54 protein-coding genes, 1 tRNA gene and 1 pseudogene (1 of these 56 running past the window's edge) are annotated in these 56,264 nt (G+C 70.2%); 12 read left to right on the forward strand and 44 right to left on the reverse strand.

Translation table 11 applies throughout. The annotated features are described in order from the left end of the window. The coding region (locus GQQ95_RS19700; RefSeq protein WP_246205704.1) for an AIM24 family protein at positions 1 to 160 on the reverse strand (160 nt) is incomplete at its 3' end. A 55-nt stretch (positions 161 to 215) separates the two neighbouring features. Here GQQ95_RS19700 and GQQ95_RS19510 point away from each other — a divergent pair. Beyond that, positions 216 to 794 (forward strand): annotated as a pseudogene (locus GQQ95_RS19510) (type IV secretory system conjugative DNA transfer family protein); the annotation flags it as partial. Between the two features lie 153 nt (positions 795 to 947). Here GQQ95_RS19510 and GQQ95_RS16615 read toward each other — a convergent pair. The 5 genes from GQQ95_RS16615 to topA form a co-directional block, all read right to left on the reverse strand. Beyond that, a tRNA-Thr gene (locus tag GQQ95_RS16615) sits at positions 948 to 1,020 on the reverse strand. An 80-nt stretch (positions 1,021 to 1,100) separates the two neighbouring features. Beyond that, positions 1,101 to 2,678, reverse strand: a complete 1,578-nt coding sequence (locus tag GQQ95_RS16620) for an alpha/beta hydrolase (RefSeq protein ID WP_157428741.1) — start codon at positions 2,676 to 2,678, stop codon at positions 1,101 to 1,103. Further along, positions 2,675 to 3,874, reverse strand: coding sequence for a DNA polymerase III subunit delta' (locus GQQ95_RS16625; protein ID WP_157428742.1), 1,200 nt, complete (start codon positions 3,872 to 3,874; stop codon positions 2,675 to 2,677). The genes GQQ95_RS16620 and GQQ95_RS16625 overlap by 4 nt, the downstream gene beginning before the upstream one ends. A 55-nt stretch (positions 3,875 to 3,929) precedes the next feature. Continuing rightward, positions 3,930 to 4,550 (reverse strand): dTMP kinase, encoded by a 621-nt coding sequence (tmk, locus tag GQQ95_RS16630; protein WP_157428743.1) that lies wholly within the window; start codon positions 4,548 to 4,550, stop codon positions 3,930 to 3,932. Further along, on the reverse strand, positions 4,547 to 7,378 hold the full coding sequence (gene topA / locus GQQ95_RS16635) for a type I DNA topoisomerase (protein WP_157428744.1): 2,832 nt from the start codon (positions 7,376 to 7,378) through the stop codon (positions 4,547 to 4,549). The genes tmk and topA overlap by 4 nt, the downstream gene beginning before the upstream one ends. Positions 7,379 to 7,592: 214 nt before the next feature. Here topA and GQQ95_RS16640 point away from each other — a divergent pair, with 214 nt between their 5' ends. Beyond that, the gene (locus GQQ95_RS16640) at positions 7,593 to 7,829 is read left to right on the forward strand and encodes a hypothetical protein (protein WP_157428745.1); all 237 of its coding nucleotides are present in this window, start codon (positions 7,593 to 7,595) and stop codon (positions 7,827 to 7,829) included. Positions 7,830 to 7,962: 133 nt separating this feature from the next. On the opposite strand, the gene GQQ95_RS16645 is transcribed toward GQQ95_RS16640, so the two are convergent. The 5 genes from GQQ95_RS16645 to GQQ95_RS16665 all read right to left on the reverse strand — a co-directional run bounded on the left by GQQ95_RS16645 (position 7,963) and on the right by GQQ95_RS16665 (position 11,259). Then, complete coding sequence (locus GQQ95_RS16645) at positions 7,963 to 8,349, reverse strand: Rv3654c family TadE-like protein (protein ID WP_157428746.1); 387 nt, start codon at positions 8,347 to 8,349, stop codon at positions 7,963 to 7,965. Positions 8,350 to 8,360: 11 nt separating this feature from the next. Continuing rightward, positions 8,361 to 8,669, reverse strand: a complete 309-nt coding sequence (locus tag GQQ95_RS16650) for a TadE family type IV pilus minor pilin (RefSeq protein ID WP_246205675.1) — start codon at positions 8,667 to 8,669, stop codon at positions 8,361 to 8,363. Positions 8,670 to 8,691: 22 nt separating this feature from the next. Beyond that, entirely contained in the window at positions 8,692 to 8,868 is a 177-nt protein-coding gene (locus tag GQQ95_RS19705; protein ID WP_246205706.1) for a DUF4244 domain-containing protein, read from the reverse strand. Between the two features lie 169 nt (positions 8,869 to 9,037). Continuing rightward, positions 9,038 to 10,051 carry a type II secretion system F family protein gene (locus tag GQQ95_RS16660; RefSeq protein WP_246205698.1) on the reverse strand — a complete coding sequence of 338 codons (1,014 nt, stop codon included), beginning with the start codon at positions 10,049 to 10,051 and terminating at the stop codon, positions 9,038 to 9,040. Continuing rightward, the gene (locus tag GQQ95_RS16665) at positions 10,048 to 11,259 is read right to left on the reverse strand and encodes a TadA family conjugal transfer-associated ATPase (RefSeq protein ID WP_157428748.1); all 1,212 of its coding nucleotides are present in this window, start codon (positions 11,257 to 11,259) and stop codon (positions 10,048 to 10,050) included. The genes GQQ95_RS16660 and GQQ95_RS16665 overlap by 4 nt, the downstream gene beginning before the upstream one ends. Positions 11,260 to 11,725: 466 nt before the next feature. Between GQQ95_RS16665 and acs the strand changes: the two genes are divergently transcribed. Then, positions 11,726 to 13,678, forward strand: a complete 1,953-nt coding sequence (acs, locus tag GQQ95_RS16670) for an acetate--CoA ligase (RefSeq protein ID WP_157428749.1) — start codon at positions 11,726 to 11,728, stop codon at positions 13,676 to 13,678. 118 nt (positions 13,679 to 13,796) lie between these two features. Here acs and GQQ95_RS16675 read toward each other — a convergent pair whose 3' ends face one another. Continuing rightward, a complete protein-coding gene (locus GQQ95_RS16675; protein WP_157428750.1) occupies positions 13,797 to 14,858 on the reverse strand; it encodes a glycerophosphodiester phosphodiesterase family protein in 1,062 nt (353 codons plus the stop codon). A gap of 157 nt (positions 14,859 to 15,015) precedes the next feature. Between GQQ95_RS16675 and GQQ95_RS16680 the strand changes: the two genes are divergently transcribed. Beyond that, on the forward strand, positions 15,016 to 15,819 hold the full coding sequence (locus tag GQQ95_RS16680) for a Bax inhibitor-1/YccA family protein (RefSeq protein ID WP_157428751.1): 804 nt from the start codon (positions 15,016 to 15,018) through the stop codon (positions 15,817 to 15,819). Between the two features lie 129 nt (positions 15,820 to 15,948). Here GQQ95_RS16680 and GQQ95_RS16685 read toward each other — a convergent pair whose 3' ends face one another. Beyond that, on the reverse strand, positions 15,949 to 16,893 hold the full coding sequence (locus GQQ95_RS16685) for an L-lactate dehydrogenase (RefSeq protein ID WP_157428752.1): 945 nt from the start codon (positions 16,891 to 16,893) through the stop codon (positions 15,949 to 15,951). Positions 16,894 to 17,231: 338 nt separating this feature from the next. Between GQQ95_RS16685 and GQQ95_RS16690 the strand changes: the two genes are divergently transcribed. Further along, positions 17,232 to 19,286: a cell wall-binding repeat-containing protein gene (locus tag GQQ95_RS16690; RefSeq protein WP_157428753.1), complete on the forward strand. Its 2,055-nt coding sequence runs from the start codon at positions 17,232 to 17,234 to the stop codon at positions 19,284 to 19,286. Positions 19,287 to 19,383: 97 nt separating this feature from the next. Here GQQ95_RS16690 and guaA read toward each other — a convergent pair whose 3' ends face one another. The 6 genes from guaA to GQQ95_RS16720 all read right to left on the reverse strand — a co-directional run bounded on the left by guaA (position 19,384) and on the right by GQQ95_RS16720 (position 27,365). Continuing rightward, entirely contained in the window at positions 19,384 to 20,967 is a 1,584-nt protein-coding gene (guaA, locus tag GQQ95_RS16695) for a glutamine-hydrolyzing GMP synthase (protein WP_157428754.1), read from the reverse strand. After that, complete coding sequence (locus tag GQQ95_RS16700; protein WP_157428755.1) at positions 20,964 to 21,461, reverse strand: DUF3817 domain-containing protein; 498 nt, start codon at positions 21,459 to 21,461, stop codon at positions 20,964 to 20,966. The genes guaA and GQQ95_RS16700 overlap by 4 nt, the downstream gene beginning before the upstream one ends. 109 nt (positions 21,462 to 21,570) lie before the next feature. Continuing rightward, positions 21,571 to 22,383 carry an SURF1 family cytochrome oxidase biogenesis protein gene (locus GQQ95_RS16705; RefSeq protein WP_170297109.1) on the reverse strand — a complete coding sequence of 271 codons (813 nt, stop codon included), beginning with the start codon at positions 22,381 to 22,383 and terminating at the stop codon, positions 21,571 to 21,573. Positions 22,384 to 22,528: 145 nt separating this feature from the next. After that, positions 22,529 to 24,379 (reverse strand): glycerol-3-phosphate dehydrogenase/oxidase, encoded by a 1,851-nt coding sequence (locus GQQ95_RS16710; RefSeq protein WP_157428757.1) that lies wholly within the window; start codon positions 24,377 to 24,379, stop codon positions 22,529 to 22,531. A gap of 105 nt (positions 24,380 to 24,484) precedes the next feature. Continuing rightward, complete coding sequence (locus GQQ95_RS16715; protein WP_157428758.1) at positions 24,485 to 25,612, reverse strand: GuaB3 family IMP dehydrogenase-related protein; 1,128 nt, start codon at positions 25,610 to 25,612, stop codon at positions 24,485 to 24,487. Between the two features lie 52 nt (positions 25,613 to 25,664). After that, a complete protein-coding gene (locus GQQ95_RS16720; RefSeq protein WP_157428759.1) occupies positions 25,665 to 27,365 on the reverse strand; it encodes an ABC-F family ATP-binding cassette domain-containing protein in 1,701 nt (566 codons plus the stop codon). 148 nt (positions 27,366 to 27,513) lie between these two features. On the opposite strand from GQQ95_RS16720, the gene GQQ95_RS16725 reads away from it, so the two are divergent. Beyond that, on the forward strand, positions 27,514 to 28,665 hold the full coding sequence (locus tag GQQ95_RS16725; RefSeq protein ID WP_212275534.1) for a MalY/PatB family protein: 1,152 nt from the start codon (positions 27,514 to 27,516) through the stop codon (positions 28,663 to 28,665). 1 nt (position 28,666) lies between these two features. Here the strand turns inward: GQQ95_RS16725 and guaB are convergent, their stop codons facing one another. Beyond that, positions 28,667 to 30,169, reverse strand: a complete 1,503-nt coding sequence (gene guaB, locus GQQ95_RS16730; RefSeq protein ID WP_157428761.1) for an IMP dehydrogenase — start codon at positions 30,167 to 30,169, stop codon at positions 28,667 to 28,669. Between the two features lie 333 nt (positions 30,170 to 30,502). On the opposite strand from guaB, the gene GQQ95_RS16735 reads away from it, so the two are divergent. From GQQ95_RS16735 to GQQ95_RS16750, 4 genes are all read left to right on the forward strand, one after another. Continuing rightward, positions 30,503 to 31,786, forward strand: a complete 1,284-nt coding sequence (locus tag GQQ95_RS16735) for a branched-chain amino acid ABC transporter permease (protein ID WP_157428816.1) — start codon at positions 30,503 to 30,505, stop codon at positions 31,784 to 31,786. A 9-nt stretch (positions 31,787 to 31,795) separates the two neighbouring features. Beyond that, positions 31,796 to 32,776, forward strand: coding sequence for a branched-chain amino acid ABC transporter permease (locus tag GQQ95_RS16740; protein WP_157428762.1), 981 nt, complete (start codon positions 31,796 to 31,798; stop codon positions 32,774 to 32,776). Between the two features lie 64 nt (positions 32,777 to 32,840). After that, positions 32,841 to 33,839, forward strand: coding sequence for an ABC transporter ATP-binding protein (locus GQQ95_RS16745; protein WP_157428817.1), 999 nt, complete (start codon positions 32,841 to 32,843; stop codon positions 33,837 to 33,839). Next, positions 33,836 to 34,576: an ABC transporter ATP-binding protein gene (locus tag GQQ95_RS16750; protein ID WP_157428763.1), complete on the forward strand. Its 741-nt coding sequence runs from the start codon at positions 33,836 to 33,838 to the stop codon at positions 34,574 to 34,576. The genes GQQ95_RS16745 and GQQ95_RS16750 overlap by 4 nt, the downstream gene beginning before the upstream one ends. 594 nt (positions 34,577 to 35,170) lie before the next feature. On the opposite strand, the gene GQQ95_RS16755 is transcribed toward GQQ95_RS16750, so the two are convergent. The 3 genes from GQQ95_RS16755 to groES all read right to left on the reverse strand — a co-directional run bounded on the left by GQQ95_RS16755 (position 35,171) and on the right by groES (position 38,188). Continuing rightward, positions 35,171 to 36,457, reverse strand: a complete 1,287-nt coding sequence (locus tag GQQ95_RS16755) for an ABC transporter substrate-binding protein (protein WP_157428764.1) — start codon at positions 36,455 to 36,457, stop codon at positions 35,171 to 35,173. A gap of 277 nt (positions 36,458 to 36,734) precedes the next feature. Further along, entirely contained in the window at positions 36,735 to 37,688 is a 954-nt protein-coding gene (gene rarD, locus GQQ95_RS16760) for an EamA family transporter RarD (RefSeq protein ID WP_425482588.1), read from the reverse strand. Between the two features lie 203 nt (positions 37,689 to 37,891). Further along, the gene (gene groES, locus GQQ95_RS16765; protein ID WP_022889766.1) at positions 37,892 to 38,188 is read right to left on the reverse strand and encodes a co-chaperone GroES; all 297 of its coding nucleotides are present in this window, start codon (positions 38,186 to 38,188) and stop codon (positions 37,892 to 37,894) included. Positions 38,189 to 38,318: 130 nt separating this feature from the next. Between groES and GQQ95_RS16770 the strand changes: the two genes are divergently transcribed. Continuing rightward, positions 38,319 to 39,539 (forward strand): class I SAM-dependent methyltransferase, encoded by a 1,221-nt coding sequence (locus GQQ95_RS16770; RefSeq protein ID WP_157428765.1) that lies wholly within the window; start codon positions 38,319 to 38,321, stop codon positions 39,537 to 39,539. On the opposite strand, the gene GQQ95_RS16775 is transcribed toward GQQ95_RS16770, so the two are convergent. From GQQ95_RS16775 to glmS, 10 genes are all read right to left on the reverse strand, one after another. Continuing rightward, the gene (locus GQQ95_RS16775) at positions 39,518 to 40,048 is read right to left on the reverse strand and encodes a DUF4190 domain-containing protein (protein WP_157428766.1); all 531 of its coding nucleotides are present in this window, start codon (positions 40,046 to 40,048) and stop codon (positions 39,518 to 39,520) included. The genes GQQ95_RS16770 and GQQ95_RS16775 overlap by 22 nt on opposite strands. 5 nt (positions 40,049 to 40,053) lie before the next feature. Further along, on the reverse strand, positions 40,054 to 40,656 hold the full coding sequence (locus tag GQQ95_RS16780) for a DUF4190 domain-containing protein (protein WP_157428767.1): 603 nt from the start codon (positions 40,654 to 40,656) through the stop codon (positions 40,054 to 40,056). Between the two features lie 28 nt (positions 40,657 to 40,684). Next, on the reverse strand, positions 40,685 to 41,221 hold the full coding sequence (locus GQQ95_RS16785; protein ID WP_170297110.1) for a DUF4190 domain-containing protein: 537 nt from the start codon (positions 41,219 to 41,221) through the stop codon (positions 40,685 to 40,687). A gap of 130 nt (positions 41,222 to 41,351) precedes the next feature. Then, positions 41,352 to 42,407 (reverse strand): tRNA (adenosine(37)-N6)-threonylcarbamoyltransferase complex transferase subunit TsaD, encoded by a 1,056-nt coding sequence (tsaD, locus tag GQQ95_RS16790; protein ID WP_157428769.1) that lies wholly within the window; start codon positions 42,405 to 42,407, stop codon positions 41,352 to 41,354. Continuing rightward, complete coding sequence (gene rimI / locus GQQ95_RS16795) at positions 42,404 to 42,988, reverse strand: ribosomal protein S18-alanine N-acetyltransferase (protein WP_157428770.1); 585 nt, start codon at positions 42,986 to 42,988, stop codon at positions 42,404 to 42,406. Before rimI ends, tsaD begins: the two co-directional genes overlap by 4 nt. After that, complete coding sequence (gene tsaB / locus GQQ95_RS16800) at positions 42,985 to 43,605, reverse strand: tRNA (adenosine(37)-N6)-threonylcarbamoyltransferase complex dimerization subunit type 1 TsaB (protein WP_157428771.1); 621 nt, start codon at positions 43,603 to 43,605, stop codon at positions 42,985 to 42,987. Before tsaB ends, rimI begins: the two co-directional genes overlap by 4 nt. A gap of 9 nt (positions 43,606 to 43,614) precedes the next feature. Continuing rightward, positions 43,615 to 44,166 carry a tRNA (adenosine(37)-N6)-threonylcarbamoyltransferase complex ATPase subunit type 1 TsaE gene (tsaE, locus tag GQQ95_RS16805; RefSeq protein WP_157428772.1) on the reverse strand — a complete coding sequence of 184 codons (552 nt, stop codon included), beginning with the start codon at positions 44,164 to 44,166 and terminating at the stop codon, positions 43,615 to 43,617. Further along, positions 44,166 to 45,329 carry an alanine racemase gene (gene alr / locus GQQ95_RS16810; protein ID WP_157428773.1) on the reverse strand — a complete coding sequence of 388 codons (1,164 nt, stop codon included), beginning with the start codon at positions 45,327 to 45,329 and terminating at the stop codon, positions 44,166 to 44,168. The genes tsaE and alr overlap by 1 nt, the downstream gene beginning before the upstream one ends. After that, positions 45,326 to 45,688, reverse strand: coding sequence for a holo-ACP synthase (locus GQQ95_RS16815; protein WP_157428774.1), 363 nt, complete (start codon positions 45,686 to 45,688; stop codon positions 45,326 to 45,328). The genes alr and GQQ95_RS16815 overlap by 4 nt, the downstream gene beginning before the upstream one ends. 19 nt (positions 45,689 to 45,707) lie before the next feature. After that, complete coding sequence (gene glmS, locus GQQ95_RS16820) at positions 45,708 to 47,558, reverse strand: glutamine--fructose-6-phosphate transaminase (isomerizing) (protein WP_157428775.1); 1,851 nt, start codon at positions 47,556 to 47,558, stop codon at positions 45,708 to 45,710. Between the two features lie 132 nt (positions 47,559 to 47,690). Here glmS and coaA point away from each other — a divergent pair, with 132 nt between their 5' ends. Beyond that, positions 47,691 to 48,596, forward strand: coding sequence for a type I pantothenate kinase (gene coaA / locus GQQ95_RS16825; protein WP_212275540.1), 906 nt, complete (start codon positions 47,691 to 47,693; stop codon positions 48,594 to 48,596). Positions 48,597 to 48,692: 96 nt separating this feature from the next. Here the strand turns inward: coaA and glmM are convergent, their stop codons facing one another. The 11 genes from glmM to ptsP form a co-directional block, all read right to left on the reverse strand. Next, the gene (glmM, locus tag GQQ95_RS16830) at positions 48,693 to 50,060 is read right to left on the reverse strand and encodes a phosphoglucosamine mutase (RefSeq protein WP_157428777.1); all 1,368 of its coding nucleotides are present in this window, start codon (positions 50,058 to 50,060) and stop codon (positions 48,693 to 48,695) included. Between the two features lie 21 nt (positions 50,061 to 50,081). After that, positions 50,082 to 50,567 (reverse strand): 30S ribosomal protein S9, encoded by a 486-nt coding sequence (gene rpsI / locus GQQ95_RS16835; RefSeq protein ID WP_157428778.1) that lies wholly within the window; start codon positions 50,565 to 50,567, stop codon positions 50,082 to 50,084. Positions 50,568 to 50,608: 41 nt separating this feature from the next. Continuing rightward, positions 50,609 to 51,055: a 50S ribosomal protein L13 gene (gene rplM, locus GQQ95_RS16840; RefSeq protein WP_156999971.1), complete on the reverse strand. Its 447-nt coding sequence runs from the start codon at positions 51,053 to 51,055 to the stop codon at positions 50,609 to 50,611. Positions 51,056 to 51,191: 136 nt separating this feature from the next. Next, positions 51,192 to 52,148 (reverse strand): tRNA pseudouridine(38-40) synthase TruA, encoded by a 957-nt coding sequence (gene truA, locus GQQ95_RS16845; RefSeq protein ID WP_157428779.1) that lies wholly within the window; start codon positions 52,146 to 52,148, stop codon positions 51,192 to 51,194. 274 nt (positions 52,149 to 52,422) lie between these two features. Next, positions 52,423 to 52,947, reverse strand: coding sequence for a 50S ribosomal protein L17 (gene rplQ, locus GQQ95_RS16850; RefSeq protein WP_157428780.1), 525 nt, complete (start codon positions 52,945 to 52,947; stop codon positions 52,423 to 52,425). A 48-nt stretch (positions 52,948 to 52,995) separates the two neighbouring features. Beyond that, positions 52,996 to 53,982, reverse strand: coding sequence for a DNA-directed RNA polymerase subunit alpha (locus tag GQQ95_RS16855; RefSeq protein ID WP_055860115.1), 987 nt, complete (start codon positions 53,980 to 53,982; stop codon positions 52,996 to 52,998). A gap of 177 nt (positions 53,983 to 54,159) precedes the next feature. Beyond that, entirely contained in the window at positions 54,160 to 54,558 is a 399-nt protein-coding gene (gene rpsK, locus GQQ95_RS16860) for a 30S ribosomal protein S11 (protein ID WP_156999966.1), read from the reverse strand. Positions 54,559 to 54,590: 32 nt separating this feature from the next. Continuing rightward, the gene (gene rpsM / locus GQQ95_RS16865; RefSeq protein WP_157428781.1) at positions 54,591 to 54,971 is read right to left on the reverse strand and encodes a 30S ribosomal protein S13; all 381 of its coding nucleotides are present in this window, start codon (positions 54,969 to 54,971) and stop codon (positions 54,591 to 54,593) included. Between the two features lie 170 nt (positions 54,972 to 55,141). Beyond that, positions 55,142 to 55,255: a 50S ribosomal protein L36 gene (gene rpmJ / locus GQQ95_RS16870; protein WP_047561540.1), complete on the reverse strand. Its 114-nt coding sequence runs from the start codon at positions 55,253 to 55,255 to the stop codon at positions 55,142 to 55,144. A gap of 68 nt (positions 55,256 to 55,323) precedes the next feature. Next, a complete protein-coding gene (gene infA / locus GQQ95_RS16875) occupies positions 55,324 to 55,545 on the reverse strand; it encodes a translation initiation factor IF-1 (protein WP_021759551.1) in 222 nt (73 codons plus the stop codon). Positions 55,546 to 55,747: 202 nt separating this feature from the next. Then, positions 55,748 to 56,264, reverse strand: partial view of a phosphoenolpyruvate--protein phosphotransferase gene (gene ptsP / locus GQQ95_RS16880; protein WP_157428782.1) — the 3' end only. It continues 1,160 nt past the right edge of the window; only the last 517 of its 1,677 coding nucleotides appear in the window; its start codon lies off the right edge, out of view; it ends in the stop codon at positions 55,748 to 55,750.

The following is a 56,264-nucleotide window of genomic DNA, read 5'->3' on the forward strand; positions in this document are numbered from 1 at the left end:
GGTACGGTTCGATAGCCGCGGCGAGCTTCGCGGGCGACATCGACTGCAACCAGATCCGGCCCGGGCCGTGGATCTCGGCGAGGAAGAGCGAGTCACCGAAGAACTTGTTCTTGATGCCCTTGACCGACGTGAACTCCAGGTTCATCTCCGCCTCGAACATCGCGAGGTGCCCCGGATGGATGAGCAGCGACTGCCCGGCCGGCAGCTCGTACTGCGGCGGCGTCGACACCGGATCGTTCTGGGAAGCCAAGACCCGCACCGCCCCGCAGTCCCTGCTGCACGCCGCAGCGATCGACCACTGCTCACCCGCCGAGCTGTTCCGCTGGACCCTCGACCCCTCCGCCGCGCACGATGCCGTGTCGATCCTGCTCAGCAACCCGACTGCAGCCACTGGATGGGCAGACTCAGTCCAGGCGATGCTCGAGGCAGACCCGCGCACGCGCGACTCGATCTGGCAGGGCGTCTCCCTCTCGCTCGGCGCGCTCGCTGATCCGCGAGTGCTCGACTCCGTTTCTCCCGATGGGACTGAGGCGTTCGACCCGGAAGCCTTCCTCCGAAGCAACGGCAGACTGTATCTGCTCGCCACCGGTGCCGGCGCGAACAACTCCGCCGCACTCGTCGCAGCGTTCGTCGAAAACCTCGTCGAAACCGCCAGGCGCATCGCCGCAACAAACGCCGGCGCCCGACTCGACCCGCCCTTGCTGCTCGCACCCGACGAGATCGGCAACCTCGCTCCTCTGCCCTCCCTGCCGAACCTGACGGCCGAGGGCGGCGGCACCGGAATCACGACCATGACTCCACGAACCCGATCTAACCGAGTCGAACATGCTCTGCGGCCATGCTCGCCAAACAATAAACGGCGACAATAAACGCCGAATAAACGCCGAATCCACCAGGTCCTCACTCCCATTTCGGGGCGAGAATCCTGGTGGATCAAGGGCTTTCGGAGCCGCCTGTGGGAATCGAACCCACGACCTTCTCATTACGAGTGAGACGCTCTGCCGACTGAGCTAAGGCGGCCAGTGATGATCGAAGCTCGAGAGCACCGATCGGCACGAGAGTCTATGTTAGCGGGTTTCTGGACGCGCGTTGACCACCGCTCAGCAGGTCGTGCCGTCGTCGGGCACCGTCCCGTCGACGAAGTACGCCTCGACCGCGCCATCGACGCACTCGTTGGACTTGTTGTACGCCGTGTGCCCCTCGCCCTCATAGGAGAGGAGCACGCCGCTGTCGAGCTGGTCGGCGAGCGCGACGGCCCACGTGTACGGCGTCGCCGGGTCGTTGGTCGTGCCGATGACGAGGATCGGGGCCGCCCCCTCGGCGCGGATCGGCGCACGCTCGGCCGTCGAGGTCGCCGGCCAGTCCATGCAGCCGAGGTCGCCGTACGAGAAGTAGGGGCCGATCACCGGAGCCGCCTCCGCGATGCTCGCGGCCTTCTCGCGCATCACCGCCACGTCGGACTGGTACGTGTAGTCGAGGCAGTTGATGGCCAGGAACGACTCCGTCGAGTTGTCGTTGTACGAGCCGTCCTCGTTGCGGCCGTAGTACCCGTCGGCGAAGGACAGCGCCGCGTCGGCGTCGCCCAGCATGACGGCCTCGAACATGTCGCTGAGGTAGGGCCAGGACTCCGCGCTGTAGAGCGGGTACACGATCGCCGTGACGAGCGTGTCGGCGCCGACCTCGCGCCCGTCGCTGCCGCGCATCGGGCTGGCGTCGACGGAGGCCAGGAGACGGCTGATCTCGTCCATCGAGTCGTCGACGGTACCGCTGAAAGGGCATTCGGTGCCGGCGAGGCAGTCGTCGAGGTATGCGCGCAGCGCCGACTCGAACCCCTTCGCCTGCTCGCGCGAGACATCCGCCTCGCCGGCGGCCGGGTCGATCGCCCCGTCGAGGACGAGCCGGCCGACCTTGTCGGGGAAGAGGCCCGCATACGTGGCGCCGAGGAACGTGCCGTAGGAGTAGCCGAGGTAGGTGAGCTCATCGTCGCCGAGCGCGGCGCGCAGCATGTCGAGGTCGCGGGCGGCGCTCTTCGTGTCGACCTCGCCGAGCAGCTCGCCCGTGCCGTCGCCGCAGGCGGCGCCGAACTCGGTCTTCACCTGCAGGGTGTTCTGGATCCATTCGTCGCTGCCGCGCTCGCCCTCGACGATGCCGAAGAGGAACTCGTCCATCTCGGCCGGCTGGTAGCAGGCGACGGCCGAGGACCGGCCGACGCCGCGTGGGTCGAACCCGACGACGTCGTAGTGCTGCTGCAGTGGCTCCCCCACCGCGTAGTCGAGCGAGTCGGCGACGAAGTCGTACCCCGAGCCGCCCGGCCCGCCGGGATTGACGAGCAGCGACCCGAGGCGCTCGCCGGTGGCCCGGTGCCGCACGAGGGCGAGGTCGATCTCGCCGGCAGAGGGGTCGTCCCAGTCGAGGGGCGCGGTCGCCGTCGCGCAGTCGAGCGAGTCGCCGCAGCCCTCCCAGCTCAGCGTCTGGCCGTAGAACGGCTCGAGCGCGGCGTCGACCGTCTCGCCCGTCGGCGTCGACTCCGACGTCGAGGGCTGCAGGATCGTGGGGACGCAGGCGGAGAGCACGAGCGCGGTCGCCGCTGCGGCGGCCATGACGGCCAGGCGCGCGCCACGCCGCATCCGCCCGGTCGACGCGGCTCGACGGGATGACTGGCGGGTTGACTGGGTCATGCGGCCCCTCGGTGGGTCTCTGGTGCTCGGATCGCGGAGACCAGCATGGCCTCCAGGGCCAGCGCGGGCGCGACGTTGCCCTCGATGCGCTCGCGCGCCTCTTGGATGGCGTCGAGCGTCGCGAGCGTGCGAGCAGGCGTCGCGGATGCCGCGGCCCGGCGCAGTCCGTCGATGATCTCGCGGTTGACCAGATCGACCTCGGCGTCGAGCTGGAGGAGCAGGACGTCGCGGTAGAGGGTCGTGAGGTCGACGAGGATGCGGTCGATGCCATCGCGGAGGCTTCGGGTGGCGCGTCGCTTCTGGTCGTCCTCGAGCGCCTTGATCTGCGATCGGAGGGCGGACGGCACCGCCTGCCCGGGCGCGATGCCGAGCGAGTGCAGCGCGTGCTCGCGCTCCTCCGCGTCGCGGAGCAGGGTGATCGCCTTGGCGTCGTCGCCGGCGATCTCGAGGTGGCGCGCGGCCGTCGCCACGGCCGTCGCCGCCGAGCGCACCTCGAGCGCGAGCCGCAGGGTCTCGGCTCGACGCCGCCGCGCCTCGTCGCTGGTCGCGAGCCGGTGCGCCATGCCGATGTGGCTCTGCGCCTCCCGCGCGCATCGCTCGGCGAGCTCGGGCTCGATGCCGTCGCGGCGCACCAGGAGCGCTGCCACGTCGGCCACGCTCGGCATCAGCAGCCGGACGGAGCGGACGCGCGACCGGATGGTCGGGATGAGGTCGGCCTCGCTGGGTGCGCAGAGGATCCAGACGGTGCGCTCGGGGGGCTCCTCCAGTTCCTTCAGGAGGAAGTTCGAGGTCTGCTCGGTCATGCGATCGGCGTCTTCGACGATGATCACGCGATGCCGGCCGACCGACGGCGCATAGTGCGAGCGCTTGACGATCTCGCGGACGTCGTCGCGCTTGATGATGACGCCCTCGGTGGCCAGCACGTGGAGGTCGGGGTGGCTACGCGCCTGCACCTGGATGCGCGTCGGCTCGTCGCCGTCGGGCAGCCCCGAGATGAGGGCCACCGCGAACGCGTAGGCGAGGTTCGACCGACCCGAGCCCGGAGGACCGGTGACGAGCCAGGAGTGGGTCATCTGCTGCGACGCGACGACCGGTCCGGCGGATGCCTCGCGGCTGCCGCCGCCCGCCGCCTCGGCGGCCCCGCGGAACACCGCGATGGCCGCGTCCTGGCCGGTCAGCTCACTCCACACGCTCACGGCACCACGCTACCTTCCGGCGCCGACACGGGCGCCATCGAGGCGAGCACGCATGTCAGAGCAGTGCCACGACGCGCGCGCGGATCGTCTCCGCGATGACGTCGACGGGCTCAGCCGCGTAGATGACGAGGAACCGCTCGGGCTCCGCTTCGGCGAGCGCGAGGAACGCACCCCGAACCCGGTCGTGGAACTCGGATGCCTCGGCCTCGAGCCGGTCGAACCGGGTGCGGGCGCCGTCGAGCCGCGCCCGGGCGGATGCCGCGTCGAGGTCGAGCAGGACCGTGAGATCGGGCTTGAGGCCATCGGTCGCCCACTCGGACAAGGAGCGGATGGCGTCGGGGTCGAGGACGCGGCCGGCGCCCTGGTACGCCACGGAGGAGTCGATGTAGCGATCCTGGATGACCACGTCGCCGCGATCCAGCGCCGGACGGACCAGGGTCGCGACGTGGTGCGCACGATCGGCCGCGTAGAGCAGCGCCTCCGCGCGCGGCGCGATGTCCCCGCGATGGTGCAGCACGATCTCGCGGACCTCGACTCCGACCTCGGTGCCGCCGGGCTCGCGGGTCCGGACGACCGCGCGGCCCTGCTCGGCCAGCCAGGACTCCAGCAGCTCGGCCTGCGTCGTCTTGCCGGTGCCGTCACCACCCTCGAGGGTGATGAAGACGCCGCGACTCACGCCTCGCTCGGCTTCGTCGACGTCTTCGCAGCAGCCGTCGTCTTCGCGGCGGGCTTCTTGGCCGCGGGCTTCTTCGCCGCCGGCTTCTTGGCGGCGGGCTTCTTCGCCCGAGGAGCCGCGGGCCCCTTGTCGCGCTTGATCTGGAGCAGCTCGACGGCACGCTCGAAGGTGATCTCCTCGACCGACTCGGCTCGCGGGATCGTCGCGTTCGTCTCGCCGTCGGTGACGTACGGACCGAACCGGCCGTCCTTCACCTTGATCGGCTTGCCGCTCACCGGGTCCTCGGCAAACTCCTTCAACGCGCTGGACGCACGGCGGGCGCCGTACTTGGGCTGCGCCAGCAGCTCGAGCGCGCCGGGCAGGTCGATGTCGAAGATCGCATCCTCGCTCGGCAGGGTGCGGGTCTCGGCCGCCTTCTTCAGGTACGGGCCGTAGCGGCCGTTCTGGGCGGTGATCTCCTCACCGGACTCGGGGTCCAGTCCCACGACGCGCGGCAGGTCGAGCAGCTTGAGCGCGGTGTCGAGGTCGATCTCCTCGATCTGCATGCTCTTGAACAGCGAGGCCGTCCGGGGCTTGACCGCGGCGGGCTTCTTCGCGCCCCGCTTGGGCTTCGGGGCGTCGACCACTTCGCCGGTCGCGGGGTCGACGGTCGCGGCATCCGTCTCGGGCTCGGGCTCGAGCTCGGTCACGTACGGGCCGAACCGGCCGTCCTTGACGACGACCTCCTTGCCGTTCTCGGGGTTCACGCCGAGCACCCGATCGGTCTGTACGGGCGCGTCGATGAGCTCCTGCGCCTTGGCGGGGGTGAGCTCGTCGGGGGCGAGGTCGAGCGGCAGGTTGACGCGGCGCGGCGGCGCGTCGGCCGCGGCATCCGCATCGACGGTCTCGAGGTAGGGGCCGTACTTGCCGATGCGGAGGGTGATCGCATCGGTGATCTGGATGGAGTTGATCTCGCGCGCGTCGATGTCGCCGAGGTTGTCGACGACCTGGCGGAGGCCGCGGTGCGTCTCGTTGCCGAAGTAGAACCCGTTGAGCCAGTCGACGCGGTCGGCCTCGCCGGACGCGATGCGGTCGAGGTCGTCCTCCATCTCCGCGGTGAAGTCGTACTCGACCAGGTCGCTGAAGTGCTCCTCGAGCAGGCGCACGACCGAGAACGCGATCCAGCTGGGCACGAGGGCCTGGCCGCGCTGCGTGACGTACCCGCGGTCGATGATGGTCGAGATGATCGAGGCGAAGGTCGACGGCCGGCCGATGCCGAGCTCCTCGAGTCGCTTCACGAGGCTGGCCTCGGTGTACCGCGGGAGCGGGCTCGTCTCGTGGCCCTTGGCCTCGACGTGCTCGAGGGCGATCTCCTGCCCCTCCTTCAGCGCGGGCAGCTTCGCCCCCTCGCCCGAGGCGTCCTCGGCGTTGCGCTCCTCGTCGCGTCCCTCCTCATAGGCGGAACGGAAGCCCGGGAAGGTGATGACGGTGCCGCTCGCGGTGAACTCGGCGATGGTGCCGCCGATCGTCGCGGTCGCGCCGTCGGGGGCGGATGCGTCGGCGGCCGTGGGGCCGACCTCGATGGTCACGGTCGCAGTCTGGCCCTTGGCATCGGCCATCTGCGACGCGACCGTGCGCTTCCAGATGAGGTCGTAGAGCTTGAACTCGCTGCCGCGCAGCACGCTCGCCAGCTCGGACGGGGTTCGGAACACCTCGCCGGACGGGCGGATCGCCTCGTGGGCCTCCTGGGCGTTCTTGGACTTGCCGGCGTACACGCGCGGGGCCGAGGGGATCGACTCGGCGCCGTACAGCGCGGTGGCCTGGGCCCGGGCGGCGTCGATCGCCTGCTTCGAGAGCGAGACCGAGTCGGTACGCATATAGGTGATGTACCCGTTCTCGTACAGCGACTGCGCGACCCGCATCGTGTCGCGCGCCGAGAGGCGGAGCTTCCGTCCGGCCTCCTGCTGCAGCGTCGACGTCGTGAACGGGGCGGCGGGACGGCGGGTCCACGGCTTCTGCTCGATCTTGGACACCGCGCGCCGCACGCCCGGCGCGCGCAGGGCCTCGGCGAGCGCCTGCGCGGTCGCCTCGTCGAGCACCGCGGCGCTGCCCTTGAGCCGGCCGAGGTCGTCGAAGTCGCGGCCGGCCGCGATCCGCTGGCCGCCCAGGCGGACGAGCTTCGCGTCGAACGCGGACGCCGCGGCGGCCTCCGGTGCGAACTTGCCGATGAGGTCCCAGTACTCGGCCGAGCGGAAGGCGAGGCGCTCGCGTTCGCGGTCGACGACGAGCCTCGTCGCCGCGGACTGGACGCGGCCCGCGGAGAGGCCGGGGCCGACCTTGCGCCAGAGCACCGGGGAGACCTCGTAGCCGTACAGGCGGTCGAGAATGCGGCGGGTCTCCTGGGCGTCGACGAGCGCGGTGTCGAGTTCGCGCGTGTTGTCCTTGGCGCGCTGGATCGCGTCCTTCGTGATCTCGTGGAAGACCATGCGGCGCACGGGCACCTTGGGCTTCAGCTCCTGCAACAGGTGCCAGGCGATGGCCTCGCCCTCGCGGTCCTCATCCGTCGCGAGGAGGAGTTCGTCGGCGTTCTTGAGCGCGCGCTTGAGCTCGGCGACCGTCTTCTTCTTCGAGTCGGAGACGACGTAGTAGGGCTCGAAGCCGTTGTCGACGTCGACCGAGAACTTGCCGAGCCCGCCCTTCTTCAGTTCGGGCGGAAGGTTCTTGGGCTCGATGAGGTCGCGGATGTGACCGACCGACGAGAGCACCTCGTAGCCGTCGCCCAGGTATTGGGCGATCGACTTCATCTTGGTCGGTGACTCGACGATGACCAGTTTCTTCGCGCCTGACACCAGACTCCTCTGTATTCCGTGATGGAGATCGCACGCGGACCGCGCCCCCGAGCGGTGTGCCGCCGAGCGACCGAATGCCCCCGACAAGCCACACCATACACATATTGACCGTGAGCGCACCGATGCGCCGACCCGCCGTGGCACCGGTCCGGCACGTACGGCGGGCCGTGGGACCCCCCTTGCGTTCCGCGCGGAGCGGAGGACAATCGAGACCATGGACACCTCTTCCACGAGCACGTACACCGCCAAGCTGATCGACGGGCCGCTCGAGGGCAAGACGGTCGCGACCGCCTTCCTCGACTCGGGCGAGCCTCGGCCGAGACTCGAGCTCAACGTCGAGCAGGGCAAGCACTACGTCTATGGGCGCGGGGCCGGTCTCGAGTTCAGCGCCGACGACGACGACCGCCCGACGGCGGTCGAGTACCGGTTCCTCGAGACCACGTTCGAGTGATCGCCCGGCGGCCCGGCTGAGCGCCGCGCCGCTGGTGGGTAGCGTGGCGTGACGGCGGGGCGCGGCGTACGCTTCCGCGCCGCGCTGGGGCCGTGCCGCGCGCTGGTGGGCCGCGCCGTGCCGTGCCGTGCGCTCACGGTGCGCTCCCCGGCGGTCCTGCGCGAGCGGATGCCACGGGCTCGATGCCCGGGATCGCGCTCGCGACGGCGACCACGACGACGCTGACCGCGCCATCGACCGCGCATGAGACGAGTCGTCCGCCGTTCCTCGCCGCGAGTCGGGTGGCGACGTCGCACGGGGTGCCGATGATCGCGCCCGAGGCGGCATCGGCCGCGGCGAGCGCCGACGCATCGGCGGCGCCCGCCGCTCGGCGAACGTCGGCGTAGGTCGAGATCGCGCCGAGGGTCAACGTCGTGAGCAGCACGAGCGCGCCGACGATGCCGACGGCGACGATGCTCGCGGCGCCGTGCTCGCCGTGGCCGGGCCGAGTCGATGGCCTGTGGCAGGGTGGCCGCACCATCGGGCGGCCCATCAGCGGCCGCCCGCCATCGCGCAGGACTCGCTCCGCAACGGCACCGCCGCGAGGAGCCCGCCGCCAGAGGCCCCGAGCGTGACGCACACGAAGGTGCCGTCATCCGAACTCTCGAACGAGGACGGCGAGGCGATGCGGTGCGCGATGCCGGCCGCCTCGGCGGACGACTCGCCCCGGCCGAGCGATCGCGCGGATGCCGCGGCGGCATCCGTCAGGCGGACCTCGAGCGCGACCAGGTGCACCGCCGCGAGGCAGATGGCGAGGACGAGCATGATCGCGGGCAGCGCGACGGCGAACTCCGCCGTCACGCTGCCGCGATCATGCCACCGCTCAGCCGACGGTGAGGGCGTTGCGCACGAGGTCGGTGAGGATGCCGCGAACCTCGTCGCCGCGGAGGATGACGACGAGGAGCCCGGCGAATCCGACCGCCGCCATCGTGGCGACGGCGTACTCGGCCGTCGCTGCGCCCCGTTCCGCGCCAGGCAGCGTCCGCACGCGGCGGAGCAGCCTTGAACGGAACGCGGCCGACGGGTCGGCCTCGTCGGTGGGAGCGGCGAGGGTGACGCCGTCGGCGCCTGCCGGGTCGTCGGGGGCTCGGTGCTGGGAGATGGACATGGGGCTGTTCCTTCCGGTGGGGCCGGCTCGCCGGCTCGTGGGTGGCACGTCTGGACATCGCTCATGCGGCACCACCGAGGGTGCCGGTGACGACGGAGATGAGCAGCGGGGCGACGCCGAGCAGCACGAAGGCGGGCAGCACGCACACCCCGAGCGGCAGCATGAGCCGCACCCCGAGGGCGGCGCCCCTGGTGGCGGCTTCCGTGCGCGCCATCCGGCGGTGCCGCCGGGCCTCGGCTCGAAGCAGGTCGACGAGCGGCGCACCGGCGCGTTCGGCGAGGGCCACGGTCTCGACGATGGCCGCTCCGCCGAGCGATCGCACGCGATGGGCCGCGAGGGCGTCGGCCACGCATCGGCGGGCTCGTTCGACCGACGCTCCACCGGCCATCGCGATCGCGAGCAGTTCGAGCTCGAGTCCGGCGCCGTCGTCGAACGCCGAGGCGCGAGCGGCGAGGGACCTGCTCCAGCGTCGCGCGATGAAGAGGAAGCCGATGCCCAGCACGAGGCAGACCATGCCGATCGGATTGCCGAGCAGCACCGCGGCGGTGTCGAACCCGAGCAGCGCGCCGAACGCCAGGGCCACGAGGGGCAGCGCCAGGACCATGCGTGCGCTCGCCGTCGGACCGGCGAGCGAGGTGCGGACCTCCCGGCGGAGCTGCGCCTCGTCGCGGAGGGCCGAACCGAGCTCGCGGAGGCTCGCGGTCAGCGGCGCGCCCGACTCGCTGGCAACCGCCCAGGCCGCAGCGAGCACGGCCCAGCCGCCGGCCCGTTCAGGGAGGAGTCCGCCTGCAGCAGCGGCCTGCCGCGCCGGACGCGTGGCCTCGTCGACGGCGAGCGCGACGGACTCGCCCCGCTCCGCGGCCGACGCGGCGGCGACCAGCACGGGGGCGCCGCCCACCTCCGCGAGATGGCGCCATGCCGCCGCGGCGGGGACGCCGGCCGTCAGCAGCACGGCGAGCCGCTCGACGACGGCGGCGACCTCGTCGACCTCGGCCGCGTCGTCCGGCCGTCGGTCGAGCAGCGGCACGCGCTCCCGCAGGCGCTCGACGAGTCCGGGACCGCCCCCGCGGGTCACCGCTCCTCCCCCGCGTGGACCGGCTCGACGGTGAGCGCGTCGCCGTCGAGGCGGAGCCTGCCGATGCCCGCGAGGCGTCGCCGTCCGTCCACGCGCTCGAGGTGCACCACGAGGTCGAAGGCGCTCGCGGCCTGCCGGGCGACGGCCCCCGGCGACATGCCCGCGACGGCGCCCAGCGCCTCGAGGCGCGTGGCCACATCGGCCAGGGAGTTCGCGTGGAGCGTCCCGGCTCCCCCATCGTGGCCCGTGTTCAGGGCCGAGAGGAGCTCGCGCAGTTCCGCGCCGCGGCACTCGCCGACGACGAGACGATCGGGGCGCATGCGCAATGCCTCGCGGAGGAGTGCGTCGAGCCCGATGCGGCCCGTGCCCTCGATGTTCGCCTGCCTGGCCTCGAGCACGACCGCGTGCGGATGTGCGACCTGCAGTTCGGCGACGTCCTCGATCACGACGATGCGCTCGTGCGCGGGCGCCTCGGCGAGCAGCGCGGCGAGCAGCGTGGTCTTCCCTGTTCCGCCTGCCCCCGTGACGAGGAGGTTCTCGCGACGCAGGACGGCGTCGCGCAGCCGCGCGGCGTCGTCGGCCGTGATCGCGCCGCTAGCGGCGAGCGAGGCGAGGGTGAAGCCGCCGGGCCTCGGGATGCGGATGGAGAGCAGCGTTCCGGTCGTCGCAACCGGCGGCAGGACGGCGTGCACGCGGATGCCGCGTCCGAGCCGCACGTCGACGGCCGGCGTCGCCTCGTCGATGTGCCGGCCGCCCTTCGCGATCAGGCGCACCGCGAGCGCCCGAACGGCGGCCTCGTCGGCGGCCCACGCCGGCTCGTGCCGTGCGCCGTCGCCACGATCGACGAAGAGGCCGCGCGCCCCGTTCACGAAGAGGTCGGTGACCGGGCCCGACGCCGCGTAGGGCGCGAGGGGTCCGAGGACCTCGAAGTCGTGGTCCTCCGCGGCGAAGACCGGCTCGCCGGGGTCGCCCGGGTCGATCACCTGGGCAGCGCCCGCGGCCGAGGCGGAACCCGCGTGCGCCTCACCGATGGGCCAGGCACCACGTTCGAACGAGTCGGACGTCTCGAACGACCGGGGCCCGCCGGCCGGGGCTCGATCGGACCCGACGGAACCCGCGATGGGCGGCGCCCACGCCGAGGATGCCGGCTGGGCGGGATCGGGCCTGGGCTCCAGCCACGACGGGGTGGCGACGAAGGGTGCGGACATGACCTCGACGGTACGGACGCCGCCAAGCGCGCGGCATCCGATCGCCGGGGGAAATGGAAAGAGCCTCCCCCACGCCGTTGTGGAGGAGGACTCGATCTCTTCAGCGCTGCTCGGGAAACAGCGCGCCCTTAACGAAAGGGGGCGGCACCCATTGGGGGGAACAGGTGCCGCCTCGGCAGCACAAGGATTGGGGGGAATCGCGAGTGCTGCAGGCCACGAAACGATGTTCGGGCGATACTCAGCATACGGCCTAACGATGTCTTCGCAAGCACTTTCTGTCCTCATTTGTGCGGACATACAGATTTCTCTGCGCAAAGGCACAGTAATGGGCGATCGGGTACAACGGAAGCCCCTCGCCGGGCGTGCCCGAGACACCGGACGAAACCCTCCACGCCTGCGAGGTAGGGTGCTCTTGGGGCAGGCGACCCACCGATGATCCATATCGCGAAGGAGCGACTGAAGAACCATGACCGTTCAGATCGATCACGCCCTCGAGGAGATCAGGCGATTCCGCCCGAGCCCCGAGTTCGCCGCCAATGCCGTCGCCGACACGAGCCTCGCCGAGGCAGCCGAAGCCGACCGGCTCGGGTTCTGGGCCGACCAGTCGCGCGAGCTGCTCACCTGGAGCAAGCCCTTCACCAAGACCCTCGACTGGTCGAACCCGCCGTTCGCGAAGTGGTTCGAGGACGGCGAGCTCAACGTTGCCGTCAACTGCCTCGATCGCCACGTCGAAGCCGGCAACGGCGACCGAGTCGCCCTGCACTGGGTCGGCGAACCGGGCGATACCCGCGACATCACCTACGCCGAGCTGACCGACGAGGTCAAGCGGGCCGCCAACGTGCTGACCGAGCTCGGCGTCGGGTCCGGCGACCGCGTCGCCATCTACCTGCCGATGATCCCCGAGGCGGTGGTGTCCATGCTCGCCGTGGCCCGCATCGGCGCGATCCACTCGGTCGTCTTCGGCGGGTTCAGCGCCGACAGCCTCGCATCGCGCATCGACGACGCCGAGGCATCCCTCGTCATCACCGCCGACGGCGGCTACCGCAAGGGCAAGGTGTTCCCGCTGAAGCCCGTCGTCGACGAGGCCATCACGAAGTCGGTCGCCGGTTCGGTCAGGAACGTGCTCGTCGTGCGCCGCGGTGAGAACGAGGTCGCCTGGAACGACCACGACCTCTGGTGGCACGACACCGTCGGCACCGCGTCGAACGAGCACGAGGCCGCGGGCTTCGAGGCCGAGCACCCGCTGTTCATCCTCTACACCTCGGGCACCACCGGCAAGCCGAAGGGCATCCTGCACACGAGCGGCGGGTACCTCACGCAGGCGGCGTTCACCCACAGAAACGTCTTCGACCTGCACCCCGAGACCGACGTGTACTGGTGCACGGCCGACGTGGGCTGGATCACCGGGCACTCGTACGTCGTCTACGGCCCGCTCGCCAACGGCGCCACGCAGGTGCTCTACGAGGGCACGCCCGACACGCCGCACCCCGGTCGCTGGTGGGAGATCATCGAGCAGTACAAGGTCTCGATCCTCTACACGGCGCCGACCGCCATCCGCTCGTTCATGAAGCTGGGCCGGCAGATCCCGCACGAGTTCAACCTCCGCTCGCTGCGCCTGCTCGGGTCCGTCGGCGAGCCCATCAACCCCGAGGCATGGATCTGGTACCGGCACGTCATCGGCGGCGGCTCGATCCCCGTGGTCGACACGTGGTGGCAGACCGAGACCGGCGCCATCATGATCTCGGCGCTGCCCGGCATCACCGACCTCAAGCCCGGAAGCGCGCAGGTCGCGATCCCGGGCATCTCGATCGACATCCTGTCCGACGACGGCACGTCCGTCGAGGGCGAGGGCGGCGGATTGCTCGTGGTCACCGAGCCGTGGCCGTCGATGCTCCGCGGCATCTGGGGCGACCCGGAGCGGTTCAAGGAGACCTACTGGGAGAAGTTCGGCGACAAGTACTTCGCCGGCGACGGTGCCAGGCGCGACGCGGACGGCGACATCTGGCTGCTCGGCCGGGTCGACGACGTCATGAACGTGTCGGGCCACCGCCTCTCGACCGCCGAGATCGAGTCCTCGCTCGTCGCGCACCCCTGGACGGCCGAGGCCGCCGTGGTCGGTGCCGCCGACGAGACCACCGGCCAGGCCGTCGTCGCCTTCGTGATCCTGAAGGCCAGCCAGGCCGAGCGCGTCACCGACGTGCAGGCGGCCAGCGACGAGCTTCGCAAGCACGTCGCGACCCAGATCGGCGCGATCGCGCGTCCGCGCCAGGTGTTCATCGTGAACGAGCTGCCGAAGACCCGATCGGGAAAGATCATGCGGCGCCTGCTGCGCGACCTGGCCGAGGGCCGCGACATCGGCGACACGACCACGCTCGCCGACACGTCGATCATGCAGACGATCAGCGACCAGGTGAAGTAGGAGAGTTCGAACCACGGATGCCGCGGCGAGAGCCTTCCCGTCGCGGCATCCGTCGTCCGTCCGCCGTTCGGCGCGTGATCAGGGTGCCGGCGAAGCGTCACCTCCTGCGGGCGAGGCGTCAGCCGCGCGACTCCGTCGCGAGCGCGCGCGCCTCCACGCCGAGGTCGGGATGGTCGACGAAGACGCCGTCGACGCCGGTGGCCAGCACGTCGCCGAAGGCGCCCGTCCAGTCACCCCAGGCGGCCTTGCCCTTGCCGCGCCGGTACGCCGCCGGCAGGAACCGGTTCTCGGGCCTGAGCGTCCACGTGAACACGTCGAGCCCCGACTCGTGGGCGGCGTTCACGAGCCGGGCCCCTCGAAGCGGCGACTCCTGACCTCCGGCCGGTGCGCCCGAACCGGTGTCGCCCCCGAGGAGGCGCCCCACCCCGACGCTCACGCCGTCGAACCGGCCCGCGAGCGAGCGGAGTCCGGCCGCCGTGACGAACGAGTCGTACGAGGGCGCCGAGGCGCCGGCGGAACGGACCAGGTCGGCCGGCGCCCCGGAGCCCTCGACGAGCAGCACGCGGGCACCGCGGATGCCGCGGGCCCCGAGCTCGTCGAGCAGTGTCGGCTCGAACGCCTCCATGATCAGGCGCTCGTCACCGACGCCCCATCCGGCGCCGCGGAGCTCGGCGGCGAACAACTCGTCGAGCGGCAGGCCGATCGAGGCGAAGTGGCTGGCGTGCTTGAACTCCGCGACCATCCGCAGCATCCGGCCCCGTTCGTCGGCGGCCCGGTCGATGATCGCGAAGAGGTCGCGGAGCCGGATCACCGGGTAGCGCCCGTCGAAGCTCGCACTCGCGTGGCGCAGCGCGCCGAGCCGCTCGGTCGCGCGGAGCGTCGCGAGCTCCCCCCACGTGAAGTCCTCGGTGAACCAGCCGGTCAGGGGCGACCCGTCGATCTCGCGCGTCGTGCGCCGACCGGCGAACTCGGGCCGGGAGGCGACATCCGTGGTGCCCGAGATCTCGTTCTCGTGCCGCAGCACGAGCACGCCGTCGCGCGTGGCGACGAGATCGGGCTCGACGGCGTCCGCACCGAGCGCGAAGGCGAGCTCGTAGGCCGACCGCGTGTGCTCGGGGCGGTACCCCGGAGCACCGCGGTGCCCGATGACGAGCGGCTTCGGCGTGCGTGCGTCCGACATGCGCCTCAGCGTAACCGTCGAGATCGGTCGAACCGGCGGAAATCCGCGTGGATTCACGGCATCGTCACGGAATTCACCGGATAGATTGGATGTTGCACCGGATGCAGCATCCGAACCCTTCCCCCGCACCGACGACAGCCGAAAGCAGAGGAACACCATGGCTCTCGACAACCCCGCCTTCTCGCGGAATTCCGCCTTCTCTTCGCAGGGAGCCCAGGCCGTCGCGCAGAACGTGTCGGCTCAGGAGCTGCACGAGATGTACAACCAGCCCGCGACGCTGCCCGATCGCGAGGTCATGACCGTCGAGAACACCATCTCCAAGACGGTCGCCGCCTTCGCCGTCATGCTCGTGGGCGCGGCCATCGGCTGGGTCATGACCCCGGTCATGCCCGCGCTGTTCTGGATCGCGTCGATCGTCGGCTTCGTGCTCGCGCTCGTCAACATCTTCAAGAAGGAGCCGTCGCCGCCCCTGATCCTCGCCTACGCGGGCGCCCAGGGCATCTTCATCGGCGGCATCTCGCTGATCTACGAGGGCATGTACAGCGGCATCGTCGCGCAGGCCGTCATCGGCACGCTCGTCGTGTTCGGCGTCACGCTCGCGCTCTTCGCGAGCGGCAAGGTGCGCGCCTCGAAGAAGGCCACGAAGGTCTTCCTCATCGCGATGGTCGGCTACCTCGTCTTCTCCCTCGTCAACATGATCCTCATGTGGACCGGCGTCAACGACGACCCGTGGGGCCTCCGCGGCGCCGAGATCTTCGGCATCCCGCTCGGCCTCGTGATCGGGGTCCTGGTCATCCTCATGGCGGCCTACTCGCTCGTGCTGGACTTCGACGCCATCCAGCAGGGTGTCCGCAACCGCGCCCCGAAGAAGTACGGCTGGTCCGGCGCCTTCGGCATCATGGTCACCGTCATCTGGCTCTACCTCGAGATCCTCCGCTTCATCGCCATCGCGCGCGACTAGCACCGACTCGATCGAACGGACGGGGTCGCCTTCGGGCGGCCCCGTTCGTCGTCTCCGAGGGAGAACGGTGAGGGCGGATGCCGCGTGCTGCGGCATCCGCCTCTCGCCGCGCTCGTGAGCGCGGACCGCTCAGAGACCGAGCGTCGCGAGCGAGTCGCGGATCGCGCCCGCCGAGGCCTCGAGGAGCTTCGCCTCGGCGTCGGACATCGGCGCCTCGGCGATCGGGAACGCGCCCTCGCCGCCGACGATGCTCGGGATCGAGAGTGCAATGCCGTCGAGGCCCCGGATGCCGCTCAGCACCGTGCTGACCGGCAGCACGGCCCGTTCGTCGTTCACGATCGCCTCGACGATGCGGGCGCCCGCGAGGCCGATCGCGTAGTTCGTCGCGCCCTTGCCCTTGATGACGGTGTAGGCGGCGTTGCGCACCTCGTCGGCGATGTCGTCGAGCTCGCCGAGCGTGAACGGCTCGCCGCCGCGCCAGTCGAGGATCGGGACGGGACCGATGCCGGCCTGGGACCACAGCGGGAACTCGGTGTCGCCGTGCTCGCCGACGATCGCGGCGTGCACGCTCGACGTGGAGACGCCGGCGCGCTTGGCGAGCAGCCACCGCAAGCGAGAGGTGTCGAGGACCGTGCCGGAGCCGAAAATGCGGTTGGCGGACAGCCCCGAGATGCGCTGCGCGGCGACCGTCATGACGTCGACCGGGTTCGTCACCAGCACGTAGATCGCGTCGGGCGCCCGCTCGAGCAGGTTCGGCAGCAGGCTCTCGAGGATCCGGACGTTCGTTCCGGCGAGGTCGAGCCTCGTCTGCCCCGGTTGCTGCTTGGCTCCGGCCGTGATGACGACCACGTGCGAGCCCTCGACCACGCCGAGATCGGCCCCGCCGCTCACGCTCGCGCCGGTGAACTGGGTGCCGTGCGCGAGGTCGAGCACCTCGGCCTCGACCTTCTCGCGGGCGATGTCGTAGAGCGCGACCTCGCTCGCGGCACCCCTGATGAGCGTGGCGTAGGCGAGGCTCGTGCCCACGCTTCCGGCTCCGACGACCGTGACCTTGATATTCTCCACCACTCCCATACGGCCAGTCTGGCACTCGATCCGAGGGTGCATCGCCGATTACGACACCACCCGGAACGACGAACCTTCGCTCGTTCCCACTGCTTCTCGGACGGAGCCTTTCCAAAGCCTTGCTGACTGCCATGATATGACTGCAACCCGTCACGCGATTCGGTCTCCCGCCGCTCGCGGCCCCTACCAGTTCGGAGTCCGTGGTGCTCTCACGCCCTGCAACTCTTCGTGTCCGCAACGTGATTCGGATCGCGGCAGCAGCGATCGTTTCGGGCGCGCTCCTAGGAGGCGGGGCGGTGCCATCGCAGGCCGCCGCCGCCGCTGATGCAGGGCGTATAGAGGGGGTCGTGACCGACAGTGGTGGAATACCCATCGCGCAGGAAAGCGTCGTGCTCCATGGCTACACCAACGTCACCGCCGGTTCCACACCTTCGCGCGTCGTCGATTGGACGCTCACGGATGCGTCCGGTGCATACCAATTCGCGGAGGTTCCGGCTGGAACGTACACGCTCAGCTTCGAGTGCGCACGCGACGAATGCGAGCGCGGAATGCTCGACGAGTGGTGGTCGCACCGGCCTGATGAGCAGCGCGCCACACGCTTCACGCTCACCGCAGGGCAGATCCGGGACGGCATGAACGCGAAGCTCTGGAGCGGAGCCACGATCTCGGGCACGGTCACAGACACCTCCGGCCGCCCCATCGGGGGCGTTGCCGTCAGCTCGACACCTGCCCTCAAGGACGGCTCCCCGAGCACGCAGGCCGACGGCACCTACGCGCTCCGCGGCCTCTGGCCCGGCGTGTACACGCTCAAATTCGTGCCGCCCGACCGATCGGGCTTCCTCGCGGAAAGCTGGAACGACGTCTATGAGGAGTACATGACCGGGGATCTCATCCACGTCACGGGTACCGATATTTCGGGGATCGATGGGCAACTCGCCATCGGCGGCTCGATCTCGGGGGTTGTCCGGGATGAAAGCGGCAGTCCCGTCGATGCATGGATCGAGCTCGAACCAGACTGGGCCGGGAGCCCTCAGTTCTTCGGACCCTCCCATGGATCCGACGGCTACCTGATCGGCCCATTGCCCCCTGGTCGCTATCGGGTGTGGGTTCATCCCTATGATGACGTCCTTGAGGACGAATGGTGGAAGGACGCGCCGGCCTCCGAGGTGGCTTCCTGGATCGAACTCTCCGAAGGCCGAAAGGTGACCGGCATCGACGCGACCGTGTCAAGCGAACGGACGACGCTCTCCGAACCCGCGATTACAGGGACCGTGCAGGTCGGCGTGTCGGCGGCGGTCGTCGCATCCAGCACCACTCCAGGCGCCACGCTGGACTACCAATGGTTCGCAGGAGGAACCGCGATTCCCGGCGCGACGAGTCGGAGTTACGTTCCGAAGCCGAGTGACGTTGGACTCTACTTGTATGCCCGCGTCATCGCGCGAGCAGCGGGGTACGCGCCGATCATGAAGGAGTCCGCATTCAGTGGAGCGGTCAGCCGGGTCTCGCGAATCTCAGGTGCAGACCGCTACTCGATCGCGGCGGCGGTGTCGAAGGCGACGTTCGCCGCTGGAGTCGCAACGGCATACGTCGCTTCCGGCGAGAATTCGACGGATGGGCTGATTGCCGCCGCCGCCGCCGGGGCAAGTGGAAGCCCACTCCTCTACTCCACCCGGGACACGATCCCAGCCGCTGTCCTCACTGAATTGAAGCGGCTTCGCCCGAACCGGATCGTCGTGATCGGTTCCACCTCCTCGGTCGGCAGCGCGGTGTCGTCGAAGTTGGCGGCGCTCACTCCCGGTGCCGACGAGCGGCTTGCCGGAACCGATCCGTACTCCACGGCTGTCGCGGTGTCGAAGGCGAGATTCTCGTCGGGTCAGCCCGTCGTCTACGTGACTGGTACCTCTGACCTGACCCATGCGCTGACAGCGCCTCCCATCACTGCAGGCGCGAAAGCGCCACTCCTGTTGACAGCACGTGATTCGATACCGCCCAGCGTGCTCACTGAAATCCGCCGACTCCGGCCGTCGAAGATCATCGTGCTGGGTGGTGCGGGCGCGGTGAGCTCCGTCGTCGCGTCGAAGCTCACTGCACTGACCCCGGGCGCCGATGCCCGAATCGCCGGCACCGACCGGTACGCTTCTTCAGCCTTGCTCTCGTCGTCGAAGTTCGGGGCGGGCGTACCGATCGTGTACGTCGCGAGCGGGTCCACTCCGCAATTGGCGTTCGCCGCTTCGACGGCCGGCGCCCGACTGCGTGGCCCCGTGCTGCTCACCCAAGCCGACCAGGTACCGAAGTCCATCATCGCCGAACTCAAGAGGCTCAAACCCGGGCGGATCGTCATCGTCGGTCCCACCGGTTCGGTCAACGATTCCGTGCGTTGGCAGCTCGAAGCACTGAAGTAACATTTGGCACCGCCCCCGCCGTTCGGCGATCCAGGCGGCGCCGTGAACTCCGAAGGGCGCCGACCTCACGGTCGGCGCCCTTCGCGTCAGCGCGCGATCACTCCCACTCGATGGTTCCCGGCGGCTTCGACGTCACGTCGAGCACGACGCGGTTGACCTCGGCCACCTCGTTGGTGATGCGGTTCGAGATCTTCGCGAGCACGTCGTACGGCAGGCGGGTCCAGTCGGCCGTCATCGCGTCTTCGCTCGACACGGGACGCAGCACGATGGGGTGCCCGTAGGTGCGGCCGTCGCCCTGCACGCCCACCGAGCGCACGTCGGCGAGCAGCACGACCGGGCACTGCCAGATCTCCTGGTCGAGGCCCGCGTTCGTCAGCTCCTCGCGCGCGATCGCGTCGGCCTGGCGGAGCAGAGCGAGACGATCACGGGTGACCTCGCCCACGATGCGAATGCCGAGGCCGGGCCCCGGAAAGGGCTGGCGACCGACGATCGCCTCGGGCAGGCCGAGCTCGCGGCCGATGGCGCGGACCTCGTCCTTGAACAGCGTGCGGAGCGGCTCGACGAGCTCGAACTGCAGGTCTTCGGGCAGGCCGCCGACGTTGTGGTGGCTCTTGATGTTCGCCGTGCCCGTGCCGCCGCCCGACTCGACCACGTCGGGGTAGAGCGTGCCCTGCACGAGGAACTTGATCGGCTGGCCGTCGGCGGCGGCCTCGGCGATGAGGTCGCGCTCGGCCTGCTCGAAGGCGCGGATGAATTCGCGGCCGATGATCTTGCGCTTCTCCTCGGGGTCAGTCACCCCGGCGAGCGCATCGAGGAAGGTGTCGACCGCATCGATGGTGATGAGGCGCACGCCGGTCGCGGCGACGTAGTCCTGCTGCACCTGCTCGCGCTCGCCCTCGCGGAGCAGGCCGTGGTCGACGAAGACCGCGGTGAGCTGGTCGCCGACCGCCTCCTGCACGAGCGCCGTGGAGACCGCCGAGTCGACGCCGCCCGAGAGCGCGGAGATCACGCGCGCGGAGCCGACCTGCTCGCGGATGCGGGCGACCTGCTCGGCGATGACGTTGCCCGAGTTCCAGTCGGCCGGGATGCCGGCCGCACGGTGCAGGAAGTTCTCGATGACCGTCTGGCCGAACTGCGAGTGCTTGACCTCGGGGTGCCACTGCACGCCGTAGAGGCCCCGCTCGTCGTTCGCGAACGCGGCGACCGGAGTCGTGGCGGTGGAGGCGAGCACCTCGAAGCCCTCGGGCGCGACGGCGACCGAGTCACCGTGGCTCATCCACACGATCTGGTGCTCGGGCTGTCCGCCGAGCAGCGCGTTCTCGTCGTCGGTGCGCAGCGTCGTCTCGGTCGAGCCGTACTCGCGGTAGCCCGTGTGCGCGACCTCGCCGCCGAGCTGGCGAGCCATGACCTGGAAGCCGTAGCAGATGCCGAGCGTCGGCACGCCGAGCTGCAGGATGCCCTCGTCGAGCGACGGCGCGCCCTCCTCGTAGACCGAGGACGGCCCGCCGGAGAGCACGATGCCGATCGGGTTCTTCGCGCGCATCTCCTCGGCGGTGATGGTGTGCGGCACGATCTCGGAGTAGACGGATGCCTCGCGCACGCGTCGAGCGATCAGCTGCGCGTACTGCGCGCCGAAGTCGACGACGAGGACTGGGCGCTGCTCGGTGGGCTGGTCGGTCACGGCTGGGCCTCCACGGGGTCGGCGTCGGATGTGGTCTGGTTCGCCTGCGACGCGGCCTCGCGCGCTTCGCGCGCCGCGAGGTACGTGTTCACCTGGCGGGCGATGCGCCCCTCGAGGAAGAACGAGAGGAAGGGGATGACGCCGCCGAGGGCGATGAGCAGGAACTTCGAGAACGGCCAGCGCATGAGGCTCCAGAGCCGGAAGTCGCTGAAGAGGTAGACCACGTAGAACCAGCCGTGCGCGATGAGGATGCCGGTCGAGAGATTGACGCCCTCGCCCGTGGAGACGAGCCCCGCCGGCGTCTCGACCACGGGCGCGAACGCGAGGAACCCGGCCGGCCCGAACGCGAAGAGCTCGGTGTGGAAGACGTACTTCAGGAGCATCTCGGCGCAGAGCAGCAGCAGCATGACGCCGGTGATGACCGACGTGACGGCGTAGAGCTTCAGCGCCCCGCGAATGCGCGGCAGATCGGCGAGTTTCGGCTCGAGGGGCATGCCGACAGTCTACGTGGCCCGAATCCGAGTGCATGCCGGGAGGAGGGGTCCGCGCCGGCCGCCAGTCGGGTGCGGTCCGGGCCGCGAGGACCGGGACGACGGCGAGGGGTCAGCGCGCCGAGGGTCCGCCGGAGGTCGGCGGGGCTGCCGCGCCTGAGCCTGCCGCGGCCGCGGCAGCCTCCTCGGCCTCCTGCTCCTCCCGCTCGACCGCATCGCGCACGAGGCGGTACCAGAGGTAGACGGCGAAGCCCGCGAACACGGCCCATTCGACGGCGTAGAAGACGTTCAGCCAGTTGAGCTCGACGCTCTCCTCGGGCGGGGGCGAGGCGATCGCCTCGAGACCCGGCGCGGCATCCGTCGTCGTGATGTAGCCGAAGTAGACGGGCCGGTCGTCGAAGTCGGCCCACACGTTGATCAGCTGGGCCACGGCGACCGTGGTCATCGCGTAGGGGTCGCCGTCCTCGTCGGGCTCGATGGGCGCCTCGCTCGGCAGGAATCGGCCGACGACCGAGACCTCCGACCCGTCGGCCGCGGCATCGACGGCATCGGCGGCCGCCTGGGCGGACGCCCGATCGGGGGCCCAGCCGAGCGCGATGGGAAGGCCGCCCGGCGCGGCATCCGTCACCTCGAGGTGCGCGACCACCCAGAACCCGGCGACGCCGTCGTTGAGCCGCCCCTCGATGAGCACGGTATCGCCTGGCACGACCGTGCCGTGCACCTCGACGCGCTGGGCGGTGGCCACCTGCTCGGTCGGCTCGTCGGGCTGCACGAGGTCGCCGAACGCGAGCACCTCCTCGGTGGGCCGCTCGATCGTCGTCGACTGCTCGACCGCCCGCTCGATCTGCCACTGCCCGAGGAGCGCGAAGGCCGCGGCGACGGCGAGCGCGAAGATCAGCGCGAGCACCCATCTCGGGCGCAGCATCATCTGCAGCATCAGGCCCCGATGCCTCGCACGAAGGCGGAGGGAATGGCGTCGGGCATGCCGTCAAGTCTACGTCGCGGAGCCACCACCGGATTCACGGCGCCGGCTCCGCGACGACTGGGTCGAGCGGCGGGAACGCCCGGGCTCAGTCCACCGTCACGATGTCGGGCGCACCGAGGCGCACCCGGTCGGCCGACTCGTCGTCGGGCTGCAGCTGCGAGTCGCGTTCGGCGGCGACGCGCTCGAGGTAGCGCTCGACCTCCAACTGCTCGCGGGCGGCATCCCACCCGAGCACGCCGGCCATGAGCCGAGCGGCCACGGGAGCCGCCGAGACCCCGCGGTCCCACGCCTCGATCGAGATGCGCGTGCGGCGGGCGAGCACGTCGTCGAGGTGCAGCGCCCCCTCGTGGGATGCCGCGTAGACGACCTCGGCCGCGAGGTAGTCGTCGGCACCCGGCAGGGGCTCGCCGAGCGAGGCATCCGCCCTGATGAGGTCGAGCAACTCATCGGTCATCGTGCCGTAGCGGTTCAGGAGGTGCTCGATGCGCACCTTGTGCACGTCGAAGGCGCGCGCGATCTTGCTGCGCTTGTTCCAGGCCGCCTGGTATCCCTCGGCCCCGAGCAGGGCGATGTCCTGCGTGGTCGAGGGCGGGACCCGCCCGTCGAGGGCATCCGCCGCCGCATCGATCGCGTCCTTCGCCATGATGCGATACGTGGTCCACTTGCCGCCCGCGACCACCACGAGGCCGGGCACGGTGTGCGCGACGATGTGCTCGCGTGACAGCTTGGAGGTCTGGTCGCTCTCACCCGCGAGCAGCGGCCGCAGTCCGGCGTAGACGCCCTCGACGTCTTCGCGCGTGAGTGGGATCGCGAGCACCGAGTTCACGTGCTCGAGCAGGTAGTCGATGTCGGCCGCCGTCGCAGCGGGGTGCGCCTTGTCGAGGTTCCAGTCCGTGTCGGTCGTGCCGATGAGCCAGTGCCGGCCCCACGGGATCACGAAGAGCACGCTCTTCTCCGTGCGGAAGATCATGCCCATCGCCGACTGGATGCGGTCGCGGGGCACTACGAGGTGGATGCCCTTCGAGGCGCGCACCTTGAACGTGCCCCGCTCCCCCACCATGCGCTGCGTGTCGTCGGTCCAGACGCCCGTCGCGTTCACGACCTGCTTGGCGCGGATCTCGAAGTGCTCGTCGTTCTGCAGGTCGTGCGCCTTGACGCCGACGACGCGCTCGCCGACCTTGATGAACCCCTCGACCTTGACCCGCGAGGCGACGTGGGCGCCGTAGGACGAGGCGGTGCGGGCGAGGGATGCCACGTACCTGGCGTCGTCGACCTGGGCGTCGTAGTACGTCAGTCCGCCGACCAGCGCGTCGTTCGACAGCGACGGGATGGCGCGCATCACCTGACGCTTGGAGAGGTGGCGGTGATGCGGGACGCCGGGCGGGCGCCCGCCCGTGTAACTGAAGACGTCGTACAGCAGCATGCCCGCACCGATGTAGATGCGCTCGAACACCCGCTTCTTCAACGGGTAGAGGAACCGGACCGGCTTGACGAGGTGCGGGGCGATGCGCTGGAGCAGGAGCCCGCGCTCGATGAGCGCCTCGCGTACGAGCCGGAAGTCGAGCTGCTCCAGGTAGCGGATGCCGCCGTGCACGAGCTTCGACGATCGACTCGAAGTCCCTGACGCCCAGTCGCGCGCCTCGAGCAGCCCCGTCGACAGGCCTCGCGTCACGGCGTCGAGCGCCGCGCCGGTGCCGACGATGCCGCCGCCGACGACGAGGATGTCGAGTTCCTTCTCCTTCAGCCGCGCGATCGCGGCGTCACGCTCCTCCGGGCCGAGCTTGGTGGATCGGGCGACGGATGCCGGGGCATCCGCCGGGCTGCCGAACGCAGCGCCCCCGATCGTCGAGCTCGCGCCCGTCGCAGCCGGCTTCGACGCGGAGGTCGCCGCCTTCGCACGCCCGGTTCCGGCCGAGGCCGGCTTCTGTGTCGCCATCGTCGTCCCCATCCTCGCGATCGCAGACGGCGACCGCGTGATCCGGTTCCACGCTACCCGAGCGAGCGCCCCGGAGGGAGGGCTGGCGGCGGCGAGGCGATCGCGCTATGCCGACTGGTACGGCGCGACGACGACCTCGACGCGCTGGAACTCCTTGAGGTCGGAGTAGCCCGTGGTCGCCATCGACCGCCGGAGGGCGCCGACGAGGTTGGCGCTCCCGTCTGCGGCGGGCGCCGGACCGTAGAGGACCTCCTCGAGCGCGGCGACCTGGCCGACCTGGACGCGACGGCCCCGCGGCAGCTTGGAGTGATGCGCCTCGGCTCCCCAGTGGTAGCCGCCGCCGGGAGCGTCGGTCGCGCGGGCGAGCGCCGCGCCGAGCATGACGGCGTCGGCGCCGCAGGCGATCGCCTTGACGATGTCGCCGGACGTGCCGAGGCCGCCGTCGGCGATGACGTGCACGTAGCGCCCGCCGGACTCGTCGAGGTAGTCGCGGCGAGCGCCAGCGACGTCGGCGACCGCGGTGGCCATGGGCGCGTGGATGCCGAGCGTGGCCCGCGTCGTCGACGCCGCCCCGCCCCCGAAGCCGACGAGCACGCCGGCGGCTCCGGTGCGCATGAGGTGCAGCGCCGCCGTGTAGGTGGATGCGCCGCCCACGATGACGGGCACGTCGAGTTCGTAGATGAACCGCTTGAGGTTCAACGGCTCCTGGTTCTTCGACACGTGCTCGGCCGAGACGGTGGTGCCGCGGATCACGAAGAGGTCGACTCCCGCGGCGACGACGGTGCCGTAGAGCTCCTGGGTGCGCTGCGGCGAGAGGGCGCCGGCGACCGTCACGCCCGACGCGCGGATCTCGGCCAGGCGCTCGGTGACGAGTTCGGGCTTGATGGGCTCGGAGTAGAGCTGCTGCATGCGGGCGGTCGCCTGCTCCGGCGCGAGGTTGCGGATCTCGGCGAGCACCGGCTCGGGGTCCTCGTACCGGGTCCAGAGGCCCTCGAGGTCGAGCACGCCGAGGCCGCCGAGCTGCCCCATCATGATCGCCGTCTTCGGCGACACCACGGAATCCATGGGCGCGGCGAGGAACGGGATGTCGAACTGGTACGCATCGATGGACCAGCCGACCGAGACGTCTTCGGGGTCCCGCGTGCGGCGGCTGGGCACGATGGCGATGTCGTCGAACGCGTACACGCGACGGCCCCGCTTGGAGCGGCCGATCTCGATCTCCTGGGTCACCATGACAGCCTATCGAACGCCTCCTCCCGCGCCGGACGGCGGGCAGCGCGCCGGCTCAGCGCACGCGCTCGACCCGGGCCTCGTCCCAGACCGGGGCATCCGCCTCGACGACCCGGCCGTCGCTGCGGAACACCACGAACCGGTCGAAGCTGCGTGCGAACCAGCGATCGTGCGTGACGGCGAGCACCGTGCCGTCGAAGCGCGACAGCGCCTCCTCGAGCGCCTCGGCCGAGACGAGGTCGAGGTTGTCCGTCGGCTCGTCCAGCAGCAGCAGGGTGGCCCCGCTGAGCTCCAGCAGCAGGATCTGCAGGCGCGCCTGCTGGCCGCCCGAGAGCTCGTCGAACCGCTGCAGCGCGGCGCCCGCGAGCCCGTAGCGGTCGAGCGCGGAACTCGCGGCCTCGCGCGCCATCCCATCGCGGTTCGCATCGCCTCGATGCAGGATGTCGAGCAGCGTGCGACCCCGGAACTCGGCATGTTCGTGGTTCTGCGCGAACCATCCGGGAACCACCCGGGCGCCGAGCACGGCGCGCCCCTCGTGCGGGACCCGGGCGAGCGCCTCACCGACGGTGGTGACATGCCCGAGCATGCGATCGGGCTCGGTGCCGCCGCCCGCGAGCAGGCGCAGGAAGTGCGACTTGCCCGAGCCGTTCGACCCGAGCACCGCGACCCGGTCGCCGTACCAGACCTCGAGGTCGAACGGCTTCATCAGCCCGCTGAGCTCGAGCTGCTCGCAGACGACCGAGCGCTTGCCCGTGCGCGACCCGCGGAGGCGCATCGAGACCGCCTGGGCCGGCGGGCGCTCCTCGGGCGGCCCGGCGTCCTCGAACCGCTTGAGGCGCGTGAGCGCCGCCTGGTACCGCGAGGACATGCCGTCGTTGTAGGTCGCCTTCACCTTCAACGTGGCCACGAGGGTCTTGAGGGCGACATGCTGTTCGTCCCACCGCCGGCGCAGTTCGTCGAGGCGAGCGAAGCGCTCCTCACGCGCCGCGTGGTAGCCCTCGAATCCGCCGCCGTGCACCCACGCGGTGCTGCCCGCCGGGCTCGCCTCCAGCGTCACGATGCGGTCGGCGGCGCGCGCGAGCAACTCCCGGTCGTGCGAGACGAGCAGCACGGTCTTCGGCGTCGCGCGGAGCGCGCCCTCGAGCCAGCGCTTGCCCGGTACGTCGAGCGAGTTGTCGGGCTCGTCGAGCAGCAGCACCTGCTCCGGCCCGCGCAGCAGGGCCTCGAGGGCGAGCCGCTTCTGCTCCCCGCCCGAGAGCGTCGCGAGCGCACGCCACCTCGCCCGCTCAAACGGGACGCCGAGCGCCGCGATGGTGCAGTGGTCCCACACGACCTCCTGCTCGTAGCCCCCGGCCTCGGCGTACTCGGCGAGCGCGGTCGCGTACCGCATCTGGTTGGCCGTGTCATCCGCTCCGATGAGGGCGTCCTCGGATGCCTCGAGCTCGATCGCCGCGGCTCGGACGCGCTCGGGGGCGACCGACACGAGCAGGCCCGCGACCGTCTCCGACGCACCGGCTGCCGCCTGGCCGTGGCCGATGAACTGGTCCATGACGCCGAGGCCCCCGTCGACCTGCACGCTGCCCTCGTCGGCCCGGAGCTCGCCCCGGATGATGCGCAGCAGCGTCGACTTGCCGGCCCCGTTCGCGCCGATGAGCGCGGTCGTGCGCCCGTCGACGACCCGGAACGCGAGGTCGGCGAGCAGCGGCCGGCCGTCGGGCAGCGAGAAGGAGACGCCGTTGACGTCGATGAACCCCATGAGTCATCCGTTCCGATTCGCGACGATCCGTCGCGGCGCCAGAGGCAGCCGATCAGCCTATCGGTCCGCAGCGGATGCCGCGAGCCGACGCCGTGCGGCCTCGAGCCCGGCCCTGCCCGGCGGCGAGCCGATGCGGCATGCTGGACGCATGCATCGCACCGAAGCCGACCCGATCGACCTCCTCCGTGCGCGCACGAGCGTGAAGTGGCGCAACTACCCCGAGGACGTGCTGCCGCTGCCCGTCGCGGAGATGGACTACCCCCTCGCCGAGCCGATCGCCCAGGCACTCCACCGGGCGATCGACCGATCCGACACCGGCTACGCCTCACTCGCGCCGGCGGTCGCCGAGGCGTTCCGCGGCTTCGCGTCCACCCGGCTCGGGTGGGAGCCCGACCCCGAGCGGGTCACATGCACCGCGGACGTCTCGATGGGCATCGTCGAGGTGCTGCGCCAGGCGATCTCCCCCGGCGACCGCGTGATCGTGACCTCCCCGATCTACCCGCCGTTCTTCGACCTGGTGACCGAGGCGGGCGGCGTGGTCGAGGAGATCCCGCTCGCCGGCGGCATCCGCGACGGCTGGTCCTTCGACCTGCCCGCCATCGAGGCCGCCTTCGCAGCCGGAACGCGCGCCTTGGTGCTCTGCAACCCGCACAACCCCACGGGGTGGGTGCCGGCGCGGGACGAGCTCGCTCGACTCGCCGACCTCGCGGCCGGATACGACGCCACGATCGTCAGCGACGAGGTGCACGGCCCGCTCGCGCAGCCCGCGACCCCGTACACGCCGTTCCTGACGGTGTCGGATGCCGCGCGCGAGCACGGCGTCGCGGTCACCGCGGCCACCAAGGCGTTCAACATCGCTGGGCTCAAGGCGGCCCTGATCGTCACGGACAGCGAGCGCGGAGACCGCCTGCGCGAGGCGATGCCGCTCGAGGTGTCGTGGCGGATGAGCCAGTTCGGCGCCATCGCCTCCATCGCGGCGTTCACGGAGGGCGGCCACTGGCTCGACGGCGTGCTCGGCAGCCTCGACGACAACCGGCGCCTGCTCGCCGACCTCCTCGAAGAGGAACTGCCGGACGTCGGCTACCGGGTCCCGGATGCCACCTACCTGGCGTGGCTCGACCTCCGCGCGCTCGGGTGGGGCGACGACCCGTCCGAGGCCGCCCTCGAGCGGGCGAGGGTCGCGCTCGTGAGCGGCCCGACCTTCGGCAGGGAGGTCGGGCGCGGACACGTCCGGCTCAACTTCGCCTGCTCGCCCGAGGTGCTCGGCGAGGCGATCACGCGGATCGCCGACGCCCGGTAGCTCAGCGCTTGTAGTTCGGCGCCTCGACGACGATCTGCACGTCGTGAGGGTGCGACTCCTTGAGCCCGGCCGCCGTGATGCGCACGAACTTGCCCTTGGCCTTGAGCTCGGCGATCGTGCGACCGCCGACGTAGAACATGGACTGGCGGAGGCCGCCGATGAGCTGGTGGGTCACCGCTGCGACCGACCCGCGGTAGGCGACCTGGCCCTCGATGCCCTCGGGGATCAACTTGTCGTCGCTCGGCACATCCGCCTGGAAGTAGCGGTCCTTGGAGTACGAGGTGTTCTTGCCCCGCGTCTGCATGGCGCCGAGCGAGCCCATGCCCCGGTACAGCTTGAACTGCTTCCCGCCCTGGAACACCACGTCGCCGGGCGACTCGTCGGTGCCGGCGAGGAGGGAACCGATCATGACGGTGTCGGCGCCGGCGACCAGCGCCTTCGCGATGTCGCCCGAGTACTGCAGGCCGCCGTCGGCGATGATCGGCACGCCGGCCTCGCGCGCGGCGAGGTACGACTCGTAGATCGCGGTGATCTGCGGCACGCCGACGCCGGCGACGATGCGGGTGGTGCAGATGGAGCCGGGGCCGACGCCGACCTTGACCGCGTCGACACCGGCGTCGATGAGCGCCTGTGCGCCTTCGCGGGTCGCCGCCTGGCCGCCGATCACGTCGATGTGCTCGAAGGTGGGGTCGGACTTGATGCGACGCACCATCTCGATGACGCCGGCGGAGTGGCCGTTGGCGGTGTCGACGACGATCACGTCGACCCCCGCATCGCGCAGGGCCTCCGCGCGCTCCCACGCGTCGCCGAAGAAGCCGATCGCGGCGCCCACGCGCAGGCGGCCCTCGGAGTCCTTCGTGGCGTTCGGGTACTGCTCGGACTTGTCGAAGTCCTTCACCGTGATCAGGCCGGTGAGGCGGCCGGCTTCGTCGACGAGCGGCAGCTTCTCCACCTTGTGCTTGGCGAAGATCGCCAGGGCCTCGTCGGGGTTCATGCCGACCCGGCCCGTGATGAGCGGCGCCTTCGTCATGACGTCGGCGACCTTGGTGCTCGACTTCTCGAACTCGGAGACGAACCGCATGTCGCGGTTCGAGATGATGCCGACGAGGATGCCGCCCTCGTCGACGACCGGCAGGCCGCTCACCCGATAGGTCGCGCACAGCGCATCGACCTCGGCAACGGTCGCGTCGGGCGTCGTCGTGACCGGGTTGGACACCATTCCCGACTCGCTCCGCTTGACGCGGTCGACCATCTCGGCCTGGTCGGCGATGGAGAGGTTGCGGTGCAGGATGCCGATGCCGCCCTGCCTGGCCATCGCGATCGCCATGCGCGCCTCGGTCACGGTGTCCATGGCGGCGGAGAGCAGCGGCGTCGCCACGGTGATGCGACGCGTCAGCCGGGAACTCGTGTCGGCCTCGCTGGGGATGACGTCGGTGGGGCCGGGCAGCAGCAGCACGTCGTCGTACGTGAGCCCGATGAATCCGAACGGGTCGTGCTGGTCCATCTGGGGGCGCCCCTCTACTCTCGCGTGGTCGGCATCGAAGTGCACCGCCGCCGGCGCGAAGGGCCCTGCACGGTGTCTACCGATTCTAAGCGAGTGAGGGCTGGGCGTATTCCCCGCGCGCATCCTGTGCGCGAGAGGGCGCCGTGGTGACGGGAATCGTCCGTTTCTCACGATTCGGCTGCGGTTCCCGAACGTGGGGCATGCGAAACACGGACGACACACTACGCTCATAACGTCTCCTTCACGGTCGACGGGACTCCTGTCGCCGTGGTGTCCCAACCTGGAGGTTTCGTGAGATCCCCATCCCCTGTCGTCGTGCACCCACCCGGTCGCATGATCCGGCTCCTCGGCGTCATCCTCGCCGTGACGGCCGCCATGCTCGGCGTCTTCGCACTCTCCGCTTCTCCGGCCATGGCGGCCGAGGGCGATCCGTATCGCATCAGCGGCAACGTCCAACTCGACGGTGAGCCGCTCGAGGGCGTCGAGTTGGTGATCGACGGCCCCGGCGGCAAGCAGACCGTCGAGACCGACGAGAACGGCCAGTGGCGGGTGAGCGTCCCCGAGAAGGACGAGTACACCGTCACCCTCGACGAGGACACGCTCCCCGAGGGCATCGCCGTGGTCGACCCCGAAGACGACAGTCCGAATGAGAAGGAGGTCACGGTCGGCGCCGGCGGGCGCGTGAGCGTGAACTTCTTCATCGGAGAGGGCGAGCGAAACGTCACCAGCATCTGGGACCAGTTCGTCCAGCGCACCGTGCAGGGCCTGAACTTCGGCCTGATGCTGGCGCTCGCGGCGATCGGCCTGTCGCTCGTGTTCGGCACGACCGGCATCTCGAACTTCGCGCACGGCGAGATGGTCACCTTCGGCGCCGTCGCAGCCTCGTTCCTCGTGAGCGCGGGCTCCATGGCGCTGCCGCTCTGGATCGGCCTTCCGCTCGCCGTAGTGCTCAGCGCCGGGCTCGGACTCGTGTTGGACATGGGGCTCTGGCGACCTCTGCGTCGCAAGCGCGTCGGCGTGGTGCAGCTCATGATCGTGAGCATCGGCCTCTCGCTCGCGATGCGCTACACGTACCAGTTCTTCATCGGCGGCGGCACCACGCAGCTGCCGTACGCTTCGGCGCCGAAGCTGTCGTTCGGCCCCGTGCAGCTGAGCTGGATCGACATCGCCTCGATCCTGATCTCGATCGTCGTGATCGTGGGCTTCGCGCTGTGGCTCACCCGGTCCCGCCTCGGCAAGGCCACGCGGGCCATCAGTGACAACCCCTCGCTGGCGTCGGCGTCCGGCATCGACGTCGACTACGTCGTCCGCGTGGTCTGGATCATCGCGGGCGGCCTCGCCGGCCTCGCCGGCGTGCTCTACGCGTACTACCGACCGGGCATCAAGTGGGACATGGGTGCACAGATCCTGCTGCTCATGTTCGCCGCCGTCACGCTCGGCGGTCTCGGAACCGCCTTCGGCGCCCTCATCGGCTCGCTCATCGTCGGCGTGATCGTGGAAGTCTCCGGACTCTGGATCCCCGACGACCTCAAGTACGCGGGTGCGCTCGTCATCCTCATCGTCATCCTGCTGTTCCGGCCACAGGGAATCCTGGGCCGACGAGAGAGAATCGGTTAGGCACGCATCATGGACTGGATTCAGATACTCTCCAATACCGCGTCGTCGATCCTCAGCCCGGCGACGATCGGATACGCCCTGGCCGCGCTCGGCCTCGCCGTGCACTTCGGCTACGCAGGCCTCCTCAACATGGGCATCGCCGGCTTCATGGCCATCGGCGCCTACGGATACGCGATCTCGGTGCTCTCGTTCGATCTCCCCTGGTGGCTCGCGGCGATCATCGGCCTCGCGGCATCCGCGGTCTTCGCCCTCATCCTCGGCGTGCCGACCCTGCGATTGCGAGGCGACTACCTGGCGATCGTGACGATCGCCGCAGCCGAGGTCGTCCGCCTGCTGTTCCTGACGACGGCATTCGACGACGTCACCGGCTCCGCCGACGGCCTGAGCGGTTACCACGGCAGCTTCCGCGAAGCCAACCTGCTGCCCGAGGGCACGTACGGCATCGGCCCGTGGACCTACAGTGCGAACGACTGGTGGGTGCGCATCCTCGGACTCGTGACACTCGCGATCGCCGTCTTCGTGGTGTGGACGCTTATGCGCAGCCCGTGGGGTCGCGTGCTCAAGGGCATCCGCGAGGATGAAGACGCCGTGCGCGCGCTCGGCAAGAACGCCTTCTCCTACAAGCTGCAGGCGCTCGTGCTCGGTGGTGTGCTGGCCGCGGCCGGCGGCATCGTGTACGCACTGCCCTCGGCGGTGAGCCCCGGCGTGTACGTGACCTCGCTCACGTTCTTCGTCTGGACGGCCCTCCTCCTCGGCGGCGCCGCGACGGTGTTCGGACCCCTGCTCGGTTCGCTCATCTTCTGGGTGCTGCAGACCTTCCTCAGCAATTTCCTGCCCGCACTCGTGCAGGCCGGTGTGCTGCCGTTCATGACGCAGATCCAGGCGGGCACCCTGCGCTTCATCCTCGTCGGTGTCGCGCTCATGCTGCTCGTGATCTTCATGCCGCAGGGAATCCTCGGCAACAAGAAGGAGCTGACCTTTGTCAAGTGAGATCCCGGCTCCCACCGAGCCCACAACGGATGCCGCGACCGACGCGGCGCTCGACCCGCACGGCATGCCGGCCGCTCCGGTCGAACGTGCCAAGACCACCGGACTGCACGTCGGCGAGGCCAAGCCGGGCGTCGCCAAGGTGGACCCGATCATCGTCGCCGACGGCGTGCGTCGCACGTTCGGCGGTCTCACGGCCGTCGACGTGGAGCACCTCGAGATCCCCCGTGGCGCCATCACCGCCCTCATCGGCCCGAACGGTGCCGGCAAGACGACGCTCTTCAACCTGCTCACCGGATTCGACAAGCCCAACGAGGGTTCCTGGACCTTCGACGGCAAGTCGCTGTCGGGCGTTCCCGCCTACAAGGTGGCTCGCCTGGGCCAGGTCCGCACCTTCCAGCTGACCAAGGCCCTCGGGCTGCTCACCGTGCTCGAGAACATGAAGCTCGGCGCGAAGGGCCAGCTCGGCGAACGATTCTGGACGAGCCTCATCCCCGCCGTGTGGCGGTCGCAGGACTCCAAGATCGAGGCTCGCGCGATGGGCCTCCTCGCCAAGTTCAAGCTCGACACGAAGGCGCCCGACTTCGCCGCCAGCCTGTCCGGCGGGCAGCGCAAGCTCCTCGAGATGGCACGCGCCCTCATGAGCGAGCCGAAGCTCGTGATGCTCGACGAGCCGATGGCGGGCGTGAACCCCGCGCTCACGCAGTCGCTGCTCGACCACATCCTCGACCTGAAGGACGAGGGCATGACCGTGCTCTTCGTCGAGCACGACATGCACATGGTCCGCCACATCGCCGACTGGGTGGTCGTGATGGCCGAGGGCAAGGTCGTCGCAGAGGGCGACCCCTACACGGTCATGAAGGATCCGGCCGTCATCGACGCCTACCTCGGCGCGCACCAGGAACTCGACCTCGGCGTCGTGACCGGCCGCGTCACGGCTGAGGAGGCGGACCCCACCACGGATGCCGCCGCGTCGACCACGGTCGATGCCGCGGATCTCGCGAACGCAGGCATGGCCGAGGCCGAGGCCGAGTTCGAGCCCGACACCGAGGAGAAGAAGAAGTGACCAACGCGACCACGACCGCCGCACCCGTCGTCGTCGTCGACGAGGTGCACGCCGGGTACCTTCCCGGTGTCAACATCCTGAATGGCTGCTCTCTCGTGGCCCAGCAGGGCGAGCTCATCGGCATCATCGGGCCGAACGGCGCCGGCAAGTCGACGCTGCTGAAGGCCATCTTCGGTCAGGTCAACGTGCGCGGCGGCACGATCAAGCTCGAGGGCGCCGACATCACCGGCCTGAAGGCGAACAAGCTCGTCTCGCGCGGGGTGGGGTTCATCCCCCAGACGAACAACGTGTTCCCGAGCCTGACCATCGAAGAGAACCTGCAGATGGGGCTCTACCAGAACCCCGGCATCTACAAGGAGCGGCTCGAGTTCGTCACGGGCATCTTCGCGGAGCTGGGCAAGCGCCTGAAGCAGCGTGCGGGGTCCCTCTCGGGCGGTGAGCGGCAGATGGTCGCCATGAGCCGCGCACTCATGATGGACCCGAAGGTGCTGCTCCTCGACGAGCCGTCGGCCGGGCTCTCCCCCGTCCGGCAGGACGAGGCCTTCATCCGGGTCTCCGAGATCAACAAGGCCGGCGTGACGTGCATCATGGTGGAGCAGAATGCCAGGCGCTGCCTGCAGATCTGCGACCGCGGATACGTCCTCGACCAGGGTCGTGACGCCTACACGGGCACCGGCCGCGAGCTCCTCAACGACCCCAAGGTCACCGAGCTCTACCTCGGGACGCTCGGCACCTGAGCCGACCGGCTCGACACACGACGGAGGGGCGGATGCTGCGGCATCCGCCCCTCTTGTCGTGCGCCCCCTGCACGAACGACCTGTGGGAACCCGCGTTCGTCGCCCGACGGAACGTCGCCGGATCGAGCGCGTTGACAGCATGGGTCGTGGTCGGCATGGGGTGCTCGCCGGCACGAACTCGAACGTGCACGGTCATCTCGGGGTGCGCCAGGACGCCACGGCGCCACAGCGCCACGCGAGCCGATCACGCCGGCGACACCCCGACAGAGCTCCGCGATCGGTCACGATCGTTTGACATCATCCCTCCATGAGCGCGGATCGTGACCTATCGCGGTTCGCAGACGGCGCGGCGCGATCTGCGAGCGGACGCGATCGCTTGGCATCACCCGGAGGGGCGCCTGCGGGGTGCTGCGGGGTGCTGCGGCGCTCGCGGTGACCGCACTGCGGTCGTAGTAGAGCCTCACGCGCGCCGCCGCGGGCGCTCCAAGGGTCATGGCGCCCAGCGGCGTGTGCAGGCCCGGCGGTGATGGGCACACGAAAGGGCCCCGGTCCGAAGACCGGGGCCCCAACGGTTCGGGTCAGGCTGGGTTCAGATCAGCCCTCGTACGCGACGTAGTTGTTGTCCTCGCCGAACTCGTAGATGCCGATCGACGCCTCGGTCGGGTCGCCGACCTCGTCGAACGTGATCGGGCCCGAGATGCCGTCGTAGTCGGCGGTGCCGCCGCCCACGATGATGTCGGCGCACTCCGCGTAGCTGGAGCACTTCTCGCCGTCGCCGGAACCGCCGGAGACCTCGATCAGCTTCTCGGCGATGGCGGCCGGGTCGGTCGAGTTCGCCGCCAGCGAGGCGAGGGAGAGCAGCACGGTCGCGTCGAACGACTCAGCGGCGTAGCTGTAGTCCTCGAGCGCGGGCGTGCCCTCGGCCTCGAGGAACGAGTCGAGTTCACCCGTGAAGTCGGCGATCGAGTCGATCGTCAGACCGGGCAGGGTGCCCTTGGCGCCCGTGAGGGAACCGGTCGGGAACGCGTCGGCGAAGTTCTTCAGGTTGCCGTCGACGAAGTACAGCTTGTCGGACGGGAACTGGCCGAAGAGGCTCGGGAGCATGGTCGACACCTCGTCGAACGTGATCAGTGCGATCGCGTCGGGGTCGGCGGCGAGCACCTCGCTGATCTGCGCGTCGAACGTCGTGTCACCCGTGTTGTAGGTGGGCGCCGCGACGACCTCGCCGCCGGCCGCCTCGAAGGCGTCCGTGACGTACTTCGCCAGGCCGGTGCCGTACGAGTCGTTCAGCACGATGAGGCCGAGCGTCTGGTTGCCGTCTTCGGCGATCAGGTTGCCGAGGACCTCGCCCTGGAGCACGTCGGACGGCGCGGTACGGAAGTACAGACCGTTGTCGTCGTACGTGGTGAACGCGTCGGACGTGTTGGCCGGCGAGAACTGGATGACGCCCGCACCGACGACCTGGTCGATGAACTGCAGCGACGTGCCGGAGGACGCGGCGCCGAGGATGGCGGAGACGTCTTCGCCGAGCAGACGCGGGATCTCGGTCTCGTAGGCCTTGTTGTCGGTGTCGCCGGAGTCGCCGTAGACGACGTCGAGCGTGAGGCCCGTCGAGTCGGTGACCTCGTTGATCTGCGACGTCGCGTACGCGACACCGGCCTCTTCGGGCGGGCCGAGGAAGGCGAGGTTACCGGTCTGCGGCAGGGCCGTTCCGATGGTGAGGGCCAGCTCATCGCGGGGGCCCGCGGTCTCGCCGGACCCGGAATCGGCATCTCCGCTCGCGCAAGCGGAGAGGAGGAGGGCGCTCGCAGCGGTGACCGCCACGCCCGTCCAGACCTTGCCGCGCGAACGAGCCGGTCGGGACTTGCCGAATACGCTCATGTTGCTCCTTGGGACTGAAGGAAAGTGATACAAATCGGCGAGCTGAGGCACGCCGTCCTGTCACAGTATTCGGCGGTTGCCTGTTCGCAAAGGAATCCCGGTCACAACCCGATAACACTGTATGAAGCGTTACCTTCCCGTCACATTACGACCGTCGAAGGGCGCTTTCACGCACGATTCCGCCATGAGGGGTCATCGGCGCCCACCCCGGTTCGGGGGGTCGCGCCCGCTCCCGAGCACCGCCTGCGCGGGGCATCCGCCGCGCCGGCTCGACCCATCAGGTGAGCTGCACGACCTGCCTGCGGGCCGAACGCGCGCCGCGCACCAGGTCGAACGTGAGCACGAACAGCGCCAGCCAGACGAGGCTGAATCCGATCCAGCGCTCCGGCGGCATCGGCTCCTTGAGCACGACCACCCCCACGAGGAACTGGATGAACGGGGCGAAGTACTGGATGAAGCCCATGTAGATGAGCGGCAAGCGCCGGGATGCCGCCGCGAACAGGAGCAGCGGCACCGCGGTGACCGCGCCGGCCAGGAGCAGCAGGATGGTGTGCCAGGTGCTCACAGTGCCGAGCGTGAGACCCGCCGTCGTTCCCACGAAGACCAGCTGCACGATCGCGAGCGGGGTCAACCAGGCGGTCTCGAGCGTCAGGCCGGAGAGCGCGTCGACCTTGGGACCCACGCGCTTCTTGATGAGGCCGTACACGCCGAAGGAGAAGGCCAGCACGAGGGCGATCCAGGGCAGTTGGCCGTAGCCGACCGCGAGGACGACGACCGCGATGATCGAGATGCCGACGGCGACCCATTGCGTCGGGTTCAGCCGTTCGCGCTGGACCAGGACCCCGAGGAAGACGGTGACGATCGGATTGATGAAGTACCCGAGTGCGGCCTCGACGACCTGGCCCGAGACGGCCGCGTAGACGTACGTCTGCCAGTTCACGTAGATGAGGACGCCGGCGAGCCCCATCGTGAAGAGGATGCGCCGGTCACGGACCAGCACGACGAACGGCCGCCATGCCCCCGTCACCGTGATGAGGAGCGCGCAGAAGACCAGCGAGAGCGTCACCCGCCATCCGACGATCTCGAATGGGCCGCTCGGGGCAAGCGCCAGGAAGTACAGGGGCAGGAAGCCCCAGAGCAGGTACGACCCGATCGCGAAGGCGAGGCCGGAGCGGCTGAGTTCGACCCGGTCGGGCACGGTGGTTCGCTGGGTGTCTGGGCCGGATGTCACCAGCCAACACTACGCCCGGCCATCGGGGGCGGATGCCGCGACGCCTGCCGTTCCTCGTCGACATCCGGCCGCCGAGGGCGCATGACGGCGTGCGTCCCGCAGGCGTGCGAACCGATCGCCCGCGGTGCGTGCCGACCGGGCCCGCAGACACGACGAGGCCCGGATGCCACTGGGGCATCCGGGCCTCGGAAGGTTCGTGTCGACTAGCGGACGACGACCGCGAGCACGTCGCGGGCCGACAGGACGAGGAAGTCCTCGCCGCCGAACTTGACCTCGGTTCCGCCGTACTTGGAGTAGATCACCTTGTCGCCGACGGCGACGTCGAGCGGAACGCGGTTGCCGTTGTCGTCGATGCGACCGGGACCCACGGCGACGACCTCGCCCTCCTGGGGCTTCTCCTTCGCCGTGTCGGGGATGACCAGACCCGATGCGGTGGTCTGCTCGGCCTCGACCTGCTTGATGACGATGCGATCCTCGAGCGGCTTGATGGAAACCGACACGGTTGACCTCTTTCTCAATGAAGACTGGTTAGCACCCTCGGAGCGAGAGTGCTAAATCGAGTCTAGGGGCGATTTGGCACTCGTGCAACGTGAGTGCCAACACTTCGACACGGGGTGCTAGCGTGGCCGGGTGGACCGCGCCGAGCTCGTCGAACTGCTCTCTCCCGAGGGCCTGCGGCTTCTCGATTCCCTGCCCGAGTGGCACGCCAAGGACGACGTCGTCGCCGCCGTGTCCGACCTGCGCCGGCGGGGCTACTCCCCCGCGCTGGTCGCGGCCGTGCTCACGCAGTCCAAGCTTCGAGCCAAGGCGCGTGCGAAGTTCGGCGACTTCGCCGGTCGCATGCTCTTCACCGAGGCCGGCCTCGAGCAGGCCACCCGCCTCCGCGTCGCAGCCCTGCACGCGGGCCGGTTCGCCCGCGCCGGCATCGGCCACGTGGCCGACCTCGGCTGCGGCATCGGCGGCGACTCGCTGGCACTCGCCGCCGTCGACCTCGAGGTCACGGCCGCCGAGGCGGACGAGGTCACCGCGGCCGTCGCCGCCTACAACCTGACGCCCTTCGAGAAGGCGCGCGTCGTGCACGAACGCGCCGAAGACGTGCACCTCGGCGGCATCGGCGGGGCCTGGCTCGATCCGGCCAGGCGGGTCACGGGCGGCGGTCGCACGAGACGGCTCGCGGATGCCTCCGACTACACGCCCGGCCTCGACTTCGCGTTCGGCCTGGCCGACCGCATGGCCGTCGGCGTCAAGCTGGGTCCCGGGACCGATCGTGAGGTGATCCCGGCGGGCGCCGAGGCGCAGTGGGTCTCCGTGGGCGGCGACGTCGTCGAGCTCGGGGTGTGGTTCGGCGCGGTCGCGAGGCCCGGCGTCGGTCGCGCGGCGCTCATCGTCGGCGACCACGGCGCCGACGAGCTGACGGCCGCCGCCGACAGCGAGGACGCGCCCGTCGGCCCGCTCGGCGAGTACCTCTACGAACCCGACGGCGCCGTCATCCGAGCACGGCTGATCGGCGACCTCGCCCGCTCCAAGGGGGCGTGGATGCTCTCGAACGGCATCGCCTACCTCACCGCCGACACGGCCTTCGACTCGCCGTTCGCACAGGGGTTCCGCGTGCTCGAGCGACTCCCGGTCGACGAGCGCCAGCTCCGCCAGGCGCTCCGTGCACGGGGCATCGGCACCCTCGAGATCAAGAAGCGCGGCTCCGACATCGACCCCGCGACGCTCCGGACACGGCTGAAACTGCAGGGTGCGGCATCCGCGACGCTCGTGATGACGCGTGAGGAGGGCCGTCATGTGGCCCTGCTCGTCGAGCGGCTGCCGCGGGGCGCCGCTCAGGTCTCCAGCGCGCCGTAGACGATCGCGTAGTAGCCGATCCACACGGCGGAGAAGACGAGTCCGCCGACGCCGGTGCCGATGGCCACGAACGCCAGCGTGCGCCCGTGCTCCTCGCGGCGCAGGCCGAAGACGCCGAAGATGATCGCCGCGATCGATAGCGGCAGCATCCAGCCGACGAAGAGGGAGGCGGCGGCGCCGATGACGCCGAGGACCGCGCCGACCCAGCTGTAGACGCGGCGCTGGGTCTCCTCCTCGACGAGGTCGGCGGGCTCCTCGTAGGTCTCGGGGCGGTGCACGATCAGCAGCTGCCCGGTCGGCACCGTTCGGAGCTCCCCGGTGTCGAGCGGGCGGTCGAACGGGCGCGGCGCGACCGCGAGCGGGAGCGGGGCGCCCGTCGTCGGGTCGACCGTCGGGAGCGGCTCCATCGGCAGCAGTTCCTCGGTTCGTTCCACCCGCGACGGAACCGCGGTACCGGATGCCTCGGTCGAGGCATCCGGTACCGCGGGATTCCGGAACGGGTCGGTCATCGTGCTCAGTAGTACGTGTACTCGTTCGAGGAGGCGGCGATGAAGATCGCCCACAGCAGGATCGAGATCAGCCCGATCGCGACCCCGACGAAGCCCAGGACGATACCGGTCAGCCACATTCCCTTGGCCGCCGGCTCGCGCTTGCGCCCGATGAAGCCGAGGACCACCGCGGCAGCGGGGATGAACAGCTGCATGATGCCGCCGATGATGGGGATGAAGACGACGAAGAACCCGATGAGCCCCACGATGCCCGCGATGAGCGAGATGAGGCTGTAGACGGGCGTCGGCTTCGACGGCGATGACGAGCCGTAGGGGTTCGCGGCACCCTCTCCGTACGTGGGGGCCGCGGCCTGGGGCGCGCCGTACGGCGACGAGCCGTCCGCCGAGCCGTAGGCCGGGGGCCCGGAGGCCGGAGGGGGCGGCGGAGGCGGCGGGGTCGCCGCGCTGTAGGACGGCGGGACGGGCGGCGCCGGGGGCGCCGGGGCCTCGGGTGCTGCCGGAGGGTTCGGTGCGCTCGGCACCTCGGGCGCACCTGGCGTCTCGGGTGCGTCGGGCGTACCCGGCGTGTTCGGGTCTGCTGCGCCTGCTGGGAGGTTCGGATCGCTCATGGGCTCGTCTTCCGTCTCTGCTTCCGGATCAGTAGGTGTACGACCCGTTGACCGCGGCCAGCGAGGCGAAGAGCACGATCGTCACGATGATGATGATCACCGAGATCACGATGCCGATGTAACCGATGACGAGGCCGGCGATCGCCATGCCCCGCCCCTGCTCACCCGTCTTCTTGATCTGTCCGAGCGAGATGTGGCCGCAGATGATGCCGACCAGGAACCCGACGCCGGTGAAGAAGCCGACCAGGGAGGCGACGAGCGACACGATCGCGAGGACGTTCGTCTTCGGGGCCTCGGGAACCGCGCCGTACGCCGGCGCGCCGTACGAGGGCGCCCCAGCACCGTAGGCGGGGGCGGGAGGTGCCGGAGGCGCGGATGCCGCGGCACCGAAGTCGACGGCCGGCGCGGCCGGGGGCGCGGTGGGCGCGTCGACGAAGAGCGGCTCCTCGGGAGCGGCGGGGGTCGAGGCTGCCGTCGTGGCGGACTCGGACGTCTCGGGAAGATCGGGTGCGGACGGGACGTCGGGCGTGCCTTCGGGCTTGCTCGGTACGTTCGGATCGGTCACGATGATCTCCTCGATGCTGTGCCGAACCAGGTCGTGGCCCGGTTCGGATCGATGCGTGCGGAAGCGACGTCCGCCCCCCGTTCGCCACTTTAGCGCGGGAGACCCGCCCCGCACACCTGTGACGGCGTCGTCAGGAGACCTGGACCTCGGTCGCCGGCAGCGTGGAGTCGGCGCCGAACGAGAGGCCGGAGGGCTCGTGTCCGGCCATGATGAGCTGGGCGCCGAGTGCGGCGATCATCGCGCCGTTGTCGGTGCAGAGCGACAGCGGCGGGATGCGCAGCGCCACGCCCGCGGCATCCGCTCGCTCCTGCGCGAGCTCGCGGAGGCGTGCGTTGGCGACGACGCCGCCGCCGAGCAGGAGTCGCGGGACCCCGAGGTCGGTGCACGCCGCCACCGCCTTCGTCACGAGCACGTCGGCGACCGCCTCGCGGAAGCTCGCCGCGACGTCGGCGATCGGCACCGGTTCGCCGGCGGCCTCGCGCTGCTCGACCCATCTCGCGACCGCGGTCTTCAGGCCCGAGAAGCTGAAGTCGTAGCGGTGCGCCGCCTGGTCCTTCGCCTGCGTGAGGCCGCGCGGGAAGCGGATCGCCTTCGGGTCTCCGCCGGCGGCCGCCCGATCGATCTCGGGCCCGCCCGGATACGGCAGTCCGAGGACGCGCGCGACCTTGTCGAACGCCTCGCCGGCGGCATCGTCGACGGTCTCGCCGAGCAGTTCGACGTCGGAGACGAGGTCGCGTACGACGAGGAGCGACGTGTGACCCCCGGAGACCAGGAGGGCGATCGTCGGCGTCTCGAGCGGCGCATCGGCATCGAGGAGGTCGGCCCCCACGTGACCCACGAGGTGGTTGACCGCGTAGATCGGGCGCTCGATCGCGAGCGCGAGGGCCTTCGCGGCTCCGACGCCGACCATCAACGCACCCGCGAGGCCCGGCCCGCTGGTCACGGCGACCGCGTCGAGTTCGTCCAGCGTCACGCCGGACTCCTCGAGCGCAGCCTCGATGGTCGGGCCGAGCGCCTCGAGATGTGCCCTGGCGGCGACCTCCGGCACGACGCCGCCGTAGCGCGCATGCTCGTCCATCGAGGAGGCGATGACGTTGGCGAGCAGGCTCGTGCCGCGCACGATGCCGATGCCGGTCTCGTCGCAGGAGGTCTCGATGCCGAGCACGAGAGGTTGGTCGCGGTTCATGCCGTCTCCCCGGTGCTGGACGGTCGGATGCCGCGTGCCGGCGTCGTCGCGGTGCCCGGGACCTGCCGGCGGGCCGTCGGAGCGTCGGATGCCGCGGGGCGGGTCACCGCCTCGGGGACGTCGAGCCGCATGGCGATCGCGTCGACGCCGTCGGGCTGGTAGTAGCCGCGGCGGACGCCGATCTCGACGAACCCGAGGGAGTCGTAGAGCGCCTTCGCGATCGGGTTGTCGGCCCGCACCTCGAGGAACACGCGGGCGACGCGCATGCGCCTGGCGTGCGTGATGAGCGCGTGCATGAGCCCGCGGCCCAGGCCGATGCCGCGGGTGAACGGCGCGACGGCGATCGTCTGGACATCGGCGTCTCCGGTGCCGGCGGGGGCGTACAGCCCCGCGTAGCCGAGCAGTCGCTCGTCGGGGTTCTCGGCATCCTCGTCGACGGCGACGAGGTAGTAGCCGTGCTCCCCCTCGATCTCGGCACGCATCATCTGCTCCGACCAGGCGTCGTTCGCGAACGTCGCGCGTTCGAGCGTCATGATCGGGGCGACGTCGTCGAGGCGCGCGCGGCGCATGAACACGCTCATCGCAGCACCCGCTTCCCGGCGGACGGCGTGACGTCGGGGGCACGGAGGTAGAGCGGGGCGTCACCGGTCAGCGGCAGCCGCCCGGCCGCGAAGGCCAGTTCCGCGACCATGCCGATGCCGCCGGCCGAGACGGTGCTCGCGTCCACGCGCGCACCGTCGCGCTCGGGCACCTCGTCGCGGGGCACGAGCTGCGGCCCGACCGCACGGATCGGGAGACCCGCGTCGTCGAGCCCGTCGTAGGCGGAGACGGCGAACTCACGGCGGCGGGCATCGGTCACGACCTGCATCGGGCCGTCGCCGCCCTCGTGGTACCAGAGCCAGGCGACCGCGTCGTGGCTGACGACCGGCACGAACGGGCGCCGGATCCCGAGGGCGAACGCATGTGCGGCGGCGATGCCCACCCGCAGGCCGGTGAACGGGCCCGGCCCCATGCCCCCGGCGACGCCGGAGAGCCGCGACGGGGTGATGGACGCCGCAGCGAGCGCCTGCCGGATCAGGTCGCCCACGACCTCGGCGTGCCGCATGGTGTCTGGTGTCCCGGCTTCGGCGATCACGCCGGCCCCATGGTCGACCACGGCGACGCTCGTGCCCGTCGAGGTGTCGATCGCGAGCAGCATGGGTCAAGCCTACCGAGGGTCCGCGTACGAGGTGGCCGCCCACCTCGGGCCGAAGCCGCGGACCGAGACGACCCGTGGCTCGTCGGCCCCGAGGAACTCGGCGTCGGCGTCGTCGAGGACGGGCCCGTCGCCGGCGTGCGGCGTCTGCCCGGCGACATCCCCTGCGGCGCCACCCGCCGCGCCCTGCGGCCGTTCGATCTCGACCTCGAGCCAGGACGGGCTCACGTCGTCGAGCAGGCCCGCGCCCCATTCGACGACGACGACCGAACCGGCGAAGTCGAGGTCGAGGTCCTCGACGAGCTCTGGGCTGCCGAGCCGGTAGGCGTCGACGTGGACCAGTGGCGGTCCTCCGACGAGACTCGGATGCGTACGGGCCAGGACGAAGGTCGGCGACTGCACGGGCCCGCGCACCCCGAGCCCGGCGCCGATGCCCCGCGTGAGGGTCGTCTTGCCCGCGCCGAGCGGACCGGTCAGCACCAGCAGGTCGCCCGCGCGCAGCTGCGCACCGAGGTCGCGCCCGAACGCCTCCATGCCCGCGGCATCCGCGATCTCGAGCCGCATCAGGCGCGCCCCTCGTAGGTGCGGACGACGCGCGTGCCGATGCGCGTGACGATCTCGTAGCCGATCGTGTCGGCGGCCGCGGCCCAGTCGTCGGCCGATGGCGCTCCCGATGCGGGATCTCCGAAGAGCACGACGGGATCCCCGACTGCCACGGCGTCCTCGCCGACGTCGACGACGAACTGGTCCATGGCGATGCGCCCGACCACCGGACGGCGGCGGCCGGCGAGCAGGACCTCGCCTCGGCCGGAGGCCTGCCGCGGGATCCCATCGGCGTAGCCGAGCGGGACGAGGGCGAGGGTGGTCGCGCGGGGCGCGTGCCACGTGTGGTCGTACGAGACGCCCGTGCCCGGCTCGACGCGTCGCACGGCGATGATCCGCCCGCGCAACGTCATGGCCGGGGTCAGGCCCAGGTCGGCGGCCGTGGTGCCGTCGCCGTACGGCGTCACCCCGTAGGTGCCGATGCCGATGCGGACGAGGTCGAACCGCGCCTCGGGCAGCCGGAGCGCAGCCGCGGTCGACGCGAGGTGCCTGACCTCGGGCGCGAGTCCGGCAGCGGATGCCGCCGCGAGCGCGCGCTCGAACGACGCCAGCTGCGCGGCATCCGTCTCGGCGCTGGTGTTCGCGAGATGGCTGAACACGCCCCTGACCCGGATGCGGCCGGCCCGCTCGTGCGCGGCGGCGGCCTGGACCACGGCCTGCCACTGCTCGGGGGGAACGCCGTTGCGGCTGAGGCCGGTGTCGATCTTGAGGTGCACGTTCGCGGTCGTGGTCGCCTCGGCCGCGACGCGTGCGGCGGACTCGAGCTGGTCGAGCGAGGAGATGCCGAGGTCGACGTCGCGCTCGACGGCTCGCGCGAACGGCGCGTCGGCGTCGTGGAGCCAGGCGAGCACCGGCGCGGTGATGCCGGCGTCTCGGAGGGCGAAGGCCTCGGCGAGATCCGCGACGCCGAGCCAGGTCGCGCCGGCCCGGAGGGCCGCCTCGGCGACGGGCACCGCGCCGTGGCCGTAGGCATCGGCCTTGACCACGACCATGACCGCCGCCGGGTGCACGCGTTCGGCGATCGTGGAGACGTTGCGACGAACCGCATCGAGGTCGATGCGGGCCTCGCGTACGAGCTCGACCGCGCGTGCCTCGGCGGCCTCCGCCTCGCGGGGCGGCGTCACGCCGGATCCCCGGTCTCGAGGATCACGAATGCGCTCGCGATGCCCGCGTCGTGGCTCATCGACAGGTGCACCCGAGCGACGCCAAGCGAACGCACATGCTCGGCGAGCCCGCCGGAGAGCTCGAAGTCGGGGTTGCCCTCGGCGTCCTGCACGATCCTCATCTCGTGCCAGCGGACCACGGCGTGACCGCCGAGCGCCTTGATGAGCGACTCCTTCGCGGCGAACCGGGCGGCGAGCGATCGAGCGGGCCGACCGCGTTCGCTCTGGGCGAACAGGCGCTCGACGAGGGCCGGGGTCCGCGCGATCGACCGCTCGAACCGGGCGATGTCGACCACGTCGATGCCGATGCCGATGATCACGAGGACGCCCCCGACGGACTCACTCCACCGTCACCGACTTCGCGAGGTTGCGCGGCTGGTCGACGTCGAGCCCCTTGGCCTGCGACAACTCCATGGCGAAGACCTGCAGGGGCACGACGGCGAGGAGCGGCTCGAACAGGGGCGCGGCGAGGGGAATGCGGATGACCTCGTCGGCGAAGGGGAGCACCGCGGCGTCGCCGGCCTCGGCGATCGCGATGACGCGCGCGCCACGAGCGCGGATCTCCTGGATGTTCGAGACGACCTTCGGATGCAGGCTGGCCGAGCCTCGCGGGCTCGGAACCACGACGAACACCGGCTGGCCGGGTTCGATGAGGGCGATCGGACCGTGCTTCAGCTCGCCGGCGGCGAAGCCCTCGGCATGGATGTAGGCGAGTTCCTTGAGCTTCAGCGCGCCCTCGAGCGCGATCGGGAACCCGACATGGCGACCCAGGAACAGCACGGAGCGGGTGTCGGCCATCCAGTGCGCCAACTGCGCGACGCGCTCGGACTCACCGAGCACCGTCTCGATCTTGGCGGGGATCTCCTGCAACTCGGTGAGCGCCTCGGTGAGCGCCTCGCGGGAGAGCGTGCCCCGCACGCGCGCCAGGTGCAGCCCGAACAGGTACAGCGCCGTGATCTGTGCGACGAACGCCTTCGTGGAGGCGACCGCGACCTCCGGACCGGCATGCGTGTAGACGACGGCATCCGACTCGCGCGGGATCGTCGCGCCCTGCGTGTTGCAGATCGAGATGGTGCGGGCACCCTGCTCGCGGGCGTACTTGACCGCCATCAGGGTGTCCATGGTCTCGCCGGACTGGCTGATCGAGAGCACCAGGGTGGTGTCGTCGATGACGGGCTCCCGGTAGCGGAACTCATGGCTCAGCTCGACCTCGACGGGCACGCGCGCCCACTGCTCGATCGCGTACTTCGCCACGAGACCGGCATAGGACGCGGTGCCGCAGGCGACGATCGTGATGCGCCGGATGCCGCGGAGCTCGTCATCCCCGAAGGACTCCAACTCGGGGATGTGCACCTCGCCCTCGACGATCCGGCCCCGGATCGTGTTCGCGACGGCCTCTGGCTGCTCCGAGACCTCCTTGCGCATGAAGGAGCTCCACCCGCCCTTCTCGGCCGCCGAGGCGTCCCAGGCCACCTCGAAGGGCTCGACCTCGACCGGCACGCCGTCGAAGTCGGTGACGACGACGTCGTCGGCCGTGATCGCGACGATCTGGTCCTGGCCGATCGCGACGGCGCGCTTGGTGTACTCGACGAAGGCGGCGACATCCGACCCGAAGAAGTTCTCGCCCTCGCCGAGGCCGATCACCAGCGGCGAGTTGCGACGGGCGCCGACGACGAGCCCGGGCGCATCGCGGTGCACCGCGAGGAGCGTGAACGCGCCCTCGAGCCGGCCGACGGTCGCGCGGAACGCCTCGCGGAGGTCGCCCGTGCGGCGGACCTCGCGGCCGAGCAGCACCGCGGCCACCTCGGTGTCGGTCTCGGACTCGAACGTGTGGCCCTCGGCCTCGAGCTCCTGCTTGAGCTCGGAGAAGTTCTCGATGATGCCGTTGTGGATCAGGGCGAGGCGGCCCTCGTCGCCGAGGTGCGGGTGGGCGTTGCGGTCGGTCGGCCCGCCGTGGGTCGCCCACCTCGTGTGCCCGATGCCGGTGCGCCCCGCATGCAGCGGATTCGCCGCGAGCTCGTCGGCGAGCACCTTGAGCTTGCCCGCGCGCTTGGCGGTCTCGATCGCGCCGTCGTCGTCGACGATCGCCACTCCCGCCGAGTCGTAGCCGCGATATTCGAGGCGCTTCAGGCCGCCCATGAGCACGTCGACGCTGCTGCGAGCCCCGACGTAACCGACAATTCCACACATGGGCTCGATTCTACGTGGCCGGACCGAGCCGCCCGCCCGCCCGTCTCCGAACGCCGGGACCGGCGACACTAGACTGTCGAGGTGCCGGATCCGCAGACCTCGTCCACGCCCGTCACCCAGTTCTCACCGTTCATGGAACTCGGTCGGGCCGACTGGGCGGCGCTCGCGCCCTCGGTCCCCGCACCACTGAGCGAGACCGAGATCGTCCAACTGCGAGGCCTCGGCGAACCGCTGGACATGCGCGAGGTCGCCGAGGTCTACCTGCCGCTGAGCCGACTCCTGAACCTCTACGTCGGCGGCACGAAGTCGCTCCGCAGCGCGACCGGCGAGTTCCTCCGCGAGCGCGTCGAATCCACCCCCTTCGTCATCGGCGTGGCCGGTTCGGTCGCCGTGGGCAAGTCGACCATCGCTCGCGTGCTCCGCGAACTCCTGGCCCGCTGGGAGCACACCCCGCGCGTCGAACTCGTCACGACGGACGGGTTCCTGTTCCCGAACGCCGAGCTCGAACGGCGCGGCCTCATGACGCGCAAGGGATTCCCGGAGTCGTACAACCGTCGCGCACTGCTCCGTTTCGTGAGCGACGTCAAGGCCGGCGCCCCCGAGGTCCGGGCCCCCTTCTACTCGCACCTCGCCTACGACATCGTGCCCGACGCGGCCGTGACCGTGCGACGGCCCGACGTGCTCATCGTCGAGGGGCTGAACGTGCTGCAGCCGCCGGGGCCCGGCCATCGCCTCGCCGTCAGCGACCTCTTCGACTTCTCCATCTACGTCGACGCTCGCACGAGCGACATCGCGCGCTGGTACGAGGAACGGTTCCTGAAGCTCCAGCGCGGCGCGTTCGCGAACCCGCGCTCGTACTTCCACCGCTACGCGAGCCTCACCGAGGAGGAGGCGCGCACACGTGCGGGCGAGATCTGGCGCTCGATCAACGAACCGAACCTGCTCCAGAACATCCGCCCGACCCGGTCGCGGGCCTCGCTGGTGCTGCGCAAGAGCCCCGACCACTCGGTGTCGACCGTGCTGCTGCGCAAGCTCTGACGCCGTTCGGCCACGTCGCGGCATCCCACGTCCCGGCTTCGGCGCGCCGGTCGCGCTCGATCGTCGGTCGCCACGCGACACCGACCCGCCGAGGGATCAGGCGGGAAGTGCGAGCCGCACCCTGACGACCTCGGCGAGGGATGCCGCGTGGCGTTCGGCGTCGTCCTGGCTGAGCGCCTCGACCATGACGCGGACCATCGGCTCGGTGCCCGAGGGTCGGAGGAGGACGCGTCCGCCGTCGCCGAGTTCGGCCTCGACCGCCGCCACCGCGGCCGCGATCGCCTCGTCACCGGCCATGGCGTGGTGGTCGACCCCGCGCACGTTGACGAGGACCTGCGGATAGACCGTCATGACCTTCGCGAGCTCGCCGAGCGACTTGCCGGTCCGGGCCATCTCGGCGACGAGGTGGAGGCCCGTGAGCACTCCGTCGCCCGTGGTCGCGTGCTCGCTCATGATGACGTGGCCCGACTGCTCGCCGCCGAGGGCGAGCTTCTCGGCCGCGAGGGCCTCGAGCACGTACCGGTCGCCGACCTTCGTCTCGACGACCCGGATGCCGCGATCGGCCATCGCACGTCGCAGGCCGAGGTTCGACATGACCGTCACGACGAGGGTGTCGTCCGTGAGCGCGCCGCGCTCGTGCATCGCCACCGCGAGGATCGCCATGATCATGTCGCCGTCGATGATGTTGCCGTCGGCGTCGACGGCAAGGCACCGATCGGCATCGCCGTCGTGCGCGATGCCGACGTCGGCCCCGTGTTCGAGGACCGCCGCGGAGAGCAGGTCGAGGTGCGTGGATCCGACGCCGTCGTTGATGTTCATGCCGTCGGGATCGGCTCCGATGACGGTGACCTTCGCACCCGCATCGCGGAACGTCTCGGGCGACACGCCCGCTGCCGCGCCGTGCGCGCAGTCGAGCACGACGTGGATGCCGTCGAGACGGTTGGGCAGTGTGCCGAGCAGGTGCACCACGTACCGGTCCTCCGCGTCGGCGAACCGACGGATGCGGCCGACGCCGCCGCCGATGGGGGCGAGCTTCTGCTTGCCGAGGTAGGACTCGATGCGGTCCTCGACCTCGTCGGGGAGCTTCGTGCCGCCGAACGAGAAGAACTTGATGCCGTTGTCGGGCGCGGGGTTGTGCGAGGCCGAGATCATGACCCCGAAGTCGGCACCGATCGAATCGATCAGGAAGGCCGTGGCCGGGGTGGGGATGACGCCGGCATCGAGCACGTCGACGCCCGAACTGGCGAGGCCCGCCGAGACGGCGGCGGTGAGGAACTCACCTGAGACGCGCGGGTCGCGGGCGACGACCGCGACGGGGCGTTTGCCCGCGGCGCGGCGTTCATCGGCATGCCGCCCCTGCGTGAGGACGGCGGCAGCCGCCTGGGCGAGGCCCAGGGCCAGGTCAGCCGTGAGTTCACGGTTGGCCAGGCCCCGGACCCCGTCAGTTCCGAAGAGCCGGGGCATTCGGAGAACCGGAGGCCCGGATCAGCGCTTGGAGAACTGAGGTGCCTTGCGGGCCTTCTTGAGACCGGCCTTCTTGCGCTCGATGACGCGGGCGTCACGAGTGAGGAAGCCGGCCTTCTTCAGGGTCGCGCGGTTGTTCTCGCGGTCGATCTCGTTCAGCGCACGAGCGATCGCGAGGCGGAGCGCGCCGGCCTGACCCGAGGGGCCGCCGCCGGTGATCTTGCCGACCACGTCGTACGAGCCGGTGAGCTCGAGGACGGTGAAGGGGTCGGTGATGAGCTGCTGGTGCAGCTTGTTCGGGAAGTAGTCGGCGAACTCACGGCCGTTGACCGTGATGTTGCCTGCGCCCGGGACGACGCGCACGCGCGCGATGGCCTGCTTGCGACGGCCGACGGCTGCGCCGGACACGTTGAGCACGGCACGGGGGGTGGTGGGAGCGGCCGCGGGGGCGCTCTCAGTGGTGTAGCTCTCCGGAGCCGCGTCGAGCTGGTCTGCGATCTTCGCCATGGTGGTGTGAATCCTTTTCGAGAACGTCGAGGGGGCCGGAACTACTGCGCGACCTGGGTGAGGGTGTACGGCTTGGGCTGCTGAGCTGCGTGGGGGTGCTCCGCGCCTGCGTAGACCTTAAGCTTCTTGATCTGGGCGCGCCCGAGGGAGTTCTTCGGGAGCATGCCGCGGATCGCCTTCTCGACGGCGCGGACGGGGTTCTTCTCGAGGAGCTCGGCGTAGCCGACCGCCTTGAGGCCGCCCGGGTAGCCCGAGTGACGGTAGGCCTTCTTCTGCTCGAGCTTCTGGCCGGTGAGGGCCACCTTCTCGGCGTTGACGATGATGACGAAGTCACCGGTGTCCATGTGGTTCGCGAAGGTCGGCTTGTGCTTGCCGCGCAGCAGGGCTGCGGTGTGGCTCGCGAGACGGCCGAGAACGATGTCGGTGGCGTCGATGACGACCCAGTCGTGCTGGATCTCATTCGCCTTGGGGGTGTACGTGCGCGTCACAGGAGTGCTGCTTTCTGATCGAGTGAGGGGTTCGTGAATCCCACTCCGATGGGCGTTCGTCCGCGATGCGGAGGAGCGACCCGGTGGAGGGCTCAACTTCGGGCATCGACGCAGATGGCGATACCAAAGAGATAGCCTAGCCGATGACCCCGTCAACGCGCAATTCGCGACGTGCCCTCGTCTGACGCGCGCGGGCCTCGAGCTCGTCTCCCTCGGGGTAGCCGACCTCGGTCAGCACCAACCCCTTCGCCGGCATCACCTTGAAGGCGCTCGTGCGCTCGGCGGCCCGAAGGAGCGCGACCGGATCTGCAGCGTCGAGCCGCCCCTCCCCCACGGCGACGCAGGCGCCGACGAGCGCGCGGACCATCGAGTGGCAGAATGCGTCGGCCTGCAGCGATGCGACGAGCACTCCGTCCTGGCCTCTTCGCCACCGGTACACCTGCAGCGTGCGGATCGTGGTCGCCTCCTCACGCGGCTTGCAGTACGACGCGAAGTCGTGCAGGCCGATCAGTGTGCCCGCCGCGGCATCCATCGCCTCCGCATCGAGCGCCCTCGGGTAGGACACGGTGCTCCGCCTGGCGAGCGGGTCGTGGGACGCCTGGGCGTCGGCGATGCGGTACTCGTACCGCCTCCAGACGGCCGAGAACCGGGCGTCGAAGCCGTCGGGAGCAACGGATGCGCGCGTGATCACCACGTCGGAGTCCGCGCCGATGATGCCCGTGAGCCGGCGCGCGAGCACCGTGGCGGGCGAGCGCCCTTCGTCGCCGTGGCCGCGACGGGGGGCCGTGACCGTGCTGAGCGCGTGCAGCGGGAGGTCGAGGTGGGCGACCTGGCCCCTGGCGTGGACCCCCGCATCGGTCCGCCCGGCAACGGTGAGGCGCGGCCGCATCCCGACACGACGGAAGAGCGTGGCGAGCGCGTCCTCGACGACGCCCTGCACCGTGCGCAACCGCGGTTGACGGCTCCAGCCCGAGAAGTCCGTGCCGTCGTAGGCGATGTCCAGGCGGAGCCGGACGTGGTCGACGGCCGGTTCGAGAGGCCGCTCGCGGGTTGCCGAGGGCTCCCCCGAGGCATCCGACCCACTCGCGACCATACCCGCCAGCCTAGGCGTTCCCGGACCCGGTCACGGGGCCGTCATCGCGGCTCCCGTCGCCGGCCAGCGCGAACGCGGCGCCGTCTCGACGGAGCGCGCGACGTCGAGGTCTCGGACCCGTCACCCGGCACATGTCCGGACCAGTGGGCGCCGGTTGGCACCGTGCCCTCCATCGACCGGCCCGAGCCGCCGGCGCCGGGCAGGAGTCGGGCGCAGACGCGGAACGGGCCCCCGTCGCCATGGACAGGGGCCCGTTCCGGACTGCGTCGGGTGTCTACGCCTTGTCGGCGGGGGCAGCCTCTTCGGTCTCGGCCTCGACGGACTCGTCGGTCGCGTCAGCGGCCTCGGTGGTTTCGTCAGCGGGGGCGACGGCCTCATCGGCCGGAGCCTCGGCGACCGGAGCGGCAGCAGCCGGCTTGGCCGCGCGCACCTTCGGCGTCACGGGCTCGAGGACGAGCTCGATGACCGCCATGGGCGCGTTGTCGCCCTTGCGGTTGCCGATCTTCGTGATGCGGGTGTAGCCGCCCTCACGGTCGGCGACCTGCGGAGCGATGATCGTGAACAGCTCGTGGACGACGGCCTTGTCGCCGATCACGGCGAGGACGCGACGGCGGGCGTGCAGGTCGCCGCGCTTGGCGAACGTGATGAGACGCTCGGCGAGCGGACGGAGGCGCTTCGCCTTGGTCTCGGTCGTGGTGATCGACTTGTGCGTGTACAGCGCAGCTGCGAGGTTCGCGAGCATGAGCCGCTCGTGCGAAGGTCCGCCGCCGAGGCGGGGGCCCTTGGTGGGCTTCGGCATGGTTCGTTATCTCCAGTATTCGGGGGTGAGTGCGACGGGCGCGGTCGACTAGTTCTCTTCTTCGAAGCCCGTGTAGAAGTGGGCGCCGTCGAAACCGGGAACCGAGTCCTTCAGCGAAAGACCCATCTCGGTGAGCTTGTCCTTGACCTCATCCACCGACTTCTGACCGAAGTTGCGGATGTTCATGAGCTGCGACTCCGAGAGCGCGACGAGCTCGGACACGGTGTTGATGCCCTCGCGCTTGAGGCAGTTGTAGCTGCGCACCGAGAGGTCGAGGTCTTCGATCGGGATCGAGAGCTCGCTCGAGAGCACGGCGTCGACCGGCGCGGGGCCGATCTCGATGCCTTCAGCGGCGACGTTCAGCTCGCGGGCGAGACCGAACAGCTCGGTGAGCGTGCGGCCGGCCGACGCGATCGCGTCACGCGGGCTGATGGCCGGCTTCGACTCGACATCGACCACGAGGCGGTCGAAGTCGGTGCGCTCGCCGGCACGGGTGGCCTCGACGCGGTAGGTGACCTTGAGGACCGGCGAGTAGATCGAGTCGACCGGGATCTGGCCGGCCTCGGAGTACTCGTTGCGGTTCTGGCTGGCCGAGACGTAGCCGCGGCCACGCTCGATCGTGAGCTCGAGCTCGAACTTCGCCGACTCGTTGAGCGTGGCGATGACGAGCTCGGGGTTGTGCACCTCGACGCCGGCCGGAGCCGAGATGTCGGCTGCGGTGACCTCGCCGGCACCCTGCTTGCGCAGGTACGCCGTGATGGGCTCGTCGTGCTCGCTCGAGACGACCAGGTTCTTGATGTTCAGGATGATCTCGGTGACGTCTTCACGCACGCCGGGAACGGTCGAGAACTCGTGGAGCACGCCGTCGATGCGGATGCTCGTCACGGCTGCGCCCGGGATGGACGAGAGGAGCGTACGCCGGAGCGAGTTGCCCAGGGTGTAACCGAAGCCCGGCTCGAGGGGCTCGATCACGAAACGCGAACGGAACTCCGAGATGTTCTCTTCGGTGAGCGTCGGACGCTGTGCGATCAGCACTGTGGATTCCTTTCGGCAGGGTGTCCGCTATATGACACCTGCGAGTTCGAGGATCTTGAGTTGTGAGAGAACTGGTCCGCCGGTCGAGTGGGCCCCGCATGCCCGTTCCGAGACTCGCGGATGCCGCGGAGTGCTCGAGACGGGCGCGGGGCGCCACGTCGACCAGCGAGAGTGGAACTAGACGCGGCGACGCTTGGGCGGGCGGCAGCCGTTGTGAGCCTGGGGCGTCACGTCGTTGATGCTGCCGACCTCGAGGCCTGCGGCCTGAAGCGAGCGGATCGCGGTCTCACGGCCCGAGCCAGGGCCCTTGACGAAGACGTCGACCTTCTTCATGCCGTGCTCCTGCGCCTGGCGCGCGGCCGACTCGGCGGCGAGCTGAGCGGCGAACGGGGTCGACTTGCGCGAACCCTTGAAGCCGACGCCACCGGACGAAGCCCAGCTGATGACCGCACCGGTGGTGTCGGTGATCGAGACGATCGTGTTGTTGAACGTCGACTTGATGTGGGCCTGGCCCACGGCGATGTTCTTCTTTTCCTTCTTGCGCGGCTTGCGAGTAGCCGCCTTGGATGCTGCCATGTGTGAAATCTCCTAGATCTGGCGACGAGCGGTTACTTGCGGCCGGGCTTCTTCTTGCCGGCGACGGTGCGCTTCGGGCCCTTGCGGGTACGAGCGTTGGTCTTGGTGCGCTGACCGCGGACCGGAAGGCCGCGACGGTGGCGGATGCCCTCGTACGAGCCGATCTCGACCTTGCGGCGGATGTCTGCGGCAACCTCGCGGCGAAGATCGCCCTCGACCTTGTAGTTGCCCTCGATGTAGTCGCGCAGCGCGACGAGCTGCTCGTCGCTGAGGTCCTTGACGCGGATGTTCCCGTCGATGCCGGTGTCCGCGAGCGTCTTCAGCGCGCGAGTGCGGCCGACGCCGTAGATGTAGGTAAGTGCGATCTCCACGCGCTTTTCGCGCGGGATGTCGACTCCTGCAAGACGTGCCATGGGTGGCTTCTCCTGTTGTGAAGTGGAGGTGTGGAGCAGTACCGGTGCCCGGGCCTCCAACCCGAGGTGTCCCCGCGCATCCGGAGATGACGCGGTTCTGGTGCTGCCGATATGCGATGTTCAGTTATGGGTACGAGCCAGGCCCGAGGGCCGGCTCGAAAGTCTTCTGACTAGCCCTGGCGCTGCTTGTGGCGCGGGTTCTCGCAGATCACCATGACGTTGCCGTGGCGGCGGATGACCTTGCACTTGTCGCAGATGGGCTTGACGGAGGGGTTGACCTTCATGAGTGTTTCCTTGGATTCGCTGTCTTCGTGCCCGCGGGGTGCCTCGGGCCGTTACTTTCCAGCAGCGCTTACTTGTAGCGGTAGACGATGCGTCCGCGCGTCAGGTCGTAGGGGCTCAGCTCCACGATCACGCGATCCTCGGGGAGGATTCGGATGTAGTGCTGACGCATCTTGCCTGAGATGTGTGCGAGAACCTTGTGTCCGTTCGTCAACTCGACCCGGAACATTGCGTTCGGGAGAGCCTCGACGACCGAGCCTTCGATCTCGATGACGCCGTCTTTCTTGGCCATAGCCTCACTATCGCTTGGAGTTTGGGATGCTGGTCGTGCGATGATGCTTCGTGTCGGCGTCGAGGCGAGCCCGACGAGTCGTCGGGCATGCCAAGGCGCACGTGCAGAGCACCAAGGGTCAACTCTAGGTCATTCCGCGCGATTAAGCCAGTCGGGCCGGAAGTGGCCTGCTCGCCGCCGAGCGGTTTCCGATCCGGACCCGTCAGCGACCGTCCGACTCCGATACGGACGGTGCGCCCGCCGCCTCCGCCGCCGCGCGCGCCTCGACCGCTCCCTCGGCCGCCAGGGCGGCGCCGGCCATCCGCACCGCATCGACCGTGCCGTACCTCGCGAGCGCGGCGCGCACGTCGGCGAGGGCATGCGGCGACATCGACAGGCTCGTGGCTCCGAGCCCCACGAGGACGACCGCCAGCAGCGGATCCGCGGCGGCCTCCCCGCAGATGCCGACCGGCTTGCCGAGGTTCCTGCCTGCGGCGCCGACCTCACCGATGAGACGGAGAACGGCCGGATGCCACGGATCCTGCAACGCGGCGACCGAACCGAGCAACCGATCGGCCGCCATCGTGTACTGCGCGAGGTCGTTCGTGCCGATCGACGCGAAGTCGGCGACCGCGAGGACGCGGTCGGCGATGAGTGCCGCCGACGGGGTCTCGACCATGATGCCTGCGACGCGGATCCCGAGTTCGCGCGCCAACCCCGTGAAGTAGCGCGTCTCCTCG

Source organism: Agromyces salentinus (assembly GCF_009749395.1).
GTDB lineage: Bacteria > Actinomycetota > Actinomycetes > Actinomycetales > Microbacteriaceae > Agromyces > Agromyces salentinus.

Bases quoted from the DNA above. Each gene is read 5' to 3' on its own strand.
- GQQ95_RS16620 (WP_157428741.1), bottom strand. From the start codon at position 2,678: ATGACCCAGTCAACCCGCCAGTCATCCCGTCGAGCCGCGTCGACCGGG.
- GQQ95_RS16640 (WP_157428745.1), top strand. From the start codon at position 7,593: ATGGACACCTCTTCCACGAGCACGTACACCGCCAAGCTGATCGACGGG.
- GQQ95_RS16645 (WP_157428746.1), bottom strand. From the start codon at position 8,349: ATGGTGCGGCCACCCTGCCACAGGCCATCGACTCGGCCCGGCCACGGC.
- GQQ95_RS16665 (WP_157428748.1), bottom strand. From the start codon at position 11,259: ATGTCCGCACCCTTCGTCGCCACCCCGTCGTGGCTGGAGCCCAGGCCC.
- acs (WP_157428749.1), top strand. From the start codon at position 11,726: ATGACCGTTCAGATCGATCACGCCCTCGAGGAGATCAGGCGATTCCGC.
- GQQ95_RS16675 (WP_157428750.1), bottom strand. From the start codon at position 14,858: ATGTCGGACGCACGCACGCCGAAGCCGCTCGTCATCGGGCACCGCGGT.
- GQQ95_RS16680 (WP_157428751.1), top strand. From the start codon at position 15,016: ATGGCTCTCGACAACCCCGCCTTCTCGCGGAATTCCGCCTTCTCTTCG.
- GQQ95_RS16685 (WP_157428752.1), bottom strand. From the start codon at position 16,893: ATGGGAGTGGTGGAGAATATCAAGGTCACGGTCGTCGGAGCCGGAAGC.
- GQQ95_RS16700 (WP_157428755.1), bottom strand. From the start codon at position 21,461: ATGCCCCTCGAGCCGAAACTCGCCGATCTGCCGCGCATTCGCGGGGCG.
- GQQ95_RS16705 (WP_170297109.1), bottom strand. From the start codon at position 22,383: ATGCTGCGCCCGAGATGGGTGCTCGCGCTGATCTTCGCGCTCGCCGTC.
- GQQ95_RS16710 (WP_157428757.1), bottom strand. From the start codon at position 24,379: ATGGCGACACAGAAGCCGGCCTCGGCCGGAACCGGGCGTGCGAAGGCG.
- GQQ95_RS16715 (WP_157428758.1), bottom strand. From the start codon at position 25,612: ATGGTGACCCAGGAGATCGAGATCGGCCGCTCCAAGCGGGGCCGTCGC.
- GQQ95_RS16720 (WP_157428759.1), bottom strand. From the start codon at position 27,365: ATGGGGTTCATCGACGTCAACGGCGTCTCCTTCTCGCTGCCCGACGGC.
- GQQ95_RS16725 (WP_212275534.1), top strand. From the start codon at position 27,514: ATGCATCGCACCGAAGCCGACCCGATCGACCTCCTCCGTGCGCGCACG.
- guaB (WP_157428761.1), bottom strand. From the start codon at position 30,169: ATGGACCAGCACGACCCGTTCGGATTCATCGGGCTCACGTACGACGAC.
- GQQ95_RS16735 (WP_157428816.1), top strand. From the start codon at position 30,503: ATGATCCGGCTCCTCGGCGTCATCCTCGCCGTGACGGCCGCCATGCTC.
- GQQ95_RS16740 (WP_157428762.1), top strand. From the start codon at position 31,796: ATGGACTGGATTCAGATACTCTCCAATACCGCGTCGTCGATCCTCAGC.
- GQQ95_RS16745 (WP_157428817.1), top strand. From the start codon at position 32,841: ATGCCGGCCGCTCCGGTCGAACGTGCCAAGACCACCGGACTGCACGTC.
- GQQ95_RS16755 (WP_157428764.1), bottom strand. From the start codon at position 36,457: ATGAGCGTATTCGGCAAGTCCCGACCGGCTCGTTCGCGCGGCAAGGTC.
- GQQ95_RS16775 (WP_157428766.1), bottom strand. From the start codon at position 40,048: ATGACCGACCCGTTCCGGAATCCCGCGGTACCGGATGCCTCGACCGAG.
- GQQ95_RS16780 (WP_157428767.1), bottom strand. From the start codon at position 40,656: ATGAGCGATCCGAACCTCCCAGCAGGCGCAGCAGACCCGAACACGCCG.
- tsaD (WP_157428769.1), bottom strand. From the start codon at position 42,407: ATGAACCGCGACCAACCTCTCGTGCTCGGCATCGAGACCTCCTGCGAC.
- rimI (WP_157428770.1), bottom strand. From the start codon at position 42,988: ATGAGCGTGTTCATGCGCCGCGCGCGCCTCGACGACGTCGCCCCGATC.
- tsaB (WP_157428771.1), bottom strand. From the start codon at position 43,605: ATGCTGCTCGCGATCGACACCTCGACGGGCACGAGCGTCGCCGTGGTC.
- tsaE (WP_157428772.1), bottom strand. From the start codon at position 44,166: ATGCGGCTCGAGATCGCGGATGCCGCGGGCATGGAGGCGTTCGGGCGC.
- glmS (WP_157428775.1), bottom strand. From the start codon at position 47,558: ATGTGTGGAATTGTCGGTTACGTCGGGGCTCGCAGCAGCGTCGACGTG.
- coaA (WP_212275540.1), top strand. From the start codon at position 47,691: ATGGAACTCGGTCGGGCCGACTGGGCGGCGCTCGCGCCCTCGGTCCCC.
- glmM (WP_157428777.1), bottom strand. From the start codon at position 50,060: ATGCCCCGGCTCTTCGGAACTGACGGGGTCCGGGGCCTGGCCAACCGT.
- rpsI (WP_157428778.1), bottom strand. From the start codon at position 50,567: ATGGCGAAGATCGCAGACCAGCTCGACGCGGCTCCGGAGAGCTACACC.
- truA (WP_157428779.1), bottom strand. From the start codon at position 52,148: ATGGTCGCGAGTGGGTCGGATGCCTCGGGGGAGCCCTCGGCAACCCGC.
- rplQ (WP_157428780.1), bottom strand. From the start codon at position 52,947: ATGCCGAAGCCCACCAAGGGCCCCCGCCTCGGCGGCGGACCTTCGCAC.
- rpsK (WP_156999966.1), bottom strand. From the start codon at position 54,558: ATGGCAGCATCCAAGGCGGCTACTCGCAAGCCGCGCAAGAAGGAAAAG.
- rpsM (WP_157428781.1), bottom strand. From the start codon at position 54,971: ATGGCACGTCTTGCAGGAGTCGACATCCCGCGCGAAAAGCGCGTGGAG.
- rpmJ (WP_047561540.1), bottom strand. From the start codon at position 55,255: ATGAAGGTCAACCCCTCCGTCAAGCCCATCTGCGACAAGTGCAAGGTC.
- infA (WP_021759551.1), bottom strand. From the start codon at position 55,545: ATGGCCAAGAAAGACGGCGTCATCGAGATCGAAGGCTCGGTCGTCGAG.